This is a genomic window from Streptococcus parasanguinis (assembly GCF_016648925.1).
GTDB lineage: Bacteria > Bacillota > Bacilli > Lactobacillales > Streptococcaceae > Streptococcus.
This window is the reverse complement of the sequence record NZ_JACLQX010000006.1, coordinates 1-56,930: the sequence shown is the minus strand read 5'-3', so window position 1 is coordinate 56,930 and position 56,930 is coordinate 1. Positions and strand designations below refer to the sequence as shown.

The 56,930-nt window shown below is 41.7% G+C and carries 59 protein-coding genes (1 of these 59 running past the window's edge); 45 read left to right on the top strand and 14 right to left on the bottom strand.

Annotated elements, in window-relative coordinates; translation table 11 throughout:
• The 3 genes from H7T97_RS03470 to coaA form a co-directional block, all read right to left on the bottom strand.
• Window positions 1–215 carry the 5' end (the start) of a DNA topology modulation protein gene (locus H7T97_RS03470; RefSeq protein ID WP_151191204.1) on the bottom strand. 295 nt of this gene lie to the left of the window's left edge, so only the first 215 of its 510 coding nucleotides appear in the window; the start codon lies at window positions 213–215; its stop codon lies off the left edge, out of view.
• Between the two features lie 66 nt (window positions 216–281).
• Window positions 282–530 (bottom strand): 30S ribosomal protein S20, encoded by a 249-nt coding sequence (gene rpsT, locus H7T97_RS03465; protein ID WP_003007640.1) that lies wholly within the window; start codon window positions 528–530, stop codon window positions 282–284.
• Window positions 531–626: 96 nt separating this feature from the next.
• On the bottom strand, window positions 627–1,547 hold the full coding sequence (gene coaA / locus H7T97_RS03460) for a type I pantothenate kinase (protein ID WP_201089431.1): 921 nt from the start codon (window positions 1,545–1,547) through the stop codon (window positions 627–629).
• A gap of 91 nt (window positions 1,548–1,638) precedes the next feature.
• Here coaA and H7T97_RS03455 point away from each other — a divergent pair, with 91 nt between their 5' ends.
• The 14 genes from H7T97_RS03455 (at window position 1,639) to H7T97_RS03390 (ending at window position 15,515) form a co-directional block, all read left to right on the top strand.
• Window positions 1,639–2,232 carry a class I SAM-dependent methyltransferase gene (locus H7T97_RS03455; protein ID WP_201089429.1) on the top strand — a complete coding sequence of 198 codons (594 nt, stop codon included), beginning with the start codon at window positions 1,639–1,641 and terminating at the stop codon, window positions 2,230–2,232.
• On the top strand, window positions 2,229–3,506 hold the full coding sequence (locus H7T97_RS03450) for a pyrimidine-nucleoside phosphorylase (protein WP_201089427.1): 1,278 nt from the start codon (window positions 2,229–2,231) through the stop codon (window positions 3,504–3,506). The genes H7T97_RS03455 and H7T97_RS03450 overlap by 4 nt, the downstream gene beginning before the upstream one ends.
• A 17-nt stretch (window positions 3,507–3,523) precedes the next feature.
• Window positions 3,524–4,186 carry a deoxyribose-phosphate aldolase gene (gene deoC / locus H7T97_RS03445; RefSeq protein WP_021153359.1) on the top strand — a complete coding sequence of 221 codons (663 nt, stop codon included), beginning with the start codon at window positions 3,524–3,526 and terminating at the stop codon, window positions 4,184–4,186.
• Entirely contained in the window at window positions 4,173–4,565 is a 393-nt protein-coding gene (locus H7T97_RS03440) for a cytidine deaminase (protein ID WP_201089425.1), read from the top strand. The genes deoC and H7T97_RS03440 overlap by 14 nt, the downstream gene beginning before the upstream one ends.
• Before the next feature lie 72 nt (window positions 4,566–4,637).
• Window positions 4,638–5,699 carry a BMP family lipoprotein gene (locus tag H7T97_RS03435; protein WP_195487543.1) on the top strand — a complete coding sequence of 354 codons (1,062 nt, stop codon included), beginning with the start codon at window positions 4,638–4,640 and terminating at the stop codon, window positions 5,697–5,699.
• 128 nt (window positions 5,700–5,827) lie between these two features.
• Window positions 5,828–7,363, top strand: coding sequence for an ABC transporter ATP-binding protein (locus H7T97_RS03430; protein WP_049518411.1), 1,536 nt, complete (start codon window positions 5,828–5,830; stop codon window positions 7,361–7,363).
• Window positions 7,356–8,417 (top strand): ABC transporter permease, encoded by a 1,062-nt coding sequence (locus H7T97_RS03425; protein WP_049518412.1) that lies wholly within the window; start codon window positions 7,356–7,358, stop codon window positions 8,415–8,417. Before H7T97_RS03430 ends, H7T97_RS03425 begins: the two co-directional genes overlap by 8 nt.
• Window positions 8,417–9,373 (top strand): ABC transporter permease, encoded by a 957-nt coding sequence (locus H7T97_RS03420; RefSeq protein ID WP_201089423.1) that lies wholly within the window; start codon window positions 8,417–8,419, stop codon window positions 9,371–9,373. Before H7T97_RS03425 ends, H7T97_RS03420 begins: the two co-directional genes overlap by 1 nt.
• A gap of 275 nt (window positions 9,374–9,648) precedes the next feature.
• The gene (locus H7T97_RS03415) at window positions 9,649–10,251 is read left to right on the top strand and encodes a hypothetical protein (RefSeq protein WP_201089421.1); all 603 of its coding nucleotides are present in this window, start codon (window positions 9,649–9,651) and stop codon (window positions 10,249–10,251) included.
• A gap of 21 nt (window positions 10,252–10,272) precedes the next feature.
• On the top strand, window positions 10,273–10,908 hold the full coding sequence (locus H7T97_RS03410; protein ID WP_201089419.1) for a copper homeostasis protein CutC: 636 nt from the start codon (window positions 10,273–10,275) through the stop codon (window positions 10,906–10,908).
• Window positions 10,909–11,011: 103 nt separating this feature from the next.
• The gene (locus H7T97_RS03405) at window positions 11,012–11,677 is read left to right on the top strand and encodes an MmcQ/YjbR family DNA-binding protein (RefSeq protein ID WP_049514729.1); all 666 of its coding nucleotides are present in this window, start codon (window positions 11,012–11,014) and stop codon (window positions 11,675–11,677) included.
• Between the two features lies 1 nt (window position 11,678).
• Window positions 11,679–13,433, top strand: a complete 1,755-nt coding sequence (locus H7T97_RS03400; RefSeq protein ID WP_201089417.1) for an ABC transporter ATP-binding protein — start codon at window positions 11,679–11,681, stop codon at window positions 13,431–13,433.
• Window positions 13,420–15,174, top strand: a complete 1,755-nt coding sequence (locus H7T97_RS03395) for an ABC transporter ATP-binding protein (protein ID WP_023918294.1) — start codon at window positions 13,420–13,422, stop codon at window positions 15,172–15,174. The genes H7T97_RS03400 and H7T97_RS03395 overlap by 14 nt, the downstream gene beginning before the upstream one ends.
• Before the next feature lie 92 nt (window positions 15,175–15,266).
• Entirely contained in the window at window positions 15,267–15,515 is a 249-nt protein-coding gene (locus H7T97_RS03390; protein ID WP_023918292.1) for a hypothetical protein, read from the top strand.
• An 18-nt stretch (window positions 15,516–15,533) separates the two neighbouring features.
• Here the strand turns inward: H7T97_RS03390 and H7T97_RS03385 are convergent, their stop codons facing one another.
• The 3 genes from H7T97_RS03385 to H7T97_RS03375 form a co-directional block, all read right to left on the bottom strand.
• The gene (locus H7T97_RS03385) at window positions 15,534–16,838 is read right to left on the bottom strand and encodes an aminotransferase-like domain-containing protein (protein ID WP_037599328.1); all 1,305 of its coding nucleotides are present in this window, start codon (window positions 16,836–16,838) and stop codon (window positions 15,534–15,536) included.
• Window positions 16,839–16,901: 63 nt separating this feature from the next.
• Window positions 16,902–17,549 carry a PAQR family membrane homeostasis protein TrhA gene (trhA, locus tag H7T97_RS03380; protein WP_003011253.1) on the bottom strand — a complete coding sequence of 216 codons (648 nt, stop codon included), beginning with the start codon at window positions 17,547–17,549 and terminating at the stop codon, window positions 16,902–16,904.
• Window positions 17,524–18,024 carry a DUF1836 domain-containing protein gene (locus H7T97_RS03375; RefSeq protein ID WP_049498294.1) on the bottom strand — a complete coding sequence of 167 codons (501 nt, stop codon included), beginning with the start codon at window positions 18,022–18,024 and terminating at the stop codon, window positions 17,524–17,526. Before H7T97_RS03375 ends, trhA begins: the two co-directional genes overlap by 26 nt.
• A 66-nt stretch (window positions 18,025–18,090) precedes the next feature.
• On the opposite strand from H7T97_RS03375, the gene yaaA reads away from it, so the two are divergent.
• Window positions 18,091–18,816 carry a peroxide stress protein YaaA gene (gene yaaA, locus H7T97_RS03370; protein ID WP_201089415.1) on the top strand — a complete coding sequence of 242 codons (726 nt, stop codon included), beginning with the start codon at window positions 18,091–18,093 and terminating at the stop codon, window positions 18,814–18,816.
• A 118-nt stretch (window positions 18,817–18,934) separates the two neighbouring features.
• Here yaaA and H7T97_RS03365 read toward each other — a convergent pair whose 3' ends face one another.
• Window positions 18,935–19,381: a MarR family winged helix-turn-helix transcriptional regulator gene (locus tag H7T97_RS03365; protein ID WP_003001765.1), complete on the bottom strand. Its 447-nt coding sequence runs from the start codon at window positions 19,379–19,381 to the stop codon at window positions 18,935–18,937.
• Window positions 19,382–19,738: 357 nt separating this feature from the next.
• Here H7T97_RS03365 and H7T97_RS03360 point away from each other — a divergent pair, with 357 nt between their 5' ends.
• The 7 genes from H7T97_RS03360 (at window position 19,739) to H7T97_RS03330 (ending at window position 28,476) form a co-directional block, all read left to right on the top strand.
• Window positions 19,739–20,086 carry a cell wall elongation regulator TseB-like domain-containing protein gene (locus tag H7T97_RS03360; protein WP_239665654.1) on the top strand — a complete coding sequence of 116 codons (348 nt, stop codon included), beginning with the start codon at window positions 19,739–19,741 and terminating at the stop codon, window positions 20,084–20,086.
• A 16-nt stretch (window positions 20,087–20,102) separates the two neighbouring features.
• A complete protein-coding gene (locus H7T97_RS03355) occupies window positions 20,103–21,281 on the top strand; it encodes a pyridoxal phosphate-dependent aminotransferase (RefSeq protein ID WP_201089413.1) in 1,179 nt (392 codons plus the stop codon).
• Window positions 21,282–21,429: 148 nt separating this feature from the next.
• On the top strand, window positions 21,430–22,776 hold the full coding sequence (asnS, locus tag H7T97_RS03350; protein WP_021153339.1) for an asparagine--tRNA ligase: 1,347 nt from the start codon (window positions 21,430–21,432) through the stop codon (window positions 22,774–22,776).
• A gap of 70 nt (window positions 22,777–22,846) precedes the next feature.
• Window positions 22,847–23,584 (top strand): DUF1003 domain-containing protein, encoded by a 738-nt coding sequence (locus H7T97_RS03345; RefSeq protein ID WP_049506463.1) that lies wholly within the window; start codon window positions 22,847–22,849, stop codon window positions 23,582–23,584.
• A gap of 58 nt (window positions 23,585–23,642) precedes the next feature.
• Entirely contained in the window at window positions 23,643–24,842 is a 1,200-nt protein-coding gene (locus H7T97_RS03340) for an MFS transporter (protein ID WP_201089411.1), read from the top strand.
• A gap of 167 nt (window positions 24,843–25,009) precedes the next feature.
• On the top strand, window positions 25,010–26,737 hold the full coding sequence (locus H7T97_RS03335; RefSeq protein WP_201089409.1) for an ABC transporter ATP-binding protein: 1,728 nt from the start codon (window positions 25,010–25,012) through the stop codon (window positions 26,735–26,737).
• Window positions 26,734–28,476, top strand: coding sequence for an ABC transporter ATP-binding protein (locus tag H7T97_RS03330; RefSeq protein ID WP_201089407.1), 1,743 nt, complete (start codon window positions 26,734–26,736; stop codon window positions 28,474–28,476). Before H7T97_RS03335 ends, H7T97_RS03330 begins: the two co-directional genes overlap by 4 nt.
• Before the next feature lie 341 nt (window positions 28,477–28,817).
• Here the strand turns inward: H7T97_RS03330 and H7T97_RS03325 are convergent, their stop codons facing one another.
• Window positions 28,818–29,558 carry an amino acid ABC transporter ATP-binding protein gene (locus tag H7T97_RS03325; RefSeq protein ID WP_003007564.1) on the bottom strand — a complete coding sequence of 247 codons (741 nt, stop codon included), beginning with the start codon at window positions 29,556–29,558 and terminating at the stop codon, window positions 28,818–28,820.
• The gene (locus H7T97_RS03320) at window positions 29,558–31,741 is read right to left on the bottom strand and encodes an amino acid ABC transporter substrate-binding protein/permease (RefSeq protein WP_201089405.1); all 2,184 of its coding nucleotides are present in this window, start codon (window positions 31,739–31,741) and stop codon (window positions 29,558–29,560) included. Before H7T97_RS03320 ends, H7T97_RS03325 begins: the two co-directional genes overlap by 1 nt.
• Window positions 31,742–32,002: 261 nt before the next feature.
• Between H7T97_RS03320 and H7T97_RS03315 the strand changes: the two genes are divergently transcribed.
• On the top strand, window positions 32,003–32,941 hold the full coding sequence (locus tag H7T97_RS03315) for a CPBP family intramembrane glutamic endopeptidase (protein ID WP_201089403.1): 939 nt from the start codon (window positions 32,003–32,005) through the stop codon (window positions 32,939–32,941).
• Window positions 32,942–33,043: 102 nt separating this feature from the next.
• Here H7T97_RS03315 and H7T97_RS03310 read toward each other — a convergent pair whose 3' ends face one another.
• A complete protein-coding gene (locus H7T97_RS03310; protein WP_023918271.1) occupies window positions 33,044–34,120 on the bottom strand; it encodes a sensor histidine kinase in 1,077 nt (358 codons plus the stop codon).
• Window positions 34,105–34,776 carry a response regulator transcription factor gene (locus H7T97_RS03305; protein WP_031575109.1) on the bottom strand — a complete coding sequence of 224 codons (672 nt, stop codon included), beginning with the start codon at window positions 34,774–34,776 and terminating at the stop codon, window positions 34,105–34,107. Before H7T97_RS03305 ends, H7T97_RS03310 begins: the two co-directional genes overlap by 16 nt.
• Before the next feature lie 158 nt (window positions 34,777–34,934).
• On the opposite strand from H7T97_RS03305, the gene H7T97_RS03300 reads away from it, so the two are divergent.
• The 20 genes from H7T97_RS03300 to H7T97_RS03205 all read left to right on the top strand — a co-directional run bounded on the left by H7T97_RS03300 (window position 34,935) and on the right by H7T97_RS03205 (window position 51,488).
• Window positions 34,935–35,645 carry an ABC transporter ATP-binding protein gene (locus H7T97_RS03300; RefSeq protein ID WP_023918267.1) on the top strand — a complete coding sequence of 237 codons (711 nt, stop codon included), beginning with the start codon at window positions 34,935–34,937 and terminating at the stop codon, window positions 35,643–35,645.
• 1 nt (window position 35,646) lies between these two features.
• Window positions 35,647–36,459 carry a hypothetical protein gene (locus H7T97_RS03295; RefSeq protein WP_023918265.1) on the top strand — a complete coding sequence of 271 codons (813 nt, stop codon included), beginning with the start codon at window positions 35,647–35,649 and terminating at the stop codon, window positions 36,457–36,459.
• The gene (locus tag H7T97_RS03290; protein ID WP_023918263.1) at window positions 36,440–37,129 is read left to right on the top strand and encodes a hypothetical protein; all 690 of its coding nucleotides are present in this window, start codon (window positions 36,440–36,442) and stop codon (window positions 37,127–37,129) included. The genes H7T97_RS03295 and H7T97_RS03290 overlap by 20 nt, the downstream gene beginning before the upstream one ends.
• Before the next feature lie 262 nt (window positions 37,130–37,391).
• On the top strand, window positions 37,392–39,380 hold the full coding sequence (uvrB, locus tag H7T97_RS03285; RefSeq protein WP_195623197.1) for an excinuclease ABC subunit UvrB: 1,989 nt from the start codon (window positions 37,392–37,394) through the stop codon (window positions 39,378–39,380).
• 14 nt (window positions 39,381–39,394) lie between these two features.
• Entirely contained in the window at window positions 39,395–39,892 is a 498-nt protein-coding gene (locus H7T97_RS03280; protein WP_023918260.1) for a GNAT family N-acetyltransferase, read from the top strand.
• Window positions 39,893–39,985: 93 nt separating this feature from the next.
• Window positions 39,986–40,609, top strand: a complete 624-nt coding sequence (locus tag H7T97_RS03275; protein ID WP_118397705.1) for an NAD(P)H-dependent oxidoreductase — start codon at window positions 39,986–39,988, stop codon at window positions 40,607–40,609.
• 103 nt (window positions 40,610–40,712) lie between these two features.
• Window positions 40,713–41,066, top strand: coding sequence for a diacylglyceryl transferase (locus H7T97_RS03270; protein WP_150906204.1), 354 nt, complete (start codon window positions 40,713–40,715; stop codon window positions 41,064–41,066).
• 42 nt (window positions 41,067–41,108) lie between these two features.
• Window positions 41,109–41,540, top strand: a complete 432-nt coding sequence (locus H7T97_RS03265) for a hypothetical protein (RefSeq protein ID WP_150906202.1) — start codon at window positions 41,109–41,111, stop codon at window positions 41,538–41,540.
• Between the two features lie 26 nt (window positions 41,541–41,566).
• Complete coding sequence (locus H7T97_RS03260; protein ID WP_201089401.1) at window positions 41,567–42,037, top strand: 8-oxo-dGTP diphosphatase; 471 nt, start codon at window positions 41,567–41,569, stop codon at window positions 42,035–42,037.
• A 153-nt stretch (window positions 42,038–42,190) separates the two neighbouring features.
• Window positions 42,191–42,331, top strand: a complete 141-nt coding sequence (locus tag H7T97_RS03255; protein WP_003001697.1) for a hypothetical protein — start codon at window positions 42,191–42,193, stop codon at window positions 42,329–42,331.
• The gene (locus H7T97_RS03250; protein WP_049493084.1) at window positions 42,328–43,032 is read left to right on the top strand and encodes an ATP-binding cassette domain-containing protein; all 705 of its coding nucleotides are present in this window, start codon (window positions 42,328–42,330) and stop codon (window positions 43,030–43,032) included. The genes H7T97_RS03255 and H7T97_RS03250 overlap by 4 nt, the downstream gene beginning before the upstream one ends.
• 3 nt (window positions 43,033–43,035) lie before the next feature.
• Entirely contained in the window at window positions 43,036–44,133 is a 1,098-nt protein-coding gene (locus tag H7T97_RS03245) for a hypothetical protein (protein ID WP_049493081.1), read from the top strand.
• Between the two features lie 83 nt (window positions 44,134–44,216).
• Window positions 44,217–44,621: a PaaI family thioesterase gene (locus H7T97_RS03240; protein WP_195529189.1), complete on the top strand. Its 405-nt coding sequence runs from the start codon at window positions 44,217–44,219 to the stop codon at window positions 44,619–44,621.
• Window positions 44,596–45,348 (top strand): HAD family hydrolase, encoded by a 753-nt coding sequence (locus H7T97_RS03235; RefSeq protein ID WP_150906196.1) that lies wholly within the window; start codon window positions 44,596–44,598, stop codon window positions 45,346–45,348. The genes H7T97_RS03240 and H7T97_RS03235 overlap by 26 nt, the downstream gene beginning before the upstream one ends.
• A 128-nt stretch (window positions 45,349–45,476) precedes the next feature.
• Window positions 45,477–45,812, top strand: coding sequence for a zinc ribbon domain-containing protein YjdM (locus H7T97_RS03230; RefSeq protein WP_003016288.1), 336 nt, complete (start codon window positions 45,477–45,479; stop codon window positions 45,810–45,812).
• A gap of 337 nt (window positions 45,813–46,149) precedes the next feature.
• Complete coding sequence (locus H7T97_RS03225; protein ID WP_201089399.1) at window positions 46,150–46,785, top strand: Pr6Pr family membrane protein; 636 nt, start codon at window positions 46,150–46,152, stop codon at window positions 46,783–46,785.
• Between the two features lie 262 nt (window positions 46,786–47,047).
• Complete coding sequence (gene pyrR, locus H7T97_RS03220) at window positions 47,048–47,566, top strand: bifunctional pyr operon transcriptional regulator/uracil phosphoribosyltransferase PyrR (protein WP_003001719.1); 519 nt, start codon at window positions 47,048–47,050, stop codon at window positions 47,564–47,566.
• Between the two features lie 46 nt (window positions 47,567–47,612).
• Complete coding sequence (locus H7T97_RS03215; protein WP_049471804.1) at window positions 47,613–48,536, top strand: aspartate carbamoyltransferase catalytic subunit; 924 nt, start codon at window positions 47,613–47,615, stop codon at window positions 48,534–48,536.
• Between the two features lie 124 nt (window positions 48,537–48,660).
• Window positions 48,661–49,752 (top strand): carbamoyl phosphate synthase small subunit, encoded by a 1,092-nt coding sequence (locus H7T97_RS03210; RefSeq protein ID WP_201089397.1) that lies wholly within the window; start codon window positions 48,661–48,663, stop codon window positions 49,750–49,752.
• Window positions 49,749–51,488: an ATP-binding protein gene (locus H7T97_RS03205; RefSeq protein WP_201089395.1), complete on the top strand. Its 1,740-nt coding sequence runs from the start codon at window positions 49,749–49,751 to the stop codon at window positions 51,486–51,488. The genes H7T97_RS03210 and H7T97_RS03205 overlap by 4 nt, the downstream gene beginning before the upstream one ends.
• Window positions 51,489–51,525: 37 nt before the next feature.
• On the opposite strand, the gene pepT is transcribed toward H7T97_RS03205, so the two are convergent.
• The 3 genes from pepT to H7T97_RS03190 are packed head-to-tail and all read right to left on the bottom strand — an operon-like array spanning window position 51,526 to window position 54,322.
• Window positions 51,526–52,746 (bottom strand): peptidase T, encoded by a 1,221-nt coding sequence (gene pepT / locus H7T97_RS03200; RefSeq protein ID WP_201089393.1) that lies wholly within the window; start codon window positions 52,744–52,746, stop codon window positions 51,526–51,528.
• 2 nt (window positions 52,747–52,748) lie between these two features.
• Window positions 52,749–53,570: a Cof-type HAD-IIB family hydrolase gene (locus H7T97_RS03195; RefSeq protein WP_201089392.1), complete on the bottom strand. Its 822-nt coding sequence runs from the start codon at window positions 53,568–53,570 to the stop codon at window positions 52,749–52,751.
• Window positions 53,567–54,322 (bottom strand): LexA family transcriptional regulator, encoded by a 756-nt coding sequence (locus H7T97_RS03190; RefSeq protein ID WP_024056088.1) that lies wholly within the window; start codon window positions 54,320–54,322, stop codon window positions 53,567–53,569. The genes H7T97_RS03195 and H7T97_RS03190 overlap by 4 nt, the downstream gene beginning before the upstream one ends.
• Before the next feature lie 195 nt (window positions 54,323–54,517).
• Between H7T97_RS03190 and H7T97_RS03185 the strand changes: the two genes are divergently transcribed.
• Both H7T97_RS03185 and lepA read left to right on the top strand, forming a co-directional pair.
• Window positions 54,518–54,955, top strand: coding sequence for a GNAT family N-acetyltransferase (locus H7T97_RS03185; RefSeq protein ID WP_150906188.1), 438 nt, complete (start codon window positions 54,518–54,520; stop codon window positions 54,953–54,955).
• Window positions 54,956–55,021: 66 nt separating this feature from the next.
• Complete coding sequence (lepA, locus tag H7T97_RS03180) at window positions 55,022–56,848, top strand: translation elongation factor 4 (RefSeq protein WP_201089390.1); 1,827 nt, start codon at window positions 55,022–55,024, stop codon at window positions 56,846–56,848.
• The last annotated feature ends 82 nt before the right edge of the window (window positions 56,849–56,930 follow it).

The window sequence follows — 56,930 nt, the reverse complement described above, 5'->3', positions numbered from 1 at the left end:
CAGCACCAAGAGTAATTGCCATCAATGACCCAGTCTCTATGATCGCTGAGAAACTGTCTCATCTCTTTCTCCATCCAATCCCGGTCACTGTCTATCCAGCCCGGTTGAAATTGAAGGGTGTCCATATGGAGCTTGGGAATGGAGTAGTAGCGAGCTAAGTTTTCAGCCAAGGTAGATTTTCCAGATCCAGAATAGCCGATAATAACAATTTTCATAAGCACCTCTCAAAAAATTAGGCACAAAAAAAGCTCCGGAGAGCTTGATTTTTATGCTGTTCTTGATTAACCAAGTTTCGCTGCAAGACGTGCTTTATCACGGCTAGCTTTGTTCTTGTGGATCAAACCTTTAGTTTCTGCTTTATCGATAGCTGAGCTAGCAGCGCGGTAAAGTTCTTCAGATGGGTTTGCTTCAAAAGCTTTGATTGCAGTACGCATAGCTGATTTTTGAGCTGAGTTTTTTTCGTTTTGTTTAACGTTCAATTCAGCGCGTTTGATAGCTGATTTAATGTTTGCCAAGTTATTCACCTCCATTGATAATCTAACTATCTCATTATATATGAAAAGTTAAGATTTGACAAGCCTAAAATAGCTTTTCCTTAAAAAAGTACCGTTAACAGGCCATTTTCTCTAGCGTTTGAGATAAATTTCGTCGATTTCATGGTTGGTTGCTTTATGGAGAATCAGATCAGCTCGGTTTCTGGTTGGTTGAATGTAATGTTGTAAGTTAACTAAATTAATGGATTCCCAGACCTGATGGGCCATGCTTAAAACTTCTTCTAGGGGTTGCTCTGTAAATCGATAGTAGTAGTTATTGGGATCATTTTGAGCTAATTCAAGAAGTTTTTGGAAGCGATCGATATACCAAGATTCGATATCGTCGACCGCGGCATCCACATAGATCGAAAAATCAAAGAAATCGGTCATATAGAGACTGTCATTTTGCGGATTTTGAAAGACGTTGATCCCTTCTACAATGACAAAATCAGCTGGTAAAATGGTTTGCTTCTCATCTGGAACAATATCGTATATTTCGTGGGAATAGACAGGGATTTCTACGCTCTTGTTGTTTTTAATTTGATTGAGAAAATCAAGGAGCAATTCCATATCATAGCTTTCCGGAAATCCTTTTCGATTGAGGATCTCTTGTTCTTTTAAGATAGCATTTGGATAGAGGAAGCCATCTGTTGTCACCAATTCCACGGTCGAGCCTTCGAAGGTCCGCGAAAGTAGGATTTGGAGAAGACGGCTAGTAGTCGATTTCCCAACAGCGACACTCCCAGAAACCCCAATGATAAAGGGTTGGCGTTCACTGTTTTTTTGAAGAAAAATCCCTTTTGAAAAGGCCAAATCTTCTTTGGAACGCTTGTAGATTCCGATCAAGTTTGTCAAAGGCAGGTAGACGTCACGCACATCCTGGAGGTTGATGCGGTCGTTAAAACTTTTAATAGAATTAAGCTCTGTTTGAGAGAGAGGCGGGGTGGTTTTGCGATGCAAATTTTGCCAGGTTTCCCGATTGATTTTTTCAAAATGTAGAAATTCTTTGTCCATATGTCACTCCTATTTGTAGTCTTTAGTATACCAATTTTTAGAGGTCGTGTAAACGATTTAAAAAACGAATGAATTATGATAAAATAACCTTATGAGTAAAATGTATTTCGATATAAACCCAGATGCAGCCCATGATATTCATGATCTGGCTGTTGTTTTATTGGGACAAAAGATGAATTTCTATACAGATGCGGGCGTCTTTAGTAAAAAAATGATAGATTATGGAAGTCAGGTGCTCTTATCAACCCTGGATTTCCAAGGAGGGGAAAGCGTTCTTGATGTCGGTTGTGGCTATGGTCCAATTGGCCTCTCTCTAGCTAAAGCACAGGGAGTCGCCGTGACCATGGTGGATGTCAATGAGCGGGCGCTAGACTTGGCTAAGAAAAATGCCAGCCGAAATGGCGTGGAAGCTCAGATCTTTTCTTCGGATGTCTATGAAGCGGTTGAAGGGTTTTTTGACCATGTGATCAGTAATCCGCCGATCCGAGCTGGTAAGAAAGTGGTTCACCAAGTGATTACGGGTAGTTTTGAACATTTGAAACCAGGTGGAGATTTGACCATTGTCATTCAGAAAAAACAAGGGGCTCCCAGCGCTAAGGTCAAGATGGAAGAGACGTTTGGAAATTGTGAGATCGTAAAAAAAGACAAAGGCTATTATATTTTAAGAAGTGAGAAAGAATCATGAGAGCGGTAGATATCATTCAGAAAAAAAGAGATGGTCTTGCCTTAAACAAGGAAGAAATTGAATGGCTGATTGAGGGCTATGTGGCTGGAACAGTACCAGATTACCAAATGTCTTCTTTTGCTATGGCCGTTTATTTTAAAGGGATGACGACAGAAGAAATCTCTCATATGACCATGAAGATGGTCCAAACAGGGCAACAGTTTGATCTGTCAGCTATTCCAGGGATCAAGGTGGACAAACACTCGACTGGTGGTGTCGGAGACAAGGTGACCTTGGTCTTGGTGCCTTTGGTTGCAAGTTTTGGTGTGCCGGTTGCTAAAATGAGTGGTCGTGGCTTAGGCCACACGGGTGGAACCATCGATAAGTTGGAATCCATTAAAGGCTTTCAGATTGAACGGACTCAAGAGGAATTTATCCAGCAGGTGCAGGAGATCGGCTTATCGGTCATTGGTCAATCCGACCAACTCGTAAAAGCAGACAAACTCTTGTATGCTCTTCGGGACGTGACAGCGACAGTGGATACCATTCCTTTGATTGCTAGCTCCGTCATGAGTAAGAAAATTGCTGCTGGTGCGGATGCCATTCTTTTGGACGTGACAGTGGGCGAGGGTGCCTTTATGAAGAATATTGAGGATGCTCGTCGCTTAGCCCGTACCATGGTGGATCTTGGAAATGCAGTGGGTCGGAAAACCATCGCTGTCATTACAGATATGAGCCAACCTTTGGGAACCAGCATTGGTAATCGTTTAGAGATTTTGGAAGCCTTGGATATTCTGAAAGGGCAGGGCCGAGCGGACGTAACTGAGTTTATTTGTGAATTAGCGCAAATCATGTTGAAATTGGCCAATGTAGAACAATCGATTGAAGCCATCCATGAACACTTGACCAATGGTCAAGCTTTAGCGAAGTTTGAAGAAATGGTGGTGGCTCAAGGTGGAGACTTAGAAGATTTGCATCGTCCCGTTAAAGTGGATCAGGTCCTTGAAGTAACAGCGAACCAAGATGGCGTCATTGCTGCTTTACCTGCCATGGAGTTTGGCTTGTTTGCCATGCGCTTGGGTGCTGGCCGTGCTGTCAAATCAGATCCCCTCGATTACGAAACAGGAATTGTGTTTGACAAAAAAGTGGGAGAGCACGTCAAAAAAGGGGAACGCATTGCCCGTATTTTCATGAATGAAAAAAATTCACAAGAAAGAGTTACAGAATTTAAAAAAAATGTTAAAATACTAGAAAGGGCTGAAAGCGTTAAAGAAATTATTGAAATAATATCTTAAGCAGCTCAGGAGATTGTATGAAGTTAAATAAATATATCGATCACACTCTTTTAAAACCAGATGCACAACAAGAACAGATCGAAAAGCTGATCGAAGAAGCCAAGGCTTATGATTTTGCGAGTGTCTGTGTGAACCCGACATGGGTGAATTTTGCGGCTGAGGGCTTGCGTGATTCAGACGTTAAAGTTTGTACCGTCATTGGTTTTCCTTTGGGAGCAAATACACCATTTGTCAAAGCGTGTGAAACAAAAAATGCGATTCAAAATGGTGCCGATGAGATTGACATGGTCATTAATATCGGGGCTCTTAAGTCTAAGAATTTAGCACTAGTTGAGGAAGATATCCAAGCTGTAGTCGAAGCGAGCGGTGATAAGCTCGTCAAAGTCATCATTGAGACTTGTCTCTTAACAGATGATGAAAAGATCGTTGCTTGCCAAATTGCTAAGTCAGCTGGCGCAGACTTTGTGAAGACTTCAACTGGCTTTTCAACTGGAGGAGCAACGGTAGAAGATGTGGCCTTAATGCGTCAAACTGTTGGACCCGACATGGGTGTTAAAGCTTCTGGTGGTGCTCGCTCTTATGAAGATGCTCTTGCTTTTATCGAAGCTGGTGCGACCCGTATCGGGACTTCTTCTGGTGTAGCCATCATGGAAGGTAAGGTGGCTCATGGCGACTACTGAGTTGATCAACTTAGCAGTTGAAGTGAGTAAACAAGCCTATGTGCCTTACTCTCATTTCCCAATTGGAGCTGTACTGCTAACGAAGGATGGAGAAATCTATACAGGTGTCAATATCGAAAATGCCAGTTTTGGTTTGACCAACTGTGGAGAACGGACAGCCATTTTTAAAGCTGTTTCTGAAGGAGCTCGTGAGTTTCAAGAGCTCATTATCTACGGGCAAACAGAAAAGCCCATCTCTCCGTGTGGTGCTTGTCGCCAGGTCATGGCTGAATTTTTTGAGCCAGACCTTCCTGTAACCTTAGTATCTAAAGATAAATCGACGGTCGTGATGACGGTCAAGGAATTACTTCCATATTCCTTTACAGACCTGACTTTATAGGTCTGTGAGGCGGTCTTTTGACCCTTTCAATACTTCGCAACAATGTTGCACAATAATTTAGGAGGTTCAGTAATGAACAAGAAACAATGGCTAGGCCTTGGTCTAGTAACTGTCGCTGCTATCGGACTTGCAGCATGTGGAAATCGTGCGTCTAAAAAAGATAGCGCAAACTCAGAATCTAAAACAGATTTGAAAGCTGCTATCGTTACCGATACTGGTGGTGTGGATGACAAATCATTCAACCAATCTGCTTGGGAAGGTTTGCAAGCTTGGGGTAAAGAAAACGGTCTTTCTAAAGGGAACGGATTTGACTACTTCCAATCAACAGATCAATCTCAATATGCGACAAACCTTGATGAAGCTGTTTCTAACGACTACAAATTGATCTTTGGTGTTGGTTTTGCCTTGAGCGACTCTATTAAAAAAGCTGCAAAAGACAACGAAGATGTGAACTATGTCATCATCGATGACCGTATTGAAGGACAAAAGAACGTAGCATCTGCTGTTTATGCCGATAACGAAGCTGGTTACCTTGCTGGTATCGCTGCTGCAAAAACTACAAAAACTAAACAAGTTGGTTTTGTAGGTGGTATGGAAAGTGAAGTTATCACTCGTTTCCGCGCTGGATTTGAAGCTGGTGTTAAATCTGTTGACCCATCTATCAAAGTTCAAGTAGACTACGCTGGTTCATTCGGTGACTCTGCTAAAGGTAAAACAATTGCCGCTGCACAATACGCTGCAGGTGCAGACGTTATCTACCAAGTAGCTGGTGGTACTGGTGCAGGTGTCTTCTCTGAAGCTAAAGACTTGAACGAGAAGAAAAATGAAGACGAAAAAGTTTGGGTTCTTGGGGTTGACCGTGACCAAAAAGCTGAAGGTGAATACACTTCTAAAGATGGCAAAAAATCTAACTTCGTATTGGCTTCAAGCTTGAAGAAAGTCGGAGAATCTGTAAAAGACTTAGCTAAGAAAGCTGCTGACGGTAAATTCCCTGGCGGTAAAGTGATTACTTATAGCTTGAAAGATGGTGGAGTTGATTTGACAACTGACAACCTTTCTGCAGATGCTAAAAAAGCTGTAGAAGATGCTAAAGCTAAAATCCTTGATGGGTCTCTTAAAGTTCCTGAAAAATAATATTTGATTGGAGCGGCCCTCCCTTTAAGGGCCGTTTCTTTTAAAGTGAGACATTTTTGTCTCAATAAAATCTGTTAGTCACCTAGCAGATTTTATTGAAATAAAAAAATTTTGAAAGGAAACACCCCATGACACATGAATATGTCATCGAAATGCGTGAGATTACCAAAAAATTTGGTGACTTTGTAGCAAATGATAAGATTAATCTTCAGTTGCGCAAAGGTGAAATCCATGCACTTCTTGGAGAAAATGGTGCAGGGAAATCTACACTGATGAATATGCTGGCTGGTTTATTGGAACCAACAAGCGGAGACATCGTGGTAAATGGAAAAACTGTTAACCTAGACTCACCTTCAAAAGCAGCTTCTTTAGGAATTGGAATGGTACACCAACACTTTATGTTGGTTGAAGCTTTCACTGTTGCTGAAAATATTATCCTTGGTTCTGAAACCACTAAACATGGTGTTTTGGACCTTAAAAAAGCCAGTCAAGATATCCTTGAGTTGTCTAAAAAATATGGCTTGGCAGTAGATCCAAATGCCAAAGTTGAGGATATTTCCGTTGGTGCGCAACAACGTGTGGAAATCTTAAAGACGCTTTATCGTGGAGCCGACATCCTGATCTTCGATGAACCAACTGCGGTGTTGACACCAGCTGAAATCGAAGAATTGATGACAATCATGAAGAACTTGGCGAATGAAGGAAAATCTATCATCTTGATTACGCACAAGTTGGATGAAATCCGTGCTGTTTCAGACCGCGTAACGGTTATCCGCCGTGGGAAATCTATTGAAACAGTCGAGATTGGTGGAGCTACTAACCAAGACTTGGCCGAAATGATGGTCGGCCGTTCTGTTTCCTTTAAGACTGTAAAAGGTCCTTCTGAACCAAAAGAAGTTGTCTTGTCGATTGAAAACTTGGTTGTAAACGAAAACCGGGGAGTCCCAGCTGTTAAGAATTTGTCACTGGAACTTCGTGCTGGTGAAGTCGTTGGGATTGCAGGGATTGATGGAAATGGTCAATCTGAGTTGATCCAAGCGATTACAGGTCTACGGAAGGTAAAATCTGGTTCAATCAAGATTAAAGGCAAGGACGTTGTAGGACTTCGTCCACGTCAAATCACAGAAATGAAGGTAGGGCACGTCCCTGAAGACCGTCACCGGGATGGTTTGGTCCTTGATATGATGATCTCCGAAAACATTGCCCTTCAAACCTATTATAAAGAACCTCTTAGCAAGAATGGTATCTTGAATTATCCAAATATTACCTCTTATGCCAAGAAGCTCATGGAAGAGTTTGACGTTCGTGCAGCCAGTGAAGTGGTACCTGCTAAGGCTCTCTCTGGAGGAAATCAGCAAAAAGCCATTATCGCTCGCGAAATCGATCGCGATCCAGATCTCTTGATCGTCAGCCAGCCAACTCGTGGATTGGACGTTGGAGCGATTGAATATATCCACAAACGTTTGATTCAAGAACGGGATAATGGGAAAGCCGTTCTGGTTGTCAGCTTTGAATTAGATGAAATTTTGAATGTTTCTGACCGTATTGCGGTTATTCATGATGGGAAGATCCAAGGGATCGTAACCCCTGAAACAACGAATAAGCAAGAACTTGGAATCCTCATGGCAGGAGGACAAGTAAAGGAGGGAGCATCAAATGAATAAGAATTTAAAACAAATTGCCGTTCCATTGGTGTCTGTCCTTTTAGGATTGGTCTTGGGTGCCATTATTATGTGGGCCTTCAGCTATGATGCCCTTTGGGGATATGAATTGTTGTTTAAGAAAGCCTTTGGTTCGATTAAGAGTTGGGGAAATATTTCCCGTGCCATGGGGCCACTGATTTTAGTTGCTCTTGGGTTTTCAGTAGCCAGCCGGGCCGGCTTCTTTAACGTTGGACTTCCTGGTCAGGCTTTTGCAGGATGGATCATGGCGACTTGGTTTGCCCTTTCCTTCCCAAATATGCCTCGCTTACTGATGATTCCGATGACCGTTTTGATTGCGGCGATCGCAGGTGGATTTATTGGAGCGATTCCTGGTTTCCTTCGTGCCTATCTCGGAACCAGTGAGGTCATCATCACCATTATGATGAACTACATTGTTCTCTATGGTGGGAATGCCTTGATTCATAGCTTCCCAGCTTCCTTGATGGAAAACAAGGACTCAACCATTGATGTGGGAGCCAACGCTGTCTATCAGACAGAGTGGTTGCGTAATTTGACGGACAAATCACAAATGAACATCGGGATCTTCTTTGCCATCATCGCATTGGTGGTCATCTGGTTCTTGATGAAGAAAACTACACTTGGTTTTGAAATCCGTGCCGTTGGTCTCAATGCGAATGCTGCGGAATATGCAGGGATGTCTGCAAAACGGACCATTATCCTTTCTATGATCATTTCTGGTGCTCTTGCTGGTATCGGTGGGGTAGCAGAAGGTCTGGGGATTTACTCAAATGTCTACGTTCAAACCAGCTCGATGAGTGTTGGATTTAACGGAATGGCCGTAGCCCTTCTTGCGATGAATTCACCAATTGGTATTCCATTTGCTGCCTTCTTGTTTGGTGCACTTCAAATTGGGGGAGTTGGTATGAAGCCAGCTGCAATCCCTGAAGAAGTCGTTCAAATTGTGACAGCATCTATTATCTTCTTCGTATGTGCCCACTACATTATTGAAAAGATGATCTCGATGCGTTCAGCTAAAAAAGGAGGAGCAAACTAATGAGTATTGTAACGATTTTAAGTATTCTTGTTTCCTCTATGATTGTGTATGCAGCGCCGCTGATCTTCACAAGTATCGGAGGAGCATACTCAGAACACGCTGGGGTTGTTAACGTTGGTCTGGAAGGAATCATGGTTATGGGAGCCTTCTCAGGTATTATCTTTAACTTGACTTTTGAGCCTGAGTTAGGAAGTTTGACACCATGGTTGTCCTTGATCGTTGCTGCAGGAATTGGAGTACTCTTCTCCTTGATCCACGCGGTGGCAACCATTCATTTCCGTGCTGACCATATCGTCTCAGGTACAGTATTGAACTTGATGGCACCTCCATTGGCAGTCTTTCTTGTCAAAGCGATGTATAACAAGGGACAAACTGATAATATCAAAGTTGCCTTTGGGAAAACATCTATTCCAGTCTTATCTAAAATTCCGGTCATTGGGGATATTTTCTTCAACAATGCCAGCATCATCGGCTGGGTTGCGATTCTATTTTCATTCTTTGCTTGGTTTATCATGTTCAAGACGAAGTTTGGATTGCGTCTTCGTTCAGTTGGGGAACACCCACAAGCAGCAGATACATTGGGAATCAATGTATATAGAATGCGCTACTTAGGAGTGATGATCTCAGGTGCCCTTGCAGGAATCGGAGGAGCCATTTACGCTCAGTCAGTTTCTGTTAACTTCGCGGTGACGACTATTGTAGGTCCTGGATTTATCGCCCTTGCGGCTATGATCTTCGGGAAATGGAACCCAATCGGGGCTATGCTTGCTAGTCTCTTCTTTGGAGCTTCACAAAGTTTGGCTGTTATCGGGAATCAATTGCCTTTGCTTAAAGGTATCCCACCCATCTACTTGCAAATTGCGCCTTATGTCTTGACCATGGTTGTCTTGGCAGCCTTCTTCGGACAAGCAGTTGCGCCAAAAGCAGATGGTGTTAACTACATTAAATCGAAATAATGCACAGAGAGAGGTTGGGACAAAAGTCCTAGCCTCTCAATTGTTTTTGGATTGTCGAGTAAGACGCAGTGGTTGAGTGGGCTCTACTACGCTGATTTTATCAGCTTTTACAGCCCTACTCAACTGTGCGGAGGTGGGACGACGAAATCGAATTCTAACGAATTACCGATTTCTGTCCCACGCTCTCTTTTGCTTTCTAAAGGCCCCTCTTAGTCGCAATTTCTTTAGAATTAAGGTACAATAAGAATACAACTTTACACGTATTGGAGGAGCAGATGTTTAAGTGGATGAGACGCCTGATTGGCATGGTGATCGTTTTATTTATTTTATTAGTGGTCCTGTTGGTTCCTGGATCTATTCCTGAAGGGGAGCAGCTGAGAAATGTGCAGGCAGGGAGTTCTTTGATTGAGCTGGCTCAAAATGCAGTTTCAAATGCTTCTGTGAGCACTGATGGGGTCTCAACTGAGCTAAGTCTCAATTCTGTACAATTAAGTCAGGTCGTAAAAACAAGTGCTGGATCCGCCCTTGACAATTCTGACTATCAAAAGATGTCACTAGGAATGGATGGCAATGACCTTCACGTCAAAGTTCCTGTATCATTAGGGCCAGTCGATAGCTATCTAGATTTAACCATGACCGGTCAAGTCGAAAACAATGTCATGAATTTGACTGTGACCGGTGCTAAATTAGGGAAAATGCCCATTCCAAAATTCTTGGTTCTCAACTATTTGAAGGATCAATCCAATCAAAATGGAGGCGGCTTCACAGTGAATGGTGATCAAATCACCCTTGATATCCCTCAAGCAGGCTATAGCATCTCAAAAGCGAGAGTGGAAAATGGCAATGCTAAGGTAACCGTTAGTATATCCTTGTTTTAAGTCTTTGTAATTGGAGTTGTCATGCTTGTCTTTGAATTTTGTGCAGAGAATTTAACTTATATTGATAAGGCGATTGCTGCTGGGGCAGGTCGCATTGAACTGTGCGATAACCTGGCAGTAGGAGGGACCACACCTAGTATAGGTGTGATCAATGAAGCAATCAAACTGACAAGAGAGAAGTCCGTGGATCTATGTGTCATTATCCGACCCCGAGGTGGCGATTTTGTCTATACTGATCTGGAAGTCGAAGCTATGCTGACGGATATTCGTGCTGCGAAAGAAATAGGGGTTACTTGTTTTGTGCTGGGTGCGCTGACGAGTGATCGAAAGTTGGACAAGAGGGTCATGCAGCTTTTACTTGCAGCCTGTGGAGAGGCAGAGGTGGTCTTTCATATGGCCTTTGATGAGTTAGCTCATACAGATCAGCTAGAAGCGATTGAGTGGCTTTCTGATCAGGGTGTAGCCCGCATTTTAACACGAGCTGGAAGTCCAGGTGACCCACTAGAGCAACGTTTTGCACACTATCATCGTTTATTAGATGCGGCTAAGGGAAAGATTCAGATCCTACCAGGTGGAGGTGTGACCCTTGACAATCGTCAGCTCTTTTTGGAGCAATTGGGTGTTTGTCAACTGCATGGCACGCGCATCGTGTTTTAAAAAAGAAACGCTCACTGCCTGAAGTAGTTTTGAAGATCCGTTATCAAGGTTGGAGACGTTGTTTCCAGCCTCTTCTAGTGCAAAAATGAATAAGGGAGAGAAAATGTTTTTAGAGCATTATTTTGACCGATACACCTTTCAGCCAGAAAAGGGATTGGCTTTTGGATTTGAAAAGAGAGGGGCAGGCTATGAGTACCAGTGTCCCGTCTTATCGGACTCTTTTCTCTTAAAGGTCCGTGTCTGCGACCAGAAGATATCTTTTCAGGTCTATGATCAGGATACAGGGGACGAGTATATCCAGATCCATCAGGAACAGCTACAAGGAAATTTCGTTGGCCAAGTCAGAGAAGCTTGTCAGGAAAGTCTTGCAAGGATTCGCCAAGCTTGTTTTGAGGTAGAGAAATTTCTCTATCCTCAAGCCAAGCGTCTCATGGCCTATATCTCTCTGTACTATCAGGGAACGATTGAGTATTTGTGGGAGAGATCTCCAGAATCTGGTGCCATTCGCCACCGAGACACCCTCAAGTGGTATGGTGTCTTTATGACCATTGATTGGAAAAAACTAGATGCTGGCAAGTCTGGGAAAATAGAAGTTTTGAATGTTAAGTCTGATCAAGTAGCCCGTTTCATCCAGCAGAAGGGGATTTATCCAGCTTTTCATATGAATAAAAAATATTGGGTGAGTATCCCCTTAGATGGAACAATTGCTGATGAGGAGTTGTTTGCTCTAGTGGATAGTAGTTGGCAACTCACAAAAAAGGGGAAATAAGATGAATCTGTTGAGGAAATTATCTTGGTTTTTTAATTTAGAGAAGAAGCGATACTTGATCGGGATAGGGGCCTTGATCTTGGTTAGCTTTTTAAATCTCATTCCTCCAAGAATCATGGGCCTTGTGATCGATTTGATCGATAAAAGAAGGCTGACACTGGGGCAGTTAGTTGTGGATATCGCCCTTTTGGTCCTCGCAGCTCTTGCTATGTATGGCCTTCGTTTTATTTGGAGACGCTATATTTTTGGGACGGCCAATAAGTTGGCTCGGATCTTGCGTTACCGTTTGTTCAAGCAATTTACGCTCATGTCTCCGTCTTTTTATCAGCGTTATCGGACAGGGAATCTCATGGCCCATGCTACTAATGATATCAATGCGGTAACCATGTTTGCTGGTGGCGGCGTTATGTCTGCAGTGGATGCTTCCGTGACGGCCTTGGTGACTCTAGTCAGCATGTTTTTCATGATTGATTGGCGCTTAACCCTCTTGGCTATTTTGCCCCTACCGGTTATGGTGGTAGTGACTTCAGCTATTGGCCGCAAAAACCACAAAGCCTTCAAAGAGGCCCAAGAAGGCTTCTCAGAGCTGAACAACTTTGTTCAGGAATCAGTATCAGGAGTCAAGGTGACCAAATCCTTTGGCTTTCAGGCAGATGAGATTCAGGCTTTTGAAAAAACCAATCAAATGGTCTTTCAAAAAAATATGACTTCCGCCGGTTACAATGCTTTGTTTGATCCGACCACTCTTCTTTTTGTAGGTCTCTCCTATGTTTTGACGCTCTACTTCGGGGGGCTATTTGTTCAGGAAGGAAGCCTGACGGTTGGACAAATCGTAACCTTTATTACCTATCTCAATATGCTCGTCTGGCCCCTTCAAGCCATGGGCTTCTTGTTTAATATTAGTCAGCGTGCTAGCGTCTCCTATGATCGGATTGAGACACTTTTAGCAGAAACACCTGATATCCAAGATCCAAGTCAACCAGTTACAGTCATTCAAAACGGAGATTTGGAATATGACATTGAAGAATTCGCCTATGAGAAAGAGCCTGTCCTTGAGAAGGTTGCCTTTCATTTAGAAAAAGGGCAAACCCTTGGAATTGTAGGACCAACTGGATCTGGAAAGACTACCTTGTTGCGTCTCTTGCTTAGAGAGCATGACTTGGAGCAGGGAGATATTTTGCTCAATGGAATCTCCATCAAACATTATCGCTTAGAGGATCTTCGAAGCTTGATCGGCTATGTCCCTCAGGATCAGATCCTTTTTGCCATGACCATTCGTGAGAATGTAGCTTTTTCAGATCCACAGATCGAGGAAGAAGAGGTAATGAAGGCTCTGAGAACTTGTGGAGTCTATGAGGATATTCTGGTCATGCCAGACCAGATGGAGACAGTGTTAGGAGAGAGAGGGGTCTCTCTTTCTGGCGGGCAAAAGCAAAGAATTGCCATGAGTCGAGCATTGGTCATGAATCCTGAGATCTTGATTCTGGATGATTCCCTGTCTGCAGTAGATGCTAAAACGGAGCACCAAATCATTGAAAATATGAAGCTAGAACGCAAGGGGAAAACAACGATCATTACAGCCCACCGCCTATCAGCGATCGTTCATGCGGATTTGATTCTAGTAATGGAGAATGGACAGATCAAGGAGCGAGGAAATCACGAGGAATTAATGGCTCAAAAAGGTTGGTACTATGAAACCTACCAAGCCCAACAATTATCAGAAGAAATGGAGGGAAAGCTGAATGAAAACATCTGAAGCTCATGTGATGAAGCGGCTCTTGACTTACATGTGGCGTTATAAATGGCTAACAGCCCTAGCCTTAGCCTTTACCTTTCTAACTAGTCTGTTATTGACGGCGATCCCACTTGCAGCTCGCTGGTATATTGACCACCTAGTGGATCCAACAGAAGCAGGCTCACCAGTTTTGACAGCTTTTCAGTTTTTGATTCTCTACTATGGGTTATTCATTGGGCGCGTGCTGGCAACTTATCTGAGTCAGTTAACCTTTGCGCGTGTATCCAATTCTATCGTAAGAGACATTCGTCTAGATATTTTCCAAAATCTTCAAAGGCTGGGTATGTCCTTTTATGACCAGACAGCAGCAGGTTCGATTGTTTCGCGCGTGACCAATGATACCCAGGCAGTCGCAGACATGTTTTCTACGGTCTTTTCAAGCCTGGTTTCATCCTTTTTACTCTTTCTAGTCACTCTTGTAACCATGTTTAGCTTGGACTGGCATTTGACTATTTGGATCCTGCCTTTTCTTCCCATTATTTGGTTTTCCATTCGTCTCTATCGCAAGTTATCCAATCGCTTGGTCAAGATGACACGACAAAAATTATCAGATATCAATGTGAAATTATCGGAATCCATTGAAGGAATGCGGATCGTACAGGCCTTTCGTCAAGAAAAGCGCTTGACGGATGAATTCGAACAGATAAATGGGGAACATTTAGACTATGCCAACCGATCTGTGGATGTCAATTCCCTCTTTTTGAGGCCAGCTATGACCCTGTTACAGGTTCTGGCTTATGCGGTTATTCTAACCTTTTTCGGCCTAAATTGGCAGTCCTCTGGCTTTACAGCAGGTCTTATCTATGCCTTTATCCAGTATGTTAGCCAGCTTTTCCAGCCCTTGATTGATGTCACCCAAAATTTTGCAACCTTGCAGACCTCAACCATTTCTGCAGGGCGTGTCTTTGAAATGATGGATCGAGATGACTACGAGCCAAAGCAAGCTGGTAGCCTGAAAGAAATCGAGCGGGGAGATATTCGCTTTGACCATGTATCTTTTTCTTATGATGGCAAACGGGATGTCCTAAAAGATATCTCCTTTGAGGTTAAAAACGGACAAACCATCGCTTTTGTTGGTCATACTGGTTCTGGTAAATCCTCTATTATCAATCTCTTCATGCGCTTTTATGAATTTGATCGTGGCCAGATCTTGATTGATGGACAGGATATCAAGAACTACAGCCAGGAAGCCTTGCGCAAGTCCATCGGTTTAGTGTTGCAAGAACCCTTCCTCTATCATGGAACCATTGCTTCTAATATCCGAATGTATCATGAAGAACTGACAGATGAGGAAATCCGACAAGCAGCTGCATTTGTGGATGTAGCAGACTTTATTGAGAGTCTACCCGGTGGCTATGATCATCCGGTAACAGAGCGGGGTTCTACCTTATCGACTGGTCAGCGTCAGCTTCTGGCTTTTGCTCGGACCATTGCTGCCCAGCCTAAGATCCTCATTTTGGATGAGGCCACTGCCAATATCGACCAAGAGACGGAAGAGATGATCCAAAATTCTCTGAAGAAGATGCGCCAAGGGCGGACAACCATTGCCATTGCCCATCGCCTTTCTACCATCCAAGATGCCGATTGCATCTATGTTCTCGATAAAGGAAAAATCATCGAATCAGGCAACCACGACCAACTCATTGCTCTAGGAGGAACGTATAAGAAAATGTATGACCTCCAGGCTGGTATGATGAAATAAGGATAAACAAGGTCTAAATGCAAATTTAACCTTGTTTTTCTTTCTTGAAAGCTGTAAAATAAAGAAAAGAACAGAAAAAGGGAGCATAAACCATGTCAAACGATCTGATCATGATGGGAGTTGTGATTGTCTTATTTGGACTTTATTTCACCCTTCAAGTTGAGCTCAATAAAGTCAGAAATCAATTCACTCACTATCTTCTTAAACCAGGTAGTATTTCTAAGGAACAAAAAGAGAAGTACCTCAAAGAACCAGAGATGGAAGCGATTCGCCTGATTCGCCTCGATTATCGGATCGGCCTTCAAAATGCTAAACTGATCTATGAGCAATTAAAGAAATAAGAAAAACCCTCGTATAGTCTATACGAGGGTTTCTCTTTCAAAAAAAGGCGTAAGCTTTGGTAAAACATTGGTCACATCTGCCGATTTGATCTTGGCGAGTTGATAAGGACAAGAAGTGATGTAGGCTGCTTCAAAGAAATCAAGCGGGAGTCCACTGTGTTTTAAGGCAGCAAGGGATTGAACTTGGCTGAGTCCTAGAAGGATCCCATCGTGGGTCAGGGTCAGATGGGGAAGAAGAGGAGACTGGGCCATCAAGGTCTTTAGACTGGCTTCTACCTCTCTTTTTCTGGCTAGGAGTCGCTTTTTATTGGTCAGATACATACCGTTATCAATGTAGAGACTCAAGGCCTTTTGCATGATGAGATTGCTATCATAGTCCAGAATCGTCTTATAGGTTAAGACCGGCTTTAGAAGGGCTTGGGGAAGGATCATGGAAGTGATGCGAAGAGCAGAAAAGAGATTGGTCGAAAAAGATTTGATATAGATGACACGGTTCTTTTGATCCAAATAATGAAAAGAAGGAGCATTGCTGCCATCAAGATCTCCAAGATAGTCGTCCTCAACAAGGTAAACATCATATTGGTCAGCTAGTTGCAAGATCGCTTCTTTCTGCTTGGTCGAATAGCTATGACCGAGCGGATAGTGAAAACGAGGGATCGTGTAGAAGAATTTGATATGGCCACTTTTGAAAATCTCTTCAAGTTCCTCGAGATCAATTCCCATTAAATTTCGTTGAATGGTACGGTAGGCAAGTTGCTGCGAATCTAAGAGTTGGTTCATCCGATGATAAGTCGGTTGCTCGATCAAGATCTGAGACTTTTTATTGGGAAAGTCAATCTGGCTGAGGATATTGAGCGCCTGCTGGGTACCAGCAGTCAAAACAATCTGATCCGCAGTCGTATAAATACCTTCTTCCTTCAATAAGTCTTGGATCGATTGGCGTACCTCTAGTAATCCTGCTTGGTCCGAAAAGTTATTGAAGAGATAATTCTCCCGTCCAATCAAGGTTTCATTGATACAGGTTCGGAAGTCCTCGAAAGCCTGGTTGCGGTCTTTCTCTAATTTTAGTGGAAGATCCTCATGTCGATCAGGTTCTTGCTCCAAAACATAGTAGCCACTCTGAGGCTTAGCATAGAGGAAGTGCTGGTAAGTCAAGTCCAGCAAGGCCCGTTGCACCGTGTCCTTACTACAAGAAAATTGACTAGCTAACTGGCGAACAGAAGGAATTTTTTGTCCAGTTTCCAGTTCTCCATCTTGAATAGCTTCTTTTAAGAAATCGATAATTTGTTGGTATTTGCTCGTCTTCATTCCGACTGTCCCCATACAGTTTTTTTCTATTGTACAGAAAAAATCAAAAAAAAACCACTCATAAGAGTGGTGAGCGTATTACATAAAGTATACAATCGCTAAATACTGAAGAGCAGAAGCTGCAAGGATGAAGAGGTGCCAAATCATGTGGAAGTATGGTTTTTTCTTAGCATAAAAGCCAGCTCCAACCGTGTAGCACAGACCGCCCATGAGCATGAGACCCCAGAAGATCGGATTGGTTTGGCTAACGATTTGGGGAATAATAAAGATGACCAACCAGCCCATGATCAAGTAAAGAGCCAGACTGAATTTTTCATTGACTTTTTTGGCAAAGATTTTGTAGAGAATACCAAAGATGGTGGTTCCCCATTGGATCAAAATAATGCTGTAGCCCATCCAGTTGTTCATCAAGGTAAGGACAACTGGTGTGTAACTACCTGCGATCGCAATGTAGATCATGGAATGGTCGATAATGCGAAGCACATACTTTTGAGGTGAATCGTAAGACATGGCATGGTAGACGGTCGAAGACAGAAACATCAAAAAGAGACTGATCACAAAGATAGAAGTCCCAAAAGCACTGAGCAGACCATGTTGCTCAAAGCTATAGACTGCTGAGATCGGAAGTAAGATCAACATGAGAAGGGCGCCAACAGCGTGTGTTACGCTATTTGCGATCTCTTCTCCAAAGGATAATTTTTTACTTAGTTTCATGGTGTAATTCATCAGTTTCTTCCTCCGTTTTTACTGGTTGAATATAAGATAGGGTTTCAAGATAAAGTTGAACCGTCTGACAGGCAGAGCGAATAATAGGAGCGATCGGCTCTTTTTGCTCATTGAGATAAGCGACAAAGCTATTATAGAGAAGATCTGAACTCGCCTGGTCCTGCAAGAAATTTAAGGTAGAAGCGATCTCCTGAATAGAAAAGACCGTTTTTAAGGTTGTAATAGCGATCAAGCGAGCCACCTGTCTACGCTGGTATTTCTTCTTATCTGGTTTTTCGACATAGCCATGTTTTACGTAATTGTTGATCATAGCAGCCGTCAAGCCCTTATCTGAAGAAGAGAGAACAGGTGCACAGGTTTTATTGACATAAAGTAGGACCTGATCGAGATAGAGGTCTAGCTCAGGCAGTTGCTCCCACGTTGGATAGGAAAAAGTGGACACGAAATCTTCACCTTTCTTTAATCTAGTTTTCATAACTAGATAATAACATTAATAAAAACTCCTGTCAAGAAAATTTGAAAAATATGGTACAATAGACCTATGAAACTATTAATTCCATCCGCCAAAGAACTGAACGAACAGGCTCGTATCGTCGAGCCCCAACCCTTGTCAGAGAACACAAAAACCATCCTCCAAGCTTTGAAGGCATTCTCCCTAGAAGAATTAGCGACCTTTTACGGGATCTCAGAGGAAAGAGCTCAAGTAGAAAAAGAAAGAATTGAGGCTTTGTTAGCTGGGAGTGCTAAAACCTATCCTGCTTTGGAATTGTTTGATGGCCTTATGTATCGTAGTATCGAGCGTCAAGACTTATCCGAAAAAGAGCAGGCTTATCTGCAGGAGCATTTGTTAATCACGACCGCTTTATACGGTGTACTACCTGCCTATGAAGGGATTGCGCCCCATCGCTTGGATTTTATGATGAAGCTAAAACCAACTGGAAAATCTCTAAAGGCATTCTGGAAAGAGGACTATGATCAGGCAGTAGAAGGTGAGGAGCAGATCCTATCCCTTTTGTCTTCTGAGTTTGAACAGGTCTTTTCAAAAGCCACTCGTGAGCGAATGATTCGGATCAAATTCATGGAGAATCGTGGTGGGACACTAAAAATTCACTCGACGATTTCAAAGAAAGCACGTGGTGCCATGGTGACAGCTATGATGAAGGAAGAAATCATCCATCTAGAAGCTCTGAAATCACTAGAAGTAGCAGGTTTCTCTTATCGTGAGGATTTATCGCAAGAGAAGGAATGGGTCTTTGTGAAAGAATAAATAAAAATATTCCTGAGAAGCGTCAGGAATATTTTTTTGAACTGTTAGATAAAGAGAATGCACGATGAAAACTCCAAAATAGAGGATTTTGGAGTCAGAATCGTCTTGAGCAGTAGGCTTAGGCGATATGTTTGAATTTCTTCAAGAGTTCTGTCAACTCAGCTTGCTCGCCACTATTAAAGACTTGCATCAAGCGTTGAATATTTTTGATATGATCTGGAAGAGCTTCTTCGATCTTTTTACGACCGGCATCTGTAATAGATACAAGATAAGCACGGCGATCTTCTGGATCGGTTTCGCGTGTAATCCAACCATCGCGGACCATATTGCGAATAACCACAGTCATATTTCCAGAGGTCGCAAGAATGCTATCAATCAGATCTTGAATGCGGAGATCGCCCTTGCTGTACAAGGTCTCAAGTACAGAGAATTGAGTTGGTGTCAACTGGTGCTTTTTAAAGATATGAGCCTCAGAGGCACGGATCAATCGTTCTGCCTTGTGGAAGACGATCATGGTTTTTAAATCTACGTTTGCTTCTTTGAATAATCTCTTTAAATTTTCCATATCTATATTTTATCAATAAATAGTATTTCTGTCGTTTAATTTTATTTTCAAATTAGTTACAAAATTGTGACAAAGTTATTAAACTATCAACAAATGATAGCATAGATGTTAATTTTACTTTGTTTATCAAACAATTTTATACTAAAACATTGTAACAGGTATGAAATATTAGTAACAATTCTTTCTTGAAAATCTATAGAATTCTAGGTGGCTTTGGTGTATAATGAGGGAGTGAAACAGAAAAATAATCTTTTTATAATATGGCAACATATAATAGGAATCTGTATCTTAGTATTGACGATCCTTTTTTCTTGGCTATTTCTTGCTGAAAAAACTTCTGATCACATGCAGGATCAAATGGCGCAAGCAAGAAAAATAGCTCTGTCTCACTCTTCGATTGCTACCATTGAGACGGAGAGTTTCTTTCATGGCAAAGAAGCCTATCTTTCCTTTATTGGAAAGGACCAAGAGGGGCAAGGACTAGCGGTTTTGGTGGCGCAGGCGGATGATGCAGTCTATACCTACCCTTTGAAAGAAGGAGTTAGCTCCAAAGAGGCAGCTTCTGTCGTCAAAGTGAAGAGTCAGGACGCGATTGATCGGGTAACTTTTGGACGCTTTAAAGGCAAACCGATCTGGGAAGTCAAGGCCGGGAGCTCCTATTATGTGGTGGATTTTAAGACTGGAAAAGTCACCGGTGTTTTTTAGGATTTGAGGAGGAAATATGAAATTATCAAATCGTGTATTGGAAATGGAAGAAAGTGTGACCTTGGCTGCAAATGCGCGTGCCAAAGCTTTGGCAGCAGAAGGTCGTGATATCTTAAGTTTGACCCTTGGTCAACCTGACTTTGCGACTCCAAAAAATATTCAAGAAGCAGCAGTCGCATCCATCGAGGATGGTCGCGCTAGCTTTTATACGGTCGCATCTGGACTTCCAGAATTGAAGGATGCCATTAGCGACTATATGAAAGAGTTTTATGGCTATGCAGTGAACCGAAATGAGGTTGTGGTCGGTACTGGTGCTAAGTTTATCCTCTATGCCTTCTTTACTTCTGTCATCAATCCAGGTGATGAAGTCATCATTCCAACCCCTTGCTGGGTTTCTTATGTAGACCAGGTTAAGATGGTAGAAGGCACACCTGTTACTTTCCAAACAACAGAAGAAAATCACTTCAAGGCAACGGTAGAGCAACTGGAAGCAGCACGGACAGACAAGACCAAGGTTGTCTTGCTGAATTCGCCATCCAATCCAACAGGAATGATCTACAGTAAAGAAGAACTCGAAGCAATCGGAAATTGGGCTGTCGAACATGATATCTTGATTTTAGCGGATGATATCTATGGTCGATTGGTTTACAATGGCAACACCTTTACGCCCATTTCTAGCTTATCAGAAGCGATTCGCAAGCAAACTATCGTGATCAACGGAGTTTCTAAAACCTATGCTATGACTGGTTGGCGGGTTGGTTTTGCAGTGGGTGATCCAGAGATTATCGGAGCTATGGCCAAGGTGATCAGCCAAACAACTTCCAACTTAACAACCGTTTCCCAATATGCCGCAATCGAAGCCCTCACAGGAGACCAATCTTCTATTGAGATCATGCGTCAAGCTTTTGAAGAACGCTTGAATACTATTTATCCTTTGTTGAATGAAGTACCTGGTTTTGAAGCCATCAAACCTCAAGGAGCCTTCTATCTCTTCCCAAATGTCAAGAAGGCCATGGAGATGAAGGGCTATACAGATGTGACGGAATTTACTACAGCAATTTTAGAAGAAGCAGAGGTTGCTTTAGTAACGGGAGCTGGCTTTGGTGCCGCTGAAAATGTTCGCTTGTCTTATGCGACAGATTTGGACACCCTGAAAGAGGCTGTTCGCCGCCTCAAGGCCTTTATGGAAAAATAAAATCGCAAGATCCTTAGTAATGAGCTGAGGATCTTTTTCTTTAAAAAAAATCTGGTTTTCACAGGTAGAGCCTAGCACTGAAAGCCTTTTTATGATACAATTAAGAAGATAATGTCTTCGGACAAGTTTAACGAGAAAAGGAAGATGAATGATGACAAAACGGATTACTATCATCGAAGTAAAAGACTATGTTGGTCAAGAAGTGACCATCGGTGCTTGGGTGGCCAACAAATCAGGTAAAGGAAAAATTGCTTTCTTGCAATTGCGTGACGGGACTGCCTTTTTCCAAGGTGTGGCTTTTAAACCAAACTTTATCGAAAAATTCGGCGAAGAAGTGGGGCTTGAAAAATTTGATACCATCAAACGCTTGAGCCAAGAAACATCAGTGTTTGTGACTGGTATTGTCAAAGAAGACGAGCGTTCTAAATTTGGTTACGAATTGGATATTACAGACATCGAAGTGATCGGTGAATCTCAAGATTACCCAATCACTCCTAAAGAACACGGGACAGACTTCTTGATGGACAACCGCCACTTGTGGTTGCGTTCACGTAAGCAAGTAGCCGTGATGCAAATTCGTAATGCTATCATCTATGCAACTTATGAGTTCTTTGATAAGAATGGCTTCATGAAGTTTGATAGTCCAATTCTTTCAGGAAATGCTGCAGAAGATTCTACAGAACTTTTCGAAACAGACTACTTCGGAACACCAGCCTACTTGAGTCAATCCGGTCAGCTTTACCTTGAAGCTGGTGCTATGGCCCTTGGTCGCGTCTTTGACTTTGGTCCAGTATTCCGTGCTGAAAAATCAAAAACTCGTCGTCACTTGACTGAGTTCTGGATGATGGACGCTGAGTACTCTTACTTGACACACGATGAGTCACTTGATTTGCAGGAAGCTTATGTCAAGGCTCTTCTTCAAGGTGTCTTGGACCGTGCTCCTCAAGCCTTGGAAACATTGGAGCGTGATACGGAGCTCTTGAAACGCTACATTGCTGAACCATTCAAACGCATCACTTACGATGAAGCGATTGATCTCTTGCAAGAGCATGAAAACGATGAAGATGCTGATTACGAGCATTTGGAACATGGAGATGACTTCGGTTCACCACATGAAACATGGATTTCAAACCACTTTGGTGTACCAACCTTCGTGATCAACTATCCATCAGATATCAAAGCCTTCTACATGAAGCCAGTTCCTGGTAATCCAGACCGCGTGCTTTGTGCAGATTTGCTCGCACCAGAAGGCTACGGGGAAATCATCGGTGGATCTATGCGTGAGGAAGACTACGACGCCCTTGTTGCGAAGATGGAATCTCTTGGCATGGATCTTACAGAGTATGAATTCTACCTTGATCTTCGTAAATACGGTACAGTCCCACACGGTGGATTTGGTATCGGTATCGAGCGTATGGTAACCTTCGCAGCTGGTACTAAACACATCCGTGAAGCCATTCCGTTCCCACGTATGTTGCATCGTATCAAACCTTAATAGACGTAAAAACGCCATTAGGCGTTTTTAACTTTTATATCTGCTCCTAAAAACTATGAAAGGAATTTCAATGCTGAAAATAGATATCATTGATGGGAAAGAATACGAGGATGGTCAGGGGTCTTTGATCGCAGATCTAGACCATAGCATTCAACAGATGCTCAAGACCTCCTACCCGGAAAGTCAAATGGATGATTTTATCACCTATAAAAATTTGAGCCAATATTGTATGGATTATCTAGGTCAGATTATTGATCGTGCCAATGATAAAAATGATGCGATTAAACAGCAGGTAACAGCTGTCATGCCCGAAAGCGAGCGTCCCTTTAACGTTGAAGACCGCTTGACAGCCAGCTATACCTTCGGTCAGCGTGTGGCGGATTCGGTTGCGCGCTTCGGTGGTTCTTGGACCTTTATTATTAGCTTCATCATGATGATGGCTATCTGGATGTTGATCAATGTTTTGCATCCCTTTGGCTGGAATTTTGACCCTTATCCTTTCATCTTGCTGAATCTAGCACTTTCTACGATTGCGGCGATTCAAGCTCCTTTGATCATGATGAGCCAAAACAGGGCAGCAGATTATGATCGCCTGCAAGCGCGAAATGACTTTAACGTCAATATGGAGTCTGAACGGGAAATTCGTTTGTTGCATACGAAAATTGACCATATGGTGCAGCAAGACCAGACGGATTTGCTGGAAATTCAAAAGTTGCAAACCGAATTGTTGGTATCCTTGTCTAATCAAGTGAGCCAATTGCGTCAAGAACTGAATCAAGAAAGAATGAAAGAGGTGGAGAAAATGTAGGCAACTCTAAGTAAGTCTTTTAGAAACACTCAAATAATCTATTGAAAGAGGAAAAACAATGTTTAAAAGAACTTACAAACGCAATATTTCACTCCTAGCAGGACTGGAATTTACATCTTATTTTGGAATCACCAGTTTTTGGATTCTCTTTTTTATTCAAAATGGTCTTTCTTTGCTTCAGATTGGTTTATTAGAGAGTATTTTTCATGGGACGAGCCTTTTATGTGAGATCCCATCTGGTATGTTAGCTGATCGATTTAGCTACAAGACCAATCTCTATTTGGCTCGCTTGTCCAGTATTGGATCTTCTATGTTGATTTTATTTGGTCAGGGGAATTTTTGGATCTATGCCATTGCTATGATGGTCAATGCTTGGTCTTATAATTTTGACTCGGGGACCAGTACCGCTTTCTTATATGATTCGGCGGTTGAAGCGGGTCAAAAGGACCGATATCTTCAGATTTCTAGCTTTTTGTCTGGTGTGGCCGAAGTTACCCGAACTTTAGGTACAGTTGTGGCAGGCTTCTTTGTTCATGGCGCATTGGCTTGGACCTACCTGATTGCTATTAGTCTCTCCTTGCTTTCCATAGTCTTGATTTTTCTGATGAAGGAACCAGAGAGCAAGAGTGGTGAAAGAAATCACTTGACCTTAAAACGGATATTGGTGGTAGTGAAACAAGAATGGCAGGAAAAACCAGTACTTTTTTACTGGATGCTCACCTATCAGCTGCTAGGAACCATCATGTGCATGTTTTATTTTTACTACCAACAGAAAATCAGTGACTTAGCCAGTTGGCAAGTTTCGCTCATTATGTTGATTGGTAGTGGATTCAATCTCCTAGCGGTTTATCTGGCCAGTCAAATCGGGAAAAAATGGAATAGTAATCAAGTCTTTCCAATTCTGGTTGCGCTGACAGGTTTGGCCTTGCTTTTGGTAGCTTTCAAGACTCCATTTGCCTATCTGAGTGTCTATCTTTTGACCAATGCACTATACGCAGTTTATCAACCCATTTACTACAATGAGCTACAAGCTTATTTACCTTCTAGTGTACGAGCAACCATGCTGAGTATCAATTCCATGATGTTTAGTCTTTCCATGATCGTGATCTTCCCACTTACTGGTTGGTTGATCGATACTTGTGGATTTGTAGCTATTTTTCTTGTGCTAGGCCTGATAACACTCCTTTCTTTCCCACTCTTACTGATTGGATTGAGGAAAATGGGCAAGATATTAAATAAGGGGACAAAGATGGAATAATATTCCTGACCTTCATTCGTCTAAACAAGTGCAAATGAAACAAGAGCATGTTAAATAAGCTGGTCAAGAAAAACCGAACGAACTCTCTCTGCTTTGCAGGGAGAGTTTTTTTATCTTTAAAAATTGTGATAAAATAGGTACATCTCTTACAATTAGAATCGAGTAGTATGAAATCTTTATTGAAGTATTTTAAGGGTTATCTAAGAGAGACTATTTTAGGTCCTGTATTTAAACTATTAGAAGCTATCTTTGAATTGTGCGTACCTTTAATCATCGCCCACTTAGTCGATCAGGTCATTCCGAAAAAGGAAACGAGCGGAGTGGTGATGATGGTCGGTGCTTTGGTTATATTTGCTAGCTTTGGTGTCGTCGTTGCCATTACGGCTCAGTATTTTTCATCTAAAGCAGCTGTCGGATTTACCCGTGAGATGACCAAGGATTTGTATGATAAGATCTTGTCCCTTCCAAAGGACAAGCGAGATAGAATCGGTACATCTAGTTTGGTAACCCGTCTCACTTCTGATACCTATCAAATCCAGGTTGGGATCAACCAATTCTTGCGCCTCTTTTTGAGAGCACCGATTATTGTCTTTGGTTCTATCATCATGGCCTTCACCATCAGTCCTAAACTCACTCTTTGGTTTTTGGGGATGGTGGCGATTTTAACCCTGATTATTGTGATCATGTCTCGGATTGTCAATCCGCTCTTTGCTAAGATTCGTAAAATTACAGACCGGATGGTCACGGTGACGCGTCAGCAATTTCAAGGGATGCGAGTGATTCGGGCCTTTGGACAACAGGCTAGTGAATTAGAAGATTTTAGAGAGGTCAATCAGGACTACAAAGTCTGGCAAATTCGCGCTGGTATCTTGTCTAGTTTGGTCAGTCCCTTGACCTTCCTTGTGGTCAATACGACCTTGGTTTGTGTCATTTGGCAAGGACAATTGAATATCTCTGCTGGTCTTCTAACCCAAGGGATGTTGGTCGCTTTGGTCAATTATTTATTACAGATTTTAACAGAATTGATCAAGCTGGCTATGCTGGTCACGTCTTTAAATGTCAGCTATATTTCTGCCAAGCGTGTCCAAGAGATTTTTGATTTGAAGGAAGAAGACCTCCTTGAAGCTTTGCCAGAAGAAGCTGCAAGAGAGCAAGAAGCGATCAGCGCAGAGAAAATTTCGTTCACTTATCCAACGGCTTCAAGCCCAGCTCTAGAAGATATTTCCTTTGATCTGGATCATGGACAGATGTTGGGAATTATCGGTGGTACAGGATCTGGGAAATCCACCCTGGTTCAGTTATTGAGTCATTTGTATACCGTGAGTCAAGGGAAATTAGCCCTCTATCATCAAGGTCACTCTCCTAAAACTCTCAAGGAGTGGCGGGAGTGGGTAGCTGTTGTCCCACAGAAGGCAGAGCTCTTTAGAGGGACTATCCGCTCGAATCTCTTACTAGGGATGGAAGAAGGTCTATCGGATGAAGATTTGTGGTGGGCCCTAGAAACAGCTCAGGCGGCTGATTTTGTCCGTGAAAAAGAAGGACAACTCGATGAGCCAGTGGAAGCATTTGGGCGAAATTTCTCAGGAGGCCAACGTCAGAGGTTGACCATTGCGCGTGCCCTTTTGAAGAAGGCCCCTTTCTTAATTTTGGATGATTCGACCTCCGCCTTGGATTATTTGACGGAAGCACGTCTCTTAAAATCGATAAAAGAAGAATTGAGTAATACAAGTTTGATCCTAGTATCTCAACGAACCAATAGTCTCAAGTCTGCTGATCAGATTTTGGTCTTGAACAAGGGACATCAAGTAGGACTGGGAAATCATGATTTCCTCTTGTCTACCAATGAGATTTATCAAGAAATTCATTATTCACAACACGGGAGGGAGGAAGCATGAGTCAAAAACGTTCTAGTTATTTAAAACGTCTGTTTATGGATTTTGCTCACCATCCCGGGCTCCTGATTCTAGCTAGTCTTGGAACCATCGCTCAAGTAGCCTTAACGGTCTGGTTACCGATCCTGATCGGACATGCAGTTGATTTAGTCATCAATCCTCAAGGGATGAAAGTCTTATGGCCTGTTTTGATCCAAATGGTTCTGGTCATTGTGGCTAATACCCTGATCCAATGGATCAATCCTCTTGTCTATAATCAATTGGTCTATCGGTTTAGCCAAAGCCTAAGAGCAGAAGTGATGGAAAAAGTACACCGATTGCCCTTGTCTTATCTAGATAAACAAGGGAGCGGGGACTTCGTCAGTCGCCTCACGACCGATGTGGAGCAACTTAATAGTGGTCTTCTGATGGTCTTTAACCAGTTTTTTGTTGGCCTCCTAACCATTCTTGTCACTATCGTGACCATGGCAGAATTGGATTTCTTTATGATGGTGGCGGTTCTGGTCTTAACTCCTTTATCCCTTGTGATTGCTCGTTTTATTGCCAAGCGTTCTTATACGCTTTTCCAAAAGCAGACCAAGGCGCGTGGTCTTCAAACTCAGTTGATCGAAGAGTCCTTGACCCAGGAAAGCTTGATCCAGTCCTTTAACGCTCAGGATCAATTCCGTGCGGCTTTTAAAGGGACTAATGAAAGCTATGCCAATTATTCCCAATCCGCTGTCTTTTATTCTTCAACTGTCAACCCTGCCACTCGCTTTGTGAATGCCTTGATTTATGCAGTAGTGGCTGGATTTGGGGCTGTACGCATTATTTCAGGATCTCACTTTACTGTCGGTCAATTGGTGACCTTCCTCAATTATGTCAACCAATACACCAAGCCCTTTAATGATATCTCCTCTGTCTTGTCAGAACTCCAAAGTGCCCTTGCCTGCGCAGAGCGCTTGTACAGCGTCTTGGATCAAGCTGAGGTCGAAGAGACGGGGCAACGGGTCCTGGAAAGTCAGGATGTTAAAGGTGCGATTGGTTTTGAACACGTCGCATTTGGCTATGATTTGGGGCGGACTTTGATCAAAGATTTAACCATTCAGGTTCCAGCTGCCAGTAAAGTGGCCATTGTAGGGCCTACAGGAGCAGGAAAATCGACCTTGATTAATCTGCTCATGCGTTTCTACCCTGTTAATTCTGGAGAGATCACGATTGATGGGGTGCCAATTACGGACTACACCCGTGCTTCTTACCGCCAACAGTTTGGTATGGTTCTGCAAGAAACCTGGCTCAAGGTTGGGACCATTCATGAAAATATTGCCTTTTCTCGTCCAGATGCAAGTAGAGAAGAAGTCATAGAAGCAGCCAAAGCAGCCAATGCAGATTTCTTCATTCGGCAGTTGCCACAAGGGTACGATACCTATCTTTCAGATGCTGGAGAGTCTTTGTCCCAAGGTCAACGCCAACTCTTAACGATTGCTCGGGTTTTCCTTTCAGTTCCTAAGATTTTGATCCTGGATGAGGCGACATCCTCCATCGATACTCGGACTGAGGTCTTGATTCAAGATGCCTTTAATCAGCTCATGAAGGGACGGACCAGCTTTATCATTGCTCACCGCTTGTCGACCATTCAAAATGCTGATATGATCCTTGTAATGGTAGATGGCGATATTGTTGAGCATGGTACTCATGAAGAGCTAATGCAAGCGCAAGGTGTTTACTACAAGATGCAGACTGCTCAGCAACAGATTAGTTAAAATGTAGACAAATTATTTTTAAAGTAAAATAAGTAAAGTGATTCTGCAAAGAAATAAATATATGTTCCAATTTGTATAACGAATTAAGAAAACATTAAAACTTTCCGCCGTGAGAAAAGTGCTAGAAACACGGTTGTTTCTAGCACTCGGAATTATTGAGACCTTAGGCTCAATAATTAGTCATGGAACTTCGCAGAAGTTCGCTGACGTCCGTACTCACCTTAGGAAGGTTTTTAATAAGTCTTTATCTTCAATCTAAGCATTTTCAGATTTGAAAATGCTTTTTTCGTCAAAAAAAGCATCTAGCAAAATTGCTAGATGTTTCAAAAACCACTATTTTTTTAAACGTTTAGAACCTTATCCAAGAATTCTTTCAAACGTGGGTGTTGTGGGTTGTCGAAGATTTGATCTGGTTTGCCGTCTTCGAGGAATTCACCATCAGCCGTGAAGATGACGCGGTTGGCTACTTGGCGGGCAAATCCCATTTCATGAGTAACGATGATCATGGTCATGCCTTGCTCTGCCAACTCTTTCATAACGTTCAATACATCTCCAACCATCTCAGGGTCAAGGGCAGAAGTAGGTTCGTCAAAGAGCATAATATCTGGATTCATGGCGAGTCCACGGGCAATGGCCACACGTTGTTTTTGACCACCGGAAAGGCTGTTTGGATTGGCATCGGCTTTATCTGCGAGTCCAACTTTTTCCAACAATTCCATACCGACTTTTTGAGCTTCTTCACGGGTCATCAGTTTGTGCTCTACTGGCGCAAACATGATGTTTTCAAGGACGCTCATGTGAGGGAAGAGGTTGAAGTGTTGGAAAACCATCCCGATATTTTCACGGACCAAATCAACATTGGTTTTTGGATCGGTTAGATCATATCCATTAACTGTAATTTGACCTTTTGTAACTTCTTCGAGGAGATTGAGACTACGAAGGAAGGTCGATTTACCAGAGCCGGACGGTCCGATAATGCAGACCACATCCCCTTCATAGAATTTTGTTGAAATTCCTTTTAGGACCTCATTTTCACCGTAGTATTTATGGAGGTCATGGACATCAATTTTTAATTTAGCCATTAGTTAGCCCTCTTTTCTAATTTTTTTGCAAATCGTGTTAGCAAGGTGATAATCACGAGGTAGAAGACGGCAAGGATCGCATACATCTTGAAACTTTGGTAGTTTCGAGCGATGATGATCTTACCAGTTTGGAAGAGTTCTACCAATCCGATCGCAGAAACGATAGTCGTATCTTTCAGGGCAATGACGAATTGGTTAACAAAGTTTGGAAGCATGAGTTTGGTTGCTTGTGGCAAGATGATCTTACGCATGGTCTTGCCATAAGAGATTCCAAGGCTTCGGCTGGCTTCCATCTGTCCAATCGGTACAGCTTGGATCCCCCCACGAACAATTTCTGCAATATAGGCAGCAGCATTGAGGGAGAGGGCGATGGTACCTGCAACAAAGTCGTTGATTGGGGATTGATGACCTGTGACCGATTCAATCAAGTTTGGAATTCCCCAGAAGATGAAGGCAGCGAGGATCATGAGTGGGATTCCACGAATGACATCGACGAAGATTTCTGCTGTCCAGCGGAGCCATTTATAAGGGCTAACACTAAACATCCCAAAGATAACACCAATCACCATAGCAATCGCGAAAGAGAGAAGGGAAAGGGCAAGAGTCACACCCAAACCACTTAACAATTGTTTGTAGTTGTTTTGGAGCAAGCCCCAGATTGTTGTTTCATCTGCTGTTGTACTTGAAGTACTTGATTTGCTATCTGCTTTAAGGTATTTATCGAGAATCTTTTGGTATTGACCGCTTTTCTTCAAGTTCGCAAGACCGTTATTGAACATTTCGATCAATTCAGGATTTTCACCCTTCTTAACGGCAAATGCTAGTTGACCACTTGGAGTCCCTTCGATAGGTGTTTTGAATTTACGTCCTTGTTTAATAGCGTATTTGATAACAGGTTCGTCATCCATGATCGCTGCAACAGAACCAGAATTCAAACTATCATACATAGAAGCTCCGTCAGAGAACGTTTTGATCTTGTAACCATATTTCTTTTGGTTTTCTTCAAGGAAGTTTTGTGAGGAAGTACCGTTTTTAACACCGACTGTCTTTCCTTTTAGGTCATCATATGAATCAATCTTGCTGCTTTCTTGAACGGCTAGAATAGAATTGGCCGTGTAGTATGGTTCAGAAAAATCAAATGTTTCTTTCCGAGCATCTGTTACGGTCATCCCTGCGATCATTCCTTGCGCATGGCCGGATTGGACATCACTTACCGCTGCGTCAAATCCAGGATTATTAATCTCGATGGTAAATCCTTGGTCTTTGGCAATAGCCTTGATCAAGTCCATATCGATCCCTGTGTATTTGTTTTTTCCATTTTGGAAGACAAATGGTGCAAAAGATGAGTCACTTGAAATTACATATTTTGATTTTTTAGGAGTTGCTTTTTGACCAGCAGGAGTAGTGGTTTCTGGAACGGCACTGTTACTTGATGATTGGCTTTCACCTGTCCATTTCTTGATGATCTCATCAAGTGTTCCATCAGCTTTCATTTGAGCGAGAGCCTTGTTAAATTCAGTGATTAACTTTTCATGATTTCCACCTTTTTTAACACCAAAGGCAAAGCCACCGACTGCTTCCCCGTTCATATTGATAGCTAGGTCCTGACCCTTTTGAATGGCATATTGAATGACGGGTTGATCATCCATGACTGCATCCACTGCACCAGCTGATAAACTGTTGTACATGAGATCGCCAGTATCAAAGGTCTTGATCTTGTAGCCGTACTTGTCCTTGTTTTTATCGAGGAAGCGTTGGGCTGCAGTTCCGTTTTTGACACCGACTGTCTTCCCTTTTAATTGGCTGTACTTCGTGATTTTGTCAGCTTTCGTAGTCGCAATGACAACTTTTGTATCGTAGTAAGTATCAGACATGGTGAAGACTTTTTCACGCTCGGTTGTTTTGGTCATTCCGGCCATGATGGCATCTGCTTGACCAGCTTGAACTGCATTGACCGCTGCATCAAATCCCGGGAAGGATTTGTCCAAATCCCAGCCATTGATTTCAGCGACCTTGTCCAAGATCTCTACGTCAATTCCTTTATAGGTTTGATCTGAATCCTTAAATTCAAACGGTGCATACGCTGTGTCGAAAACGACCTTGATCGTTTCAGCATGAGCATGACCAGCGAATGCAACGAATGGAAATAAGAAAAGCAAACATGCTAGTAATTTTTTCTTCATTTCTGTCTCCTTTTAATTCTTTTCTCTTTGGGGTTTTGACCCATGAGCACATTGACCAAAGGATGGCCTTAAAAAAAACAAATCATTCATACCAAAACGAGTATGAATGGTCTTATGTTTTTCTACAAAAGCTATTATATCAGAAAAGACTTTGCTTTGCAAGAAAAATCCAGTTTTCATGTTAGGTTATCTAACATGAGTTGATCTTGCAGCTCCAGATTTTCTTTGTTACAATGGACCTATTAGATAAAGGAGGTTACGATGAAGAAAGGGTTGATCATTCAAGAAATCAAAACGAAGACGTCTGTGCCAGTTTTCGTTTCTACACTATTTTATGTATTATTAGCATCTCTCTTTATAGAAGGAGGCCTTTGGATTGGTAGTGAACTTGTGGGGCCATTTTCCTTAGTGATCGGTTTTCTAGTGGAGTTCTTTTCACCAGGAAATGGGACAGCAAGTATTCAAGAATTTTTCTACCATTATTTTCTCTATTATGAGCTTTTCAGTTTTGTAATCATTCTGTTACTCTTTATGTTTTGGGTGAAGGTCATAGAGAAGAATGCCTTATCAAGCTTAGGCTTTGTAAAAAGAAATTGGCTCAAGTATCTAGGCTGGGGAATCTTGCTTTCCCTTGTTCAAATGGGAGTGATCGCACTTGTCTACCAAGTAAGTGGAATTGGGTTTTTTGAGTTAAATGAGCTGAGTTTAGAACCCTTGCTTTTTATCCTTGGTTTATTTCCATTTTGGCTTCTCCAAGGAGGGACGGAAGAAGTAGCGACGCGAGGTTGGCTCCTGACTCGGATTGCTACAAGAACTAATCTGCCTTTAGCGATCGCAATTTCTAGTAGTCTCTTTGGTATTCTGCATATGGGTAATGCAGGAGTGACCTTCTTATCCGTTCTGAATATCATCCTTGATGGGATGCTAGCTGCTCTGCTTTTTATCTATACGGATAGTATCTGGCTAGTGGTCGCCCAACACGGCACTTGGAACTATGTACAAGGAAATCTCCTTGGTTTTCAAGTCAGTGGCACAGGCGCAGATGCGTCTATCTTTAGCTTTACCATGGGTTCAGGACCTGACTGGTTGACCGGAGGGGAATTTGGAGCAGAAGGATCGATCATCACCACTCTGGTTCTTCTTGTATCCCTAGTGATTGTCTATCGCTTAGGGGAGAGGAAAGAAAAGTTTGATGACTAACCTCTGTGTAATGTCTGAAAGTCATATATGAAAAAGACAAACACCAAAAATGACGTTTGTCTGCCTTCTGAGTCGAACACATATTGATGAGTTCGGCTTTTTCTATATAATAATGGGAATGATTAGCTTGACTTGTGCACCATTATGAATATTTTCTAAATGCATAGTTCCATTATGAAGTTTCATGACGCGTTTCACGAAAGATAAACCAAGTCCAAAGTGACTTTCTTGAGAGGGTGTTCTTGCTTGGTCCTCTTTATAGAAAAGATTTCCAGCATGGTGTAATACATTTTTTGAAAAAGTAGATTGATTATTCCATATGGTTAGAACTAATCGATTATTTTCTTGTGACATTGTTAGCTGGATCTTTGCATCATTTTCTTTTTGATGTTGTATTGCATTATTAATAATATTGGTGATTGCTCGAAAAAATAGATTGGAATGAATGGCAATTTGTGTTGATGGAGTTACTGTATTTGAAAAAACAAATTGTGTACTTCTAGGGAGTAACGGAGTAATATGTTCCTTCAATTGATGAGTTAATTGTTGAATCGATATATTTTCAAGTTGAATATCATGGTCGTAAAAGGTTTTGGAATATTGGATAAAGTGGTTAAAATAATCGTTTAACTGAATGCTTGCTTGCTCAAGATCTTTTAGACATTCCATTGTTTGAGGTGTTTGCTCAGTGGATTGTAAGAATTCAGCATTTCCTCTGATAACAGTTAGAGGGCTACGAAGATCATGTGCAGCGCTAGATACTTGAAACATGAGTTCTTTTTTTTGATCTTTTTCATTTTGAATTCTATTTTTTATATCAGATTGCATTTTTTCAATCAGATCGTTTGTTTCAATGAATTCTTTAATCTGCAAATGGTGATGTTCATTTTTGGTGAAATATAGTCCACTATGATAAACCATGTTCATTTCTTTTTGAATCTTGGTTAATAATTGTCTAATATTTATTACAATGATAAAAATTAAAATGATGCAAAGATAAATCCAAGAACTGACGCTAAAAAATAAAGCAAAGCGATTAGCATTTTTCTCATTGATTCCAGATACAGAAGATAGAAGAGCTGGAACTATGTAAAAAAGTATCAGACATAGAAGAAATTGCCAAATGATTTTAAGGTAGGTACGCTTAATGAGTTGCTTGATTGTCAATTCTTTTTCCATTTGTATCCTCCTCCCCATACTGTTTTGATGGGATCAATTTGATGAATCTTAAATTTTTGTCTGATTTGATAGATGTATTCAGTAATGGATCGTAGTTGTGCATCAGAGTCTACAGGATAAAGATAATTGTAAAGTTCTTCTATGCTAAATATTCGGTTTTCATTTTTTGCTAAAAGATAAAGTAAATCAAACTCTCGCTTGGTTAATGAAATTCTCTTTGATTGATAATAAACTTCTTGACTATCTCGATAAAAAGTTATATTTGAATCCATCTCTTCTTTAGAGGCGTTGTGAGATCTTTCTTCCCTCCGAAGATGCATTTGAATTCTTGCAATCAATTCCTTTATGCTGAATGGTTTTGTGATGTAATCATCGGCTCCGGCTTGTATTCCTTTTAGTAAATCTTCTTCAAAATCTTTAGCTGTTAGAAATAGAATTGGAGTAGTAATTTGTGAACGAATGGAACGACAGATTTCTAAACCAGAAATAGGCATCATGACGTCAAGTAAAATTAGATCGAATCCAGTAAAGTCACAGATATTAATCTCCTCTATATTTTTACGAGTTTCCACGTGAAAGTTGTTCGCTTTTAATGTATTCGCTATTAATCGTAAGATTTTTTCATCATCGTCAATGGCTAAAATTTTATACTTCATAGTTCCTCCAATTATATGAGCATATTATAGCAAATCTAGAATGCAATTTGTTGAAAATGAAAAAAATAATTATTCTGAGAATTTCCTGATTTTCTCCTGTTATACTTGCTCCAAGTGAAGGTGGAATTTCACTAAAAGTCAGAAAGGAAAAAGAATGAATGATAACAATTCAAAAGCTACATAAGGAATATAATAATAAAATTGTCCTTCAAAACGTGTCTTTCAAAGCCAAAAAAGGTGAGATTACCGGATTGATTGGACCGAATGGATCTGGAAAATCAACTTTAATTAGAATTTTACTTGGTTTAGAAAATAGTCAAATGGGAATGGCGTTGATCGATGGAAAAAAATACTCTCAATTGGGAGATAATCCTTTTTGTATTGTTGGATCATTCCTAGATAGTTGTCAACCTTATCCAACTAGAACAGGATTTCAGCATCTTCGGTGGATTGGCTTGGCTTGTGGCGTTGACAAAAATAGGTGCAACGAATGTTTAGAGTTGGTGGGGTTAAGTGAAGCTAAAAATAAAAAAGTAAAAGACTATTCATTAGGAATGAAGCAACGTCTTGGTTTAGCAACAGCCTTATTAGCAAATCCTGACATCTTAATTTTAGATGAACCAATCAATGGACTAGATCCAGAAGGAATACGCTGGGTACGCAATTTTTTGCAGTCTTTTGTCAATGAAGGTAAGACTGTATTAATGACAAGTCATTATATGAGTGAGTTAGAATTAACTGTAGATCATTTGGTTGGGATTTCTAATGGGAAGATTGTTATTGATGCTCCTACCAAAGACATTTTGAAACAGTTTGGATCTTTTGAGGAGGCATATTTTAAGGCACTCGAAGGGAAAGAAGGTGAATAATATGTTGAAGCGTTCCTTTTTTAGTGACCTCTATAAATATTGTAGTTTACCTACTTTTAAATTCACTTTTTTTCTTATTTTGGGAGTCAGCATATTTTTTTCAATTCAAAATATCCAGGTGATAAATGCTTTAGTAGAAGGAAATGGACAGGCTGTTAACCTTGATCCATCTATGCTATCATCGAATCCAGTCTATACAGTCAGGGATGCTCTTTTATCTTCCCCCTACCAAGCAAGTGTTATTTTCTTACCAATCTTGGTTTCACTTGTTTATTCAACCCATTACCAATTTGGTGATGATAGTTTTACTCAGTTATTGATTCCTAACTGGAAAGTTCGTCTTACTGGTTTTATTGCAAGTTCGGTTGTCTTATCGATACTTTCTACTTTAGTATTTTCTATAGTAAATGCTGTTGTTTTACTCGTTTTTCTGGATTCAACTTTAAAGAATTATTTAGAATTGACTTTGTTCTTAGATGTTACGGTAAGAGTTATGATATTTGCAATCGTTCTTACTCTATTAGCTTTACTCTTAGTAATAGTAACGAAAAAATCAATGACTTCATTAATTGCAGACGTTTTGTTATTGGTAATCACTTTATCAGGTATTTTAAGAGGAATTTCCTCTAAAATAGAAAATCTCTTGCCTTTGATTGGAGCAAAGTCATTTGCTTTTGGCCGAATTGAAGGGACTCAAACGAGCCAATTGTATGGATTTACACTTTTAGTAGTTGAAGGGATCTTGTTCTTGGTATTCATAATGCTTGTAGAAATGATTCGAATGAGGAGGAAGAATGGCAAGAATATTTTTTAGTCTTATTGTCAAAAAATATAGTTTAAAACCCGTAAAGTACCAGATAGCTATACAGTCACTTTTTATAGGTTTTGTGTGTCTCTTAGGTGTTTTACCAGTTTCAATCAATGATACTGTTGTACAATTATCTATAAAGCAAGCTCTTGTTTTTGCATCAATGCTCTCTGTTAGTATTGGGTGTGTTAATGCATTTGTTGAGTTACAAGCTCACGAAACAAAACTGGTTTATTTGGTAAGCGGAAAAAGGATCTTAAGTTCAATTAGGATCCTGTTCGTAGAGTTATGTGATGTACTAATCCAATCAACCTTATATTTCATTGTACTGCTTGTATGGTTTCATTTTTTTAGTAGCGAAAATGGTGTCAGTTTAGAACTTTTCAGTTTCTATTTGATTGGCTCCATCCAATATTTTTTAATTTCTTACTTCTTAAGTTATTTTTTCAAAAGTCCAATGGGGAGTTTAGCTATTTTGCTGCTATTTCCTATTTTGGTACAACCATTCATAGAAAGAGTAGTGGAACCATTGACTAGTTATCTATTTTATAATATTGTTGCGGATACCATTTTAGGTAGTGCTTCCAATTTGCAACTCTGTACTTACGTTATTGGACTTGTATGCTCATTTGGAGCAACTCTCTACCTCTTGGTAAGGAATCAAGAAGTTAAGTAGTAAATTGATCACGTAAAAACAATACTGATGAGCAAACCTTGCTAATTTTGTATATCATGGACACTGATGTTTATTACGTATTGCATTGTTTTAGAATAAAAGACAAGACTTTCGAAGTAATTGCGAGAGTCTTGTTTAGTTTTCGCTCTAATTTGTGTCCAATTAATTATTTTGTAATATGTTGTTTTCCCTTTCATTCCTCATCTCAGAGAATTCTAGTGATTTATGGTAAAATAAGGTCTATATATGTGAGGACAAAGAGATGATTAATCGAGTAACAGATAACAAATTTAAACTAGTATCCAAATACCAACCGTCTGGGGATCAACCGCAGGCTATTGAGCAACTGGTGGATAACATCGAGGGAGGAGAAAAGGCTCAGATCCTGATGGGGGCGACTGGTACGGGGAAGACCTACACCATGAGCCAGGTCATCGCTCAGGTCAATAAGCCGACCTTGGTCATTGCCCACAATAAAACCCTAGCAGGCCAGCTCTATGGAGAGTTCAAGGAATTTTTCCCTGAGAATGCGGTTGAGTACTTCGTATCTTACTACGATTACTACCAGCCAGAAGCTTATGTGCCCTCTAGCGATACCTATATCGAAAAAGATAGTTCGGTCAATGATGAGATTGACAAGCTTCGTCACTCAGCAACATCAGCATTGTTAGAGCGTAACGATGTGATCGTTGTCGCTTCTGTCTCTTGTATCTATGGTTTGGGTTCTCCCAAAGAATACTCGGACAGCGTGGTCAGCCTGCGCCCAGGTCTGGAGATTTCTCGTGATAAACTGCTTAATGACCTAGTGGATATCCAGTTTGAGCGCAATGACATCGACTTTCAACGGGGGAAATTCCGTGTTCGTGGGGATGTGGTCGAGATTTTCCCAGCTTCGCGTGATGAACATGCCTTCCGGGTGGAGTTTTTCGGGGACGAAATTGACCGCATCCGTGAGGTTGAAGCTTTGACGGGTCAAGTCCTTGGTGAAGTGGACCACTTGGCTATTTTCCCAGCCACTCACTTCGTGACCAATGATGACCATATGGAAGTAGCCATTGCCAAGATTCAAGCGGAACTAGAAGAACAGTTGAAGGTCTTTGAAAAAGAAGGAAAACTCCTAGAAGCTCAACGCTTGAAACAACGGACAGAGTACGATATTGAAATGCTGCGGGAGATGGGCTACACCAATGGCGTCGAAAACTACTCCCGTCATATGGATGGCCGGAGTGAAGGAGAGCCTCCTTACACCCTTCTTGACTTCTTCCCAGAAGATTTCCTCATCATGATCGATGAAAGTCACATGACCATGGGACAGATCAAGGGCATGTATAATGGAGACCGCTCGCGCAAGGAGATGCTGGTCAACTATGGCTTCCGTTTGCCGTCTGCTCTGGATAACCGGCCACTGCGTCGGGAAGAGTTTGAAAGCCATGTCCACCAGATTGTCTATGTGTCAGCGACACCAGGTGACTATGAGATGGAACAAACCGATACTGTCATCGAGCAGATCATTCGTCCGACAGGTCTACTCGATCCTGAGGTGGAAGTGCGTCCGACCATGGGTCAAATGGACGATCTCTTGGGTGAGATCAATGCGCGTGTTGAACGGGGAGAGCGGACTTTTGTCACCACCCTGACCAAGAAGATGGCAGAAGACTTGACCGACTACTTCAAAGAAATGGGGGTCAAGGTCAAATACATGCACTCGGACATTAAGACCTTGGAGCGGACCGAGATTATTCGTGATTTGCGTCTGGGTGTCTTTGATGTCTTAGTCGGAATCAACCTCCTTCGTGAAGGAATTGACGTACCAGAAGTTAGCCTAGTTGCTATCCTTGATGCTGATAAGGAAGGCTTTCTTCGTAATGAGCGTGGATTGATTCAGACCATCGGTCGTGCTGCTCGTAATAGTGAAGGTCACGTGATCATGTATGCGGACACCATGACCCAGTCTATGCAAAAAGCCATCGATGAAACAGCCCGTCGTCGGAAAATCCAGATGGCTTATAATGAAGAGCATGGCATTGTACCACAAACCATCAAGAAGGAAATCCGTGACCTCATTTCTGTTACCAAGGCTGTGGCCAAGGAAGAGGACAAGGAAGTGGATATCACCAGTCTCAACCGCCAAGAGCGCAAGGAACTGGTCAAGAAACTGCAAGGTCAAATGCAAGAAGCCGTCGAAGTGCTTGACTTTGAACTAGCAGCCCAAATCCGAGATATGATGTTGGAAGTCAAGGCTTTGGATTAGATAGGATAAAGCGAATGAAGATTATCATTAAAACAATGGAAACTCCTGAAGAGATAGAAGGAAAATCTCTCGTTCATTGGCAAACGTGGAGAGAGGCTTATGACGATCTTTTACCCGCGGAATTTCAGGAGACGATGACATTAGATAGATGTCGTTTCTTTAGTCAAAAGTATCCAGAAAATACCTTGATTGCGATGGATGGAAAGAAGGTCGTTGGATTTATCAGCTATGGAAATTTTCGTGATGAGGCCATTCAAGCTGGTGAAATCATCGCCTTATATGTTTTAAAAGATTACTATGGAAAAGGTGTGAGTGAACAGTTATTGCATGCTGCATTTGCTGTTCTCGATCATTTCTCTGAAATTTATTTATGGGTATTGAAAGATAATAAGCGAGCCATTGCTTTCTATCAAAAAATGGGTTTTACTTTTGATGGCCAAGAAAAAATACTTGAACTTGGAAAACCTGTTAAGGAATTGCGGATGAAGTGTTCTTCGAATAAAAATTCCTAAAGGACCTATCTATCAATCTTTGAACCATTATCAATTAATCAAGTAAAAAAATAAAAGAGATAGAATGAACCAAAGAAATGAAGGAGAAGACGAATGAAAATTCTGGTCATCAATGGACACCCGGATAAGGAAAGTTACTGTCAGGCTATTTTTCAAACCATTGTCGAAACGATTGAATCAAATCGCCACGAGCTCCAAGTGATCAGTCTCAATGAAGAGGACTTTGATCCTGTCCTTCGCTATGGTTATCGAAAGCGGATGGAGGAAGATTCCTTTATCCTTCGTTCTCAAGAATGGATACAATGGGCGGATCACCTGATCTTTGTCTATCCTATCTGGTGGAGTAGTATGCCGAGCCTCATGAAGGGCTGGATCGATCGGGTCTTTACACCGGGGATTGCCTACTCTGCTAATGATCAGGGGAGTTTTATATGGAATTACCTGAGAGGCAAGCAATTCAAGAAGTTACTTAAAGGGAAAACAGCCAGTATTTATGCGACCTCCATGGCGCCTACTTGGTGGTATAAGATCTTTTCAGGCCCTCTCAACATTCCAGATAGTTATGGTATTTCTGTCTTAAAGAATGCCGTCTTGAACCACTGTGGGATCAAAACCAAGCGCGTCTGTATCTTGGGAGAAGTCGGTCGGGATGTGAACACCGCTAGCATGCGAGAGAAGCATCTTCAAAAGGTAGCAGAAGAAGTGAAAAAACTCTGATCCTGTCCTCGTCTTTGTTGGACATGTCCAGGCAAGCGGTTGTATTCTTAACGGATGTTGGATAAAATAGGAATAAAATCTATTAGAAATAGGGGAAATAAATATGTTTCTATTTATGTATATGATCTATGTCATCTATTCCATTTCACAACTGAAAAAAGAAGATAAAAGGGTCTCTCTTATTACGAAGATTGTCGTTTATAGTTTATTGGTTTTATCATTGGTTAAGATCTATTTCGGCTTAGTGGCATTTATATTTTCCCCTTTACCACTAATTGGTTCTATAGTTTCTTTTGCTCTTGGCGGTATGAGACTCGTTCTTAGAATAGTTATAGCTCTTAGCTTACTTTTATTATCGCTAAGTCTATTTTTAGATAGTAAAAAAAATGATCCAGATGCGCCTCAAATTGATCATTGGATTCGATTGGGTTATCATATTCTGTTGATGTTTCTTTAGGAGATCCAGTTTAAACCAATTATTACGAAGGGGAGATCAAACATGAGAAAGTATCTGAACCTGTTTATGATCATGTATCTGATTTTGCTACTTTTTGTTTTTGTCAACTTCCTATTAAGATTGTTTGGCTACGCATTTACGCCACTTCTTTGGAATCCTTGGCTGTATCTTGGAGCTGGGACGGCTTTTGCTCACATCTGGCATCGATTCTATCGAAAACATGCTCCAAATTGGAAGAATCTTATTAGTGTTCTTTTGAGTCTCTTTGCTATGGTGATTTTGGTATTTTTCATTGAGTTGTTCTTTACCTTTGATGGCCATGGTCCGGTAACAATTCACTCGGAATATTCGTTAAAAGAGAAGACCATTGTCTTTGAGAGAGGCTTTCTTTTGGATATTTTTGATGAATACCATGAGCTGGTAAATCCCTTTGTGATGAAGAAAGAGGTAAAGAAAAAAGTTTATTTTGATTAATTGTTAACATTATAGAAAGGAAATTTATGTCACGCGCAACATCTACTGTACTTACCAATCTTTGTTTGGTAGAAGATCCTACGAATGGAAAAGTAGTCCTCCAATACCGCTCGCCAGATCGTTACAAGAAATGGTCTGGCTATGCCTTTCCTGGAGGCCATATTGAAGAAGGAGAAAGTCTTGCAGAATCCGTCATTCGTGAAATCTACGAAGAGACAGGACTTACAATTACAAATCCAAAACTGGTCGCAGTCAAAGACTGGCCACAAGATGAGGGCGGCCGCTACATCGTCTTTTGCTACAAAGCGACAGAATTTACAGGCCAGCTAAGATCGTCTGAAGAAGGAGAAGTTTATTGGGTTGAGAAGGATCAATTAGAAAAGTTGGACTTGTCCTACGATATGCTTCCTCTGCTGGAAGTGATGGAAGACCCGGACTTGTCTGAGTTCTATTATCGCAAACGGACAGACGATGATTGGGAAAAATTAAGATTTTAAGTAAAGGGCTAGAGGTATCTAGCTTTTTTGCTTGCAAGGTAAAAGAAGTAAGAATATTCCATTCGTGCTTGAATCTGCTTAAAAAAAGTACTATAGTATAAGCATAAAATACAATTGTAATCTTTCATACTGTGAATAGAAAGAAGGCAAGATATGAAATTACAATTTAGAATCCTTATAGGAATTTGCTTCTTGATCGGTGCCTTAGTCTTTGCCTTTCAAAAGGAATGGTTATACGCTTTGCTGTTGCTTTTGGTTGGGGCTTCTTACCTTTATAAAGGAGTGCGTCGATGAAGAGTGATTGTTTAAACATCAAGGGGCTAAACGTTTGGTATAAAAAAGGCAAGCCCATTATAAAAGATACGAATTTGCTTGTACCCAATCATTCTGTAGTCGGGTTGATTGGTCGAAATGGAGCAGGGAAGACAACCTTGCTAAAAGCTTTAAGTAGTGTCTTTGATCATCGGCAGTATGCAGTTGAGACTGTTACCATAGAAGACAAGGCGACCTCTTTTCATACGAATTTCTATAAGAGCCGTACCTATACAGTTTTTACTGAAAACAATAGTTTTTTAAACTGGGATTTTGTTCACTATTTTAATTTTGTCTGTCGTTTGTATCATCGAAAGAGAGATGATACGTTATTACAGGACTTGATTTCAGGATTCCATTTTGAAGAATTTCTCAACACCGATATCGGTAGTTTGTCAACGGGAAATAAGAAGAAAGTCTTCTTGATCACAGCTTTTTATCTCAAACCTCCCCTCCTTATTTTGGACGAACCATTTGATGGCCTTGATTTTGATGCGACAGAATTTCTATATGGTTTGCTATTGCAGTATAAAGAAGAAGGCTCTATTCTGATGAGTTCGCATATCGCAGAGAGTATCGTTCGAGTCTGTGATACAGCTTATACTATTGAAGATGGTCACCTAGACGCGATCGAATCGAATTTAGAAGATTGGTTTCATGACGTCAATCGTCAGAGGGGGTAGAGCATGCTACTAGCAATTTTTAGAGATTTGGTATCCAAAAATCGGCTCTTCTTGTTCTTGACTTCCTTAGCTTTTGCTCTTTATTACCATCTTGTTGGGGGCAAATTTTCTACGAGCTTTCAAGTCTTATTGATCAGTACGGCTATTGTCACTGCTCTATCAACCTTTCAATTGTTGTATTCCTACTTTTCGATGGACAGGGTCCAGGCCTATTACCAGCTTCCGTTGTCTCTCAATCGTTTCAAAGGTTCTTTTCTGACGGTAACCTTTCTTCTCAATTTGTTAGAGCGCGTGCTGTTATTGATCCTCTTTTTGGGAGTCAAGTTAGACCTGGCACAATCCTTTAAGCTTGTCCTCCTATCTTTACTGGTGGTATTAAGTGTGTTTTATGTCTTTATCCAGTTCAATACACGGCCCAGTTTTCTAGGAGGGGTGCTCATTTTTGTATCGACTGTTCTCACAGTATCTTCTTTATGGGTCCAACAAGTGTCCTATATGATCTTACTGTCACCCCTCCTTGCTGTCTTAATTTTTAAAAATGAGGACCTGGTCGCGATTTCAAAACATGATCAGTTGCTCGTCGCAAAGAGAAGAAGTGGAAATTATTTTTGGATTTCCTTGTTTCAAGAGCGCTATTTTTCCATCAATTTTGTCTTTACCCTCATCTTCCTCCTTCTCATTCTGATACAGGATTATGATGCTCCTTTAAAAATCATCATTCTTTTAACGATGGCTTCTGTCAATACGCCATTAACCACCCTCATTTCCGCGGATAAAGATTTGATTGATCATGTTAAGTCCCTTCCTAAGAGTCGGTTCTTTTACTTGATGTATTACTGTGTATTGTTGACTTATTTCTTAGCTGTGAATCTATTTGTTGCTCTATTATTAAAAATGGTGGTCATGCCTAATTTGGGGATTCTATTTTTACTAGGAGTCATGATTCTAGCAGTAGTGGAAGCTTTTTTGCACTTACTTATTGAAATCTATTTCCCTTTAAGAAAATGGAATTTAAAGAGAGAATGTTGGAAGCACCCAAGAAAATACATTGTTCCTAGTATCGTCTTCTTACTTAGTTGGAGTCTCCTTTTCTGCTTCTAAGGAATTGCCCCTTTGCTTGTATCTACTCCTTAATTGTAGTATGATAGAGGAGTTGAAAAGATGCTAGAAAAGGTGGCAAGTATATGAAAGATTTTCACTTTGATGCAATTGCTGCATTTGAAAATTATGAAATCGAAAGGATGAGAGATGGCCATGTAGTGGTGACAACCAAGGTCGTAGAATCATCGCTCAATTATTATGGAAATGCGCATGGAGGCTATCTCTTTACCCTGTGTGACCAAGTCAGTGGTTTGGTTGTTGTTTCTCAAGGTGTCGATGGGGTAACCTTGCAATCCTCGATCAATTACTTGAAAGCAGGGCGTCTGGGGGATGTCCTCACGATCCATGGTGAATGTGTCCACAGTGGACGGACGACTCGAGTTGTGGATGTCGATATTACCAATCAAGACGGGGCCAATGTCTGCAAGGCAACCTTTACGATGTTTGTTACGGGAGTGAGAGATGAGTCCGCACAAGTACGCATTTAAAAACTATATTTTTGATTTTTATGGAACCTTGGTCGACATCGAAACCGATGAGTCGAGTCCAATTTTATGGGATACTATGGCTCAGATCTACCAATCCTACGGGGCAAGCTACACAGGAGAAGGCTTGCGACTGCGTTATAAAGAGTTGGTGCAACAAGCCGAAGAAGACTTGGCCAAGGAAAAACAAGTTGCCTACCCAGAGATTGATCTGACGGTCATTTTTGTGCAATTGTATTTAGAAGGTCATCCAAGTGGGGATAGTGTTGCCCACCTCAAAGAGTGGGGGCGTTTGATTGCGCGAACTTTCCGTGTCCTTTCTCGCAAGCGGTTGGAGCTTTATCCTCATACGAAAGAAGTATTAGAGGATATGAAAGCTGCAGGTTGCCGAATCTTTCTCTTATCCAATGCCCAAGCAGATTTTACCAATCCGGAGATTGATTTGGTTGGTTTGAGAGAGCTTTTCCATGCCATTTACTTGTCGTCTGACGCAGGTATTCGTAAACCTCAGCCAGAGTTTCTCTTGGAAGTGATGAAAGAACACCAGTTGAACCCTGAGAAAACGGTCATGGTGGGGAATGACTTTACGACAGATGTCGCTGTTGCCCAAAGTATCGGGATGGAGAGTATCTTGATCAATACCTTCCCATACTCTGATGCTGAACTGCGCGAGAAGAATCAAGCAGGTGTGCGCGTGATTCGAGATATTCAAGAATTGCAGGAAGATTGAGAAATATCATCTATGTAGGGAGGCCAAGTCGCCTCCTTTTTTCTTGAAACTCCTACAGTCGAACAGAATTTGTCAAATTTTCGCTTTCATGGTATACTATGAAAGTTAATTTGAATAAGGAGATAAAAATGAATAACTTACCAAACTGTCCAAAATGTAACTCTGAATACGTCTATGAAGATGGAGCGCTCTTGGTGTGCCCAGAGTGTGCGTATGAATGGAACCCAGCTGAGGTCGAAGAAGAAGAGGGTGTCGTAGCGATTGATGCCAACGGAAACAAATTGGCTGATGGCGATACAGTGACCCTGATCAAAGATTTGAAAGTGAAGGGTGCACCAAAGGATTTGAAACAAGGAACGCGCGTGAAAAACATCCGTATCGTGGAAGGAGACCACAACATCGATTGTAAGATTGATGGCTTCGGTGCAATGAAACTCAAATCAGAATTTGTGAAGAAAATCTAAAGAAAAGTACACAAATTAATAGAGTTATTTAAGTTTATAATGGAACTTTCCGCTGTGAGAAAAGTACTTGAAACAGTATTGATTCAAGTACTCGGGAGTTTTGAAACTTTAGGTTCAAAACTAATTGAACACGGGCTACGGATTCTGTCAAAAAGATAAGTTCTCCTAGAATCGAAAGATTCTGCGTCAAACTTCCTATTTTGACTTTATCCGTATACGCCCTTTGTATCTTAATAAGTCATGGAACTTCGTAGAAGTTCGCTGACGTCCGTCCTCACTTAAGGAAAGTTCCTGATTAAACTGAAGGGCCTAGCCCCTTTTCTTTCAGGAGAATACTATGAAATCCAAACTATTATTTAGCTATCGTTTTCTATTGTTTATCTTAAGTGTACTCGGTGTTTATCTGCAACTGACCAAGCATGGTGGCTTTGGCATGATGCTCTATTACACCATTTTATCTAACATGTTGGTCATGTTCTTTATGGGAGACATGGTTTGGCGCATGGTTCGAGGTCGTTCGACCCAGACTCAGGGCTACCTTCGTATGAAAGGCGCAGTTACCATGTCCATTATGATCACCTGTGTCATCTACCACTTTATGTTGGCGCCTATTGCGACACCAGAGAAGTTTTATCGTTTGGAAAACTTCCTCTGTCATTACATCGTTCCTTTGATGTTCTTCTTTGATACTCTAGTGATTGATAAAGCCAAGCAATACCGTAAGCTCGATCCCTTCCTTTGGACCTCGATTCCCCTGGCTTACATGCTCTTTGCCCTTCTCAATGGATTGGTCTTGAAGTGGCCAATTCCAGGTGCAAAAGATAGTCCCTTTGCCTATTTCTTTATCAATGTTAATAAATACGGCTGGGCCTTTGTTGGAAAATGGGTGGTGATCATCTTTATCGCTTACCTCTTGGCTGGCTATGTGCTCTATGGGATCAAAAATATCAAGCGGAAATCGGCTGTTTCTTAGTAAAAACCGAACATTATTCGGACGAAAAGTCATGTTTTTAAATTTTTTTGAAAAATGTTGAGTTTTTTCTTGCATGTCGTTTGAAACTGTGATATAGTTATCTCAATTAAATAAATCCTTTAATCCTGTCCCGTGAGGCAGGCAAGGAGACTGTGAAAAACAATGGCTAGGACCATAGGGCGAGACTCTATCCTCTTAGACCATTCATTTGCTGAACCTCCTTGAAAAAGGAGGTTTTTCTTTTACAACTAAGGAGGACTGAATGAAAACCAAAGAAGTCGTTGATGATTTGACGATGAAACGGGCCATTACCCGCATCACCTACGAAATCATTGAACGAAACAAAGATTTGAGCCAGATTGTGCTGGTGGGGATCAAGACGCGTGGTGTTTACATCGCTCGCCGGATCCAAGAACGCCTCTCTCAGCTGGAACAAATCGATGTCCCTGTAGCAGAACTAGATACCAAGCCTTTCCGAGATGACATGAAGGCGACAGAAGATACAACGGTTTTACCAGTTGATATCGCTCATAGAGAAGTCATTTTGATCGATGATGTCCTCTATACAGGTCGCACGATACGCGCTGCCATTGACAATTTGGTCAGTCACGGTCGTCCTGCTCGAGTGAGTCTTGCGGTTCTAGTTGACCGTGGGCATCGGGAGTTGCCGATTCGTCCGGACTTTGTTGGGAAAAATATCCCGACAAGTAAGTCAGAGGAAATCATTGTCGAGATGGTGGAGCTAGACGGCCAAGACCGCGTCCTCATCAAAGAAGCTTAAACAAATTGTAAACTATTTGCATTCACATTATAAAAGGAGAATCAACATGTCTGAAAATCAAATCGCTCTTAAAAACCTTGTCTCAATGGAAACTCTTACCAATGAAGAAGTAATGGCATTGATCAAACGTGGGATTGAGTTCAAAAACGGAGCAAAAGCAGCCTACGAAGACCAACACATCATCTCAAACCTTTTCTTTGAACCTTCAACTCGTACCCACAAAGCCTTTGAAGTGGCAGAGTTGAAATTGGGATGTGATCTCCTTGACTTTGATGTGAAGACAAGCTCTGTGAACAAAGGGGAAACACTTTACGATACCATCTTGACCATGTCAGCTCTTGGTGTAGATGTCTGCGTCATCCGTCACCCTGAAGTGGACTACTACAAAGAATTGGTTGAAAGCCCAACGATCACTGCATCTATCGTCAATGGTGGGGACGGTTCAGGTCAACACCCAAGCCAAAGCTTGCTTGATTTGATGACCATCTACCAAGAATTCGGTCACTTTGATGGTTTGAAAGTTTGTATCGCTGGGGATTTGGATCACTCACGTGTGGCAAAATCAAATATGCAAATCTTGAAACGTTTGGGAGCAACCCTCTACTTTGCAGGTCCAGACGAATGGAGAAGTGCGGAATTTGAAGACTATGGAACCTTCGTCACTATCGATGAAGTCATTGAAGAAGTAGATGTGATGATGTTCTTGCGTGTGCAACACGAACGTCATGATTACGAATCACTCTTCTCTAAAGAAAACTACCACCGTCTTCATGGCTTGACTCAAGAACGTTATGACCGTATGAAAGATACAGCGATCTTGATGCACCCAGCACCAGTCAATCGTGACGTTGAAATTGCGGACCACTTGGTAGAAGCTCCTAAATCACGCATCGTACAACAAATGACCAACGGTGTCTTTGTCCGTATGGCCATCATTGAAGCCGTCCTTAAAGGTCGCGGTGCAAAATAAGATAACTGACAATTCATTGAAAGGAAAGAAAGAGGACAGAGTAGAGAGCTACATGGAATCTGACTTTCCTTTTTTTGAGGAACTATGATAAAATTGGACTAGTGTAAAAGAAGGGAGGGGTTCGATGAAACGATTATTGGTCCTAGAGGATGGGACTGTATTTGAAGGGGAAGCCTTTGGTGCAGACCTATATGTGACTGGTGAATTGGTCTTTATGACAGCCATGACAGGCTATCAAGAATTGATCACGGATCAGGCTTTTAGTGGCCAGATACTCTCTTTTACCTTTCCAGTTATTGGCGCAACAGGGATCAATCGAGATGATTCTGAATCGATTACGCCCACCTGTTTGGCAGTAGTCGTTCAGCATCTGGTGGAGATGCCGAGCAATTGGCGGCAGCAGATGACCTTGGATGAATTCTTGAAGCGAAAAAAAATCCCTGGTATTGTAGGGATTGATACGAGACAGGTGGCAAAAATTGTCCGCAAGTATGGACGGATGAAGGCAACGGTCATTAACAAGGGGGATTCGATCGAGCATATTTTGGATCAGTTGCGAGCGACAGTCCTTCCCAAAGACCAAGTGCGTCAAGTCTCGACAAAAACGGCCTATGCTGTACCGGGTTTTGGTAAGAGTATTGCCTTGATCGATCTAGGGGTCAAACACTCTGTCTTACGCCAGCTGAGTCAAAGGGACTGTAATGTCACGGTCTATCCCTATGACATCTCTTATGATGAACTGATGGAACAGCAGCCCGATGGCGTTATTTTATCCAGTGGGCCTGGAGATCCCCATCAGGTGAAAAAACTCTGTCGCTTGATCCAAAAAATCAATGGTCAAATTCCGATCTGGGGCATGGGCTTGGGAGCACAGGTACTAGCTCAAGCTTATGGAGCGGAGCTAGCTCCCATGGAAGTTGGACACTTCGGATTAAATATTCCTGTTCGTGAAATTGCGACAGGAAAAATTGAGATGACTAGTCAAAATCACTTGTATAGTATCGCACGCGATAGCCTACCCCATGATTTATTGGTCACGCATGAAAACGTCAATGACCATAGTATTGAAGCTTTTCGCCATCGTTACCAACCGATTTTAGGGGTTCAATTCCAAGTGGATGCTAGTCCAGGCCCAAGGGAAAATCTCTATTTTTATGATGAATTTTTAGAGTTGATTGATGCCAAAATTCACGAAAGTAGAAGGGAGAAGGAATGATGAAACAAAACCAGAAATTGCTTCTCCTATGTGGAGATTCTTATCAGGATATTAGCCTCTTGGCTGCGGTACAGGAAACACAAAAACTGAATGCCAAGGATGGGAATGCTCTTGTCCTATACCTGGGCGAAGAAAATGCTTTTACACAAGAAGCTGCAGATCAGGTTGTAGTCTGTAAGCTCAAGCTGGATGCTCTTAAGACGACTCTTCTTTCTTATACTCGATCCCGCTTGCTCTTAGCTTTTGCGGATAAACAGATTTTAAATCTCTTATTTCGATTGGAAGAAACTGGATTTTTCAAAGACGCATCGATTAGGATTATCGGACCGAGCCTCCAACGCTACCGGACCTTTTATCAGCAGGCGGATCAACGACGCCTCTTTCAAGAGTTGGGCTATCAGGTACCTGCTTCCGCACTGGTTGGCTCGGTTCGAGAAGCCATCGAGTTTTCTGAAGGCATTCAATTTCCCATTATGATCTGGCCGGTAGCGAGTAAGCAAGGGCAGGGACGAAAGATTGCTCATAACTTGGATGACTTGTGCGAAGCAGTGGAAACGGGACTTTCGGTCTCTCCAAGTCAGCAGTGTTTGCTAGAATTTTCGACCTATGGCTTTAAGGAATTGGATTTTGTGGTCATGCGCGATCGCGAAGACAATCACTACCTGGCAGCCTCTATTGAAAGCATTGATCCTGTCGGGATCCACTCTAGTGACTCTTATCAATTTATGCCAGCGGTCACCCTGACAGACCGGGAGTTTCAAAATCTTCGTGAAGCAGCGATCCACATCAGTCGCTATTTGAAGCTGACAGGAGCCATTTCGATCAAGTTTGCTTTGGATCCGACGAGCTATGCTTTTTATATCCTAGAAGTTAATCCATTTGCTTCAGATAGTATCTCGATGGCCTCTATGGGCTTGGGCTATTCCTTGTTTGAGCAAGGAGTACAGTTGCAATTAGGGCGCTCTCTCGAGCATTTGCCTCATCCCTTATTAAAGGATTTAAAGGCCGTTTACGAACCGAGTTTGGACTATATCTTCTTTAAGATCCCAATTTTTTCTGATGCTGCTAAAAATGCCCGCCTCAATACCCAAATTCACTCTTATGGGGCAGTTTATGGATTTGGAAAGAGAATCGATGAAGCTTATCAACAAGCCCTAGAAACCATTAAAGACAAGAACTTGCTGACCATCCTTCCTGAGGAAATGAGCGATGATGAATTAATCCAGAAAATTGCTCGTCATATGCCCCACCGGCTCTTCTATATCTTAGAGGCTCTGAAACGTGGTTTTGAGTTTGAGGAACTCTTGGATTTAAGTAAATTATCCCCTATTTATTTGCAGGTCCTAGCCAACCTTGTAGTGATGGAAAAAGCAGCAGAAGTTGCAACAAGCCCAGCATTTCTTCCGGTTGAGCCATCAGCTGGCTTATATGAGGTCAAAGCAGGAGCAGCCTATTATCTGACCCAAAACGGGACCAATGAGTCATTCGGTTTGGATGCTGCCTGTGTTTTAGTGGATGATCTAGAAATTCGGGACACGAGCTTTTACCAAAAGGTACGAAAGAAGGAGCAAGAGTTAAAAGAAAAAGGACAACAGGTGATCTTAGTCACCAATCGTCCTTTTACAGAATCTTTGGCAGATAAAGTCTATTATCTCCCTATCCATGAGACAAGCCTTCACCTGATTCAGACCATTGATCAGGTCAAAGATATTGTCAAGCTTTCTAATAGACAATAAAGGATCCGGACAAACTATCCGAATCCTTTTTTGTTTCTTATTTTTTGGTCACAATACCGATAATGGTATCAACTGCGCGTTCCATGGTTTGGAGACTTACGTATTCAAAGCGACCATGCATGTTTTCGCCACCGGCAAAGATATTTGGTGTCGGAATTCCCATAAAGGAAATTTTAGACCCATCAGTACCACCGCGGATCGGTTCAATGATTGGAGTGATGCCAAGATCTTCCATGACTTCTTTAGCAAGGGTAATCGGCGTCATATCTTTTTCAATCACTTGCTTCATGTTGTAGTACTGATCTTTGAGGGTGAGGAGAATGCGTTCGCTACCGAGCTCCGCATTCATCTGATCCGCAATAGATGTCATGAGGTCTTTGCGTTTCTCAAAGCTTTCGGTTTCAAAGTCCCGAATGATGTAACTGGCACTTGCTTCCTCAACAGTACCTTCAATGTTCATCAAGTGGTAGAAGCCTTCATAGCCTTCGGTTAATTCAGGACGTGCTCCTTCAGGTAGTTTGTTATGGAAATCAATGGCCAATTGAAGGGCATTGATCATTTGACCTTTGGCTGTACCTGGGTGGACATTGCGTCCTTTGAAGGTAATTTCAGCTCCAGCTGCTGAGAAGGTTTCGTATTGAAGCTCCCCAAGAGGACCGCCATCAACCGTATAAGCAAAGTCTACATCAAAATCTTCTGCATCAAATTGATCTGCTCCGACGCCGATTTCTTCATCTGGACCAAAGCCGACACGGATCTCCCCGTGTTTGATTTCAGGATGCGCTGTCAGGTATTCGATAGCCGTCATAATTTCAGCGATACCAGATTTATCATCTGCTCCCAGAAGAGTAGTACCGTCCGTCGTGATCAAGGTTTGTCCCTTGTAGTTGTTCAAATGAGCAAAATCAGCTGGATCCAGTGTGAAACCAGAACCCCCTAGAGCAATGACACCCCCATCGTAATTCTCAACGATTTGTGGATTGACATTTTCAGCATTGAAGTCAGCGGTGTCCATGTGAGAGATAAATCCAATCTTGCGTGTAAAGCTTGGATCATTAGCTGGAAGTGTTCCAATGGCATAGCCGTTTGGCAAATAGTAGACGTTTTGAAGCCCCACGCGTTTCATTTCAGGGATCAAGACGTTTGTTGCAAAATCAACTTGTGATTGGGTACTTGGAGTGGTTGTAGAATTTTCATCTGAGCGTGTGTTAACTTTTACATAGGTAATAAAACGGTCCAACAAATTTTGGTATTTCATGATCATTCTCCTTTTTCAGTTTCAATTAATTTGTGAATAGCATGGGCCACACCATCCTCATCATTGGTCAGGGTGATGAAGTCTGCGATTTCCTTGACAGCAGCATTGCCATTTCCCATAGCAACGCTGTAACCAGCAAAACGTAGCATTTCAAGGTCATTATTGGCATCTCCAAGAGCCATAACCTGGTCTCTCCTGTAGCCCAATGTTTGACTTAATGCTTGAAGAGCAGAAGCCTTGCTCGCGCCTTTTGGCAAGATTTCAAACAAGATATCCTGTGAACGAACAGTGTTAAAATCGGCCTCTAATGCAGCCTCGTTCTGAGCTTGGAAGTCATCAATAGCAGAAGGATCTCCTACGTACATGGCTTGAAAAATAGGAACAAGGTTGGGTAGATCCTCTTCTGAGACAAGTGTCGGTTTACTATTAACAATGCCCGCATCCATCGTGACAAGTTCACTGGCTTCAGGTGCGACCACTAGGTAGTGATCTATGTCAAATAAGGTTAGCTGGACATCTGTATCTTCCGTCAAAACATGCAAGCGGTGCATATCCTCAAGGCTCAATTCTTCCTTGCTAATGATTTCCCAATTCTTAGTCGACAAGGTTGTACACCCGTTATTGATAATCATATAGTAGTTGCCATCAGGAAGACCAATCTCTTCAAAGATGGGCCGTACCCCCGCTAAGGGGCGACCAGTACAGATCACAATATCATAACCGGCTTCATGGGCCCGGTGGAGAGCTTCAATATTGCCTTTAGAGAGAGTCTTATCCTCATGCAAAAGAGTTCCGTCCAAGTCAATCGCAATTAATTTAATCATTTGATTTCCTCCAAATCAAGAGGAACAAAGCCATCAATCACTTTTCCAATCACCCCAGGTTCCTCATCTAGTGGAATGATTTGATCACTATATTTCTTATTGAGGGAAACCAGTCGAATACCGTTGGCCTCACGAAAGACACGTTTGATCAACGTTTGCCCATCAAAATCAATGGCATAAATAGCCCCTGCCTGATCATAATAGGTTTGCTTGATTAACACAACCGCCCCTTTTACGTATTTAGGCTCGAGGGAATCCGTATGAATCCAAAAAGCCAAATCGTAAGGAATCTTTTGATCAAACCAGACGATATCAGCTTGTTTCTGATTTTGGTAAGCTGCAAAAGAATCATAGACAGAATAAGAGTGGTATTGCTTTTCAATTTTCTGTCTTTCTTTCTGATGGGTCAAGAGACTCTTTCCATAAGAAAGAAGATTTTCTTGATTTCCTTCATCGAGCTTTTTATACAATCGTTCGATCTCTGAATCAATGACCACAAAATCATTGCGCAAACGAGGGTCAATTTCAGCAACTGCTACCTGGAAAAAGGCTGCAATCTTCTCTAAATTTTCAGGAACGGGAAGAGAAGTTCCTTTTACATATCCAGTCAGGGTACTTGCAGGGATTCCAGTAATACGAGATAATTCGATCTGTTTTTTTCCTTGTTCTTTCAGTAATTCTCTGATTTTTTCCGATATAATCCGTAATGCCTCTTTGTCTTGAGGGCTTGCTTTTCCACGACCTCTAGCCAACGTACTCACCTCCTTGTATTTACCCTTACTATTATAATGAATTAAATCGAAAAAGTAAATAGAAATCCCTGAGAAATGCGAAAAAAGATGAATTTGATCTAAATCGGATTTTCATTTTAAATTTTATCAGATATTCCTTTACTTTTTGAGGAAAAAGATCTAAGATAATACTAAAGGGTTCATGGAGGTGAAGGCATGATTCGTACTGTTCAAGTTAAAGATGCAGGTCAAATTAGAGATTTATGTCACCAAGCATTGGGGTATGATTCGACCCTGGAGAAAGTGGCAGCTCAGATTGATAAATTTAATTCGCCAGATTCGGATCATTTTTGCTTTGTTTATGAAGAGGACCAAACAGGCCATATTCTTGGCTATGTGGAAGCAGAAGTTTATGAAAGTCTCTATAGTGACGCCGGTCTGAATGTTTTGGGTCTAGCGGTTTTTCCATCTGCTCAAGGACGTGGGATTGGTCGCCAATTGATGGAGCGAGTTGAAGAACTTGCCAAAAGCAAGCATTATGCTTTTATCCGTTTAAATTCCGCCTCTCATCGAAAAGAAGCCCATCTCTTTTACGAACGAATAGGTTATGAGGGAAATAAAACGCAGAAGCGATTTTTGAAAATAATGAATTAAGATAGGCAAAGGCCTATCTTTTTTGTTATAATGAAGAGTACGATTAAATTTACTAGGAAGATGATTATGCCAAATTTTGAAGAATTAAAAAAACGACAAGAGAAGATTCGGAACTTCTCGATCATCGCCCATATTGACCATGGAAAGTCAACCTTGGCCGATCGAATCTTAGAAAAAACAGAAACCGTGTCTAGTCGGGAGATGCAAGCCCAACTCCTAGATAGCATGGACCTGGAACGGGAACGTGGGATTACTATTAAGCTGAACGCCATCGAATTGAACTACACGGCTAAAAATGGGGAAACCTATATCTTCCACTTGATTGACACACCAGGACACGTGGACTTTACCTATGAGGTTTCGCGGTCGCTCGCTGCCTGTGAGGGGGCCATTCTCGTAGTGGATGCCGCTCAAGGGATTGAAGCTCAGACCCTAGCCAACGTCTACTTAGCGCTGGACAATGATTTGGAAATCCTTCCAGTCATTAACAAGATTGACTTGCCAGCTGCAGATCCAGAACGGGTGCGCACAGAAGTAGAAGATGTCATCGGCTTGGATGCTAGTGAAGCTGTCCTAGCCTCTGCCAAAGCTGGTATTGGGATTGAAGAGATTTTGGAGCAGATCGTTGAGAAAGTTCCAGCACCGACTGGGGATGTTGAAGCCCCTCTTCAAGCCTTGATCTTTGACTCTGTTTATGATGCCTATCGTGGGGTAATTCTTCAGGTCCGTGTGGTCAATGGAATGGTTAAACCAGGCGATAAGATCCAGCTCATGAGCAATGGCAAGACCTTTGATGTCACAGAAGTTGGGATCTTTACTCCTAAAGCAGTCGGCCGTGATTTCCTTGCGACGGGAGATGTTGGCTATATTGCGGCCTCTATCAAGACTGTTGCGGATACCCGCGTCGGGGATACGGTGACCCTAGCTTCCAATCCGGCAAGTGAGCCACTACATGGATACAAGCAAATGAATCCAATGGTCTTTGCCGGTCTTTACCCAATCGAATCTAACAAATACAATGATCTTCGTGAAGCCTTGGAAAAATTGCAATTGAATGACGCCAGTCTTCAATTTGAACCGGAAACTTCTCAGGCCCTCGGTTTTGGTTTCCGTTGTGGTTTCTTGGGTCTCCTTCATATGGACGTTATCCAGGAGCGCTTGGAGCGCGAGTTCAACATTGACTTGATCATGACAGCACCGTCTGTTATCTACAAGGTCAATTTGACAGACGGAGAAGCACTGGATGTCTCAAACCCTTCTGAGTTTCCAGATCCAACCAAGATTGCTTCGATCGAAGAACCTTATGTCAAAGCACAAATCATGGTGCCACAAGAGTTTGTCGGTGCGGTTATGGAACTGGCCCAACGGAAACGCGGTGATTTTGTGACCATGGACTACATCGATGAAAATCGGGTGAATGTCATCTATCAAATTCCACTGGCGGAAATTGTCTTTGATTTCTTTGATAAATTGAAATCTTCTACTCGTGGCTATGCGAGCTTTGACTATGAGTTGTCTGAATACCGTCCTTCTAAATTGGTCAAAATGGATATCCTTCTCAATGGCGATACCGTCGATGCCCTCAGCTTTATCGTTCACAAGGACTTTGCTTATGAACGTGGTAAGTTGATCGTTGAGAAGCTCAAGAAGATTATCCCTCGTCAACAGTTTGAAGTGCCTATCCAAGCAGCGATCGGTCATAAGATCGTGGCCCGTACAGATATCAAGGCCCTTCGTAAGAATGTCTTGGCCAAGTGTTATGGTGGGGACGTCTCACGGAAACGCAAGCTTCTTGAAAAGCAAAAAGCTGGTAAGAAACGGATGAAGGCCATTGGATCTGTAGAAGTACCACAGGAAGCCTTCTTATCTGTCTTGTCAATGGATGAAGAATAACATTTAGAGAGTGGGACAGAAATCGGTAATTCGTTAGAATTCGATTTCGTCGTCCCACCTCCGCACAGTTGAGTAGGGCTGT

Bases quoted from the DNA above. Each gene is read 5' to 3' on its own strand.
- uvrB (WP_195623197.1), top strand. From the start codon at position 37,392: ATGATTAATCGAGTAACAGATAACAAATTTAAACTAGTATCCAAATAC.
- H7T97_RS03330 (WP_201089407.1), top strand. From the start codon at position 26,734: ATGAGTCAAAAACGTTCTAGTTATTTAAAACGTCTGTTTATGGATTTT.
- H7T97_RS03400 (WP_201089417.1), top strand. From the start codon at position 11,679: ATGAATCTGTTGAGGAAATTATCTTGGTTTTTTAATTTAGAGAAGAAG.
- H7T97_RS03290 (WP_023918263.1), top strand. From the start codon at position 36,440: ATGGCAAGAATATTTTTTAGTCTTATTGTCAAAAAATATAGTTTAAAA.
- H7T97_RS03320 (WP_201089405.1), bottom strand. From the start codon at position 31,741: ATGAAGAAAAAATTACTAGCATGTTTGCTTTTCTTATTTCCATTCGTT.
- H7T97_RS03425 (WP_049518412.1), top strand. From the start codon at position 7,356: ATGAATAAGAATTTAAAACAAATTGCCGTTCCATTGGTGTCTGTCCTT.
- trhA (WP_003011253.1), bottom strand. From the start codon at position 17,549: ATGAATTACACCATGAAACTAAGTAAAAAATTATCCTTTGGAGAAGAG.
- H7T97_RS03225 (WP_201089399.1), top strand. From the start codon at position 46,150: ATGAAATCCAAACTATTATTTAGCTATCGTTTTCTATTGTTTATCTTA.
- H7T97_RS03450 (WP_201089427.1), top strand. From the start codon at position 2,229: ATGAGAGCGGTAGATATCATTCAGAAAAAAAGAGATGGTCTTGCCTTA.
- H7T97_RS03325 (WP_003007564.1), bottom strand. From the start codon at position 29,558: ATGGCTAAATTAAAAATTGATGTCCATGACCTCCATAAATACTACGGT.
- pyrR (WP_003001719.1), top strand. From the start codon at position 47,048: ATGAAAACCAAAGAAGTCGTTGATGATTTGACGATGAAACGGGCCATT.
- H7T97_RS03250 (WP_049493084.1), top strand. From the start codon at position 42,328: ATGAAGAGTGATTGTTTAAACATCAAGGGGCTAAACGTTTGGTATAAA.
- H7T97_RS03455 (WP_201089429.1), top strand. From the start codon at position 1,639: ATGAGTAAAATGTATTTCGATATAAACCCAGATGCAGCCCATGATATT.
- rpsT (WP_003007640.1), bottom strand. From the start codon at position 530: ATGGAGGTGAATAACTTGGCAAACATTAAATCAGCTATCAAACGCGCT.
- H7T97_RS03240 (WP_195529189.1), top strand. From the start codon at position 44,217: ATGAAAGATTTTCACTTTGATGCAATTGCTGCATTTGAAAATTATGAA.
- H7T97_RS03245 (WP_049493081.1), top strand. From the start codon at position 43,036: ATGCTACTAGCAATTTTTAGAGATTTGGTATCCAAAAATCGGCTCTTC.
- H7T97_RS03185 (WP_150906188.1), top strand. From the start codon at position 54,518: ATGATTCGTACTGTTCAAGTTAAAGATGCAGGTCAAATTAGAGATTTA.
- H7T97_RS03420 (WP_201089423.1), top strand. From the start codon at position 8,417: ATGAGTATTGTAACGATTTTAAGTATTCTTGTTTCCTCTATGATTGTG.
- H7T97_RS03315 (WP_201089403.1), top strand. From the start codon at position 32,003: ATGAAGAAAGGGTTGATCATTCAAGAAATCAAAACGAAGACGTCTGTG.
- H7T97_RS03260 (WP_201089401.1), top strand. From the start codon at position 41,567: ATGTCACGCGCAACATCTACTGTACTTACCAATCTTTGTTTGGTAGAA.
- H7T97_RS03340 (WP_201089411.1), top strand. From the start codon at position 23,643: ATGTTTAAAAGAACTTACAAACGCAATATTTCACTCCTAGCAGGACTG.
- coaA (WP_201089431.1), bottom strand. From the start codon at position 1,547: ATGGACAAAGAATTTCTACATTTTGAAAAAATCAATCGGGAAACCTGG.
- asnS (WP_021153339.1), top strand. From the start codon at position 21,430: ATGATGACAAAACGGATTACTATCATCGAAGTAAAAGACTATGTTGGT.
- H7T97_RS03280 (WP_023918260.1), top strand. From the start codon at position 39,395: ATGAAGATTATCATTAAAACAATGGAAACTCCTGAAGAGATAGAAGGA.
- H7T97_RS03360 (WP_239665654.1), top strand. From the start codon at position 19,739: ATGGCGCAAGCAAGAAAAATAGCTCTGTCTCACTCTTCGATTGCTACC.
- H7T97_RS03405 (WP_049514729.1), top strand. From the start codon at position 11,012: ATGTTTTTAGAGCATTATTTTGACCGATACACCTTTCAGCCAGAAAAG.
- H7T97_RS03355 (WP_201089413.1), top strand. From the start codon at position 20,103: ATGAAATTATCAAATCGTGTATTGGAAATGGAAGAAAGTGTGACCTTG.
- H7T97_RS03205 (WP_201089395.1), top strand. From the start codon at position 49,749: ATGATGAAACAAAACCAGAAATTGCTTCTCCTATGTGGAGATTCTTAT.
- H7T97_RS03270 (WP_150906204.1), top strand. From the start codon at position 40,713: ATGTTTCTATTTATGTATATGATCTATGTCATCTATTCCATTTCACAA.
- H7T97_RS03255 (WP_003001697.1), top strand. From the start codon at position 42,191: ATGAAATTACAATTTAGAATCCTTATAGGAATTTGCTTCTTGATCGGT.
- H7T97_RS03390 (WP_023918292.1), top strand. From the start codon at position 15,267: ATGTCAAACGATCTGATCATGATGGGAGTTGTGATTGTCTTATTTGGA.
- H7T97_RS03375 (WP_049498294.1), bottom strand. From the start codon at position 18,024: ATGAAAACTAGATTAAAGAAAGGTGAAGATTTCGTGTCCACTTTTTCC.
- H7T97_RS03345 (WP_049506463.1), top strand. From the start codon at position 22,847: ATGCTGAAAATAGATATCATTGATGGGAAAGAATACGAGGATGGTCAG.
- H7T97_RS03395 (WP_023918294.1), top strand. From the start codon at position 13,420: ATGAAAACATCTGAAGCTCATGTGATGAAGCGGCTCTTGACTTACATG.
- H7T97_RS03215 (WP_049471804.1), top strand. From the start codon at position 47,613: ATGTCTGAAAATCAAATCGCTCTTAAAAACCTTGTCTCAATGGAAACT.
- H7T97_RS03195 (WP_201089392.1), bottom strand. From the start codon at position 53,570: ATGATTAAATTAATTGCGATTGACTTGGACGGAACTCTTTTGCATGAG.
- H7T97_RS03235 (WP_150906196.1), top strand. From the start codon at position 44,596: ATGAGTCCGCACAAGTACGCATTTAAAAACTATATTTTTGATTTTTAT.
- H7T97_RS03305 (WP_031575109.1), bottom strand. From the start codon at position 34,776: ATGAAGTATAAAATTTTAGCCATTGACGATGATGAAAAAATCTTACGA.
- H7T97_RS03435 (WP_195487543.1), top strand. From the start codon at position 4,638: ATGAACAAGAAACAATGGCTAGGCCTTGGTCTAGTAACTGTCGCTGCT.
- H7T97_RS03415 (WP_201089421.1), top strand. From the start codon at position 9,649: ATGTTTAAGTGGATGAGACGCCTGATTGGCATGGTGATCGTTTTATTT.
- pepT (WP_201089393.1), bottom strand. From the start codon at position 52,746: ATGAAATACCAAAATTTGTTGGACCGTTTTATTACCTATGTAAAAGTT.
- H7T97_RS03410 (WP_201089419.1), top strand. From the start codon at position 10,273: ATGCTTGTCTTTGAATTTTGTGCAGAGAATTTAACTTATATTGATAAG.
- H7T97_RS03300 (WP_023918267.1), top strand. From the start codon at position 34,935: ATGATAACAATTCAAAAGCTACATAAGGAATATAATAATAAAATTGTC.
- lepA (WP_201089390.1), top strand. From the start codon at position 55,022: ATGCCAAATTTTGAAGAATTAAAAAAACGACAAGAGAAGATTCGGAAC.
- H7T97_RS03275 (WP_118397705.1), top strand. From the start codon at position 39,986: ATGAAAATTCTGGTCATCAATGGACACCCGGATAAGGAAAGTTACTGT.
- H7T97_RS03430 (WP_049518411.1), top strand. From the start codon at position 5,828: ATGACACATGAATATGTCATCGAAATGCGTGAGATTACCAAAAAATTT.
- H7T97_RS03365 (WP_003001765.1), bottom strand. From the start codon at position 19,381: ATGGAAAATTTAAAGAGATTATTCAAAGAAGCAAACGTAGATTTAAAA.
- H7T97_RS03385 (WP_037599328.1), bottom strand. From the start codon at position 16,838: ATGGGGACAGTCGGAATGAAGACGAGCAAATACCAACAAATTATCGAT.
- deoC (WP_021153359.1), top strand. From the start codon at position 3,524: ATGAAGTTAAATAAATATATCGATCACACTCTTTTAAAACCAGATGCA.
- H7T97_RS03295 (WP_023918265.1), top strand. From the start codon at position 35,647: ATGTTGAAGCGTTCCTTTTTTAGTGACCTCTATAAATATTGTAGTTTA.
- H7T97_RS03230 (WP_003016288.1), top strand. From the start codon at position 45,477: ATGAATAACTTACCAAACTGTCCAAAATGTAACTCTGAATACGTCTAT.
- H7T97_RS03310 (WP_023918271.1), bottom strand. From the start codon at position 34,120: ATGGAAAAAGAATTGACAATCAAGCAACTCATTAAGCGTACCTACCTT.
- H7T97_RS03210 (WP_201089397.1), top strand. From the start codon at position 48,661: ATGAAACGATTATTGGTCCTAGAGGATGGGACTGTATTTGAAGGGGAA.
- H7T97_RS03335 (WP_201089409.1), top strand. From the start codon at position 25,010: ATGAAATCTTTATTGAAGTATTTTAAGGGTTATCTAAGAGAGACTATT.
- H7T97_RS03265 (WP_150906202.1), top strand. From the start codon at position 41,109: ATGAGAAAGTATCTGAACCTGTTTATGATCATGTATCTGATTTTGCTA.
- yaaA (WP_201089415.1), top strand. From the start codon at position 18,091: ATGAAACTATTAATTCCATCCGCCAAAGAACTGAACGAACAGGCTCGT.
- H7T97_RS03440 (WP_201089425.1), top strand. From the start codon at position 4,173: ATGGCGACTACTGAGTTGATCAACTTAGCAGTTGAAGTGAGTAAACAA.